This is a genomic window from Roseateles sp. AC306 (genome assembly GCF_979253795.1).
On sequence record NZ_CEEDEB010000014.1, the window covers coordinates 108,678 to 161,628 of the forward strand.

Annotated in this window: 58 protein-coding genes (2 of these 58 only partly in view); 24 read left to right on the top strand and 34 right to left on the bottom strand. The window is 69.8% G+C overall.

Features of this window, described 5'->3' with window-relative positions; all coding sequences use genetic code 11:
- Window positions 1-268, top strand: partial view of a GNAT family N-acetyltransferase gene (locus tag AC0IZJ_RS22680; RefSeq protein WP_471853833.1) — the 3' portion only. Its footprint begins 254 nt before the window's first position; the window shows 268 of its 522 coding nt (coding positions 255-522); its start codon lies off the left edge, out of view; its stop codon occupies window positions 266-268.
- Here AC0IZJ_RS22680 and AC0IZJ_RS22685 read toward each other — a convergent pair.
- The 3 genes from AC0IZJ_RS22685 to AC0IZJ_RS22695 all read right to left on the bottom strand — a co-directional run bounded on the left by AC0IZJ_RS22685 (window position 255) and on the right by AC0IZJ_RS22695 (window position 3,974).
- The gene (locus tag AC0IZJ_RS22685; protein ID WP_471853834.1) at window positions 255-2,567 is read right to left on the bottom strand and encodes an ATP-binding protein; all 2,313 of its coding nucleotides are present in this window, start codon (window positions 2,565-2,567) and stop codon (window positions 255-257) included. The genes AC0IZJ_RS22680 and AC0IZJ_RS22685 overlap by 14 nt on opposite strands.
- 96 nt (window positions 2,568-2,663) lie before the next feature.
- Complete coding sequence (locus tag AC0IZJ_RS22690) at window positions 2,664-2,945, bottom strand: BTH_I0359 family protein (protein WP_471853835.1); 282 nt, start codon at window positions 2,943-2,945, stop codon at window positions 2,664-2,666.
- A 123-nt stretch (window positions 2,946-3,068) separates the two neighbouring features.
- A complete protein-coding gene (locus AC0IZJ_RS22695; protein WP_471853836.1) occupies window positions 3,069-3,974 on the bottom strand; it encodes a hypothetical protein in 906 nt (301 codons plus the stop codon).
- A 34-nt stretch (window positions 3,975-4,008) separates the two neighbouring features.
- On the opposite strand from AC0IZJ_RS22695, the gene AC0IZJ_RS22700 reads away from it, so the two are divergent.
- The 4 genes from AC0IZJ_RS22700 (at window position 4,009) to AC0IZJ_RS22715 (ending at window position 7,571) form a co-directional block, all read left to right on the top strand.
- Complete coding sequence (locus AC0IZJ_RS22700; protein WP_471853837.1) at window positions 4,009-4,785, top strand: fumarylacetoacetate hydrolase family protein; 777 nt, start codon at window positions 4,009-4,011, stop codon at window positions 4,783-4,785.
- A complete protein-coding gene (locus tag AC0IZJ_RS22705) occupies window positions 4,782-5,720 on the top strand; it encodes a nucleoside hydrolase (protein ID WP_471853838.1) in 939 nt (312 codons plus the stop codon). The genes AC0IZJ_RS22700 and AC0IZJ_RS22705 overlap by 4 nt, the downstream gene beginning before the upstream one ends.
- Before the next feature lie 127 nt (window positions 5,721-5,847).
- Window positions 5,848-6,840 carry a diguanylate cyclase domain-containing protein gene (locus AC0IZJ_RS22710; protein WP_471853839.1) on the top strand — a complete coding sequence of 331 codons (993 nt, stop codon included), beginning with the start codon at window positions 5,848-5,850 and terminating at the stop codon, window positions 6,838-6,840.
- A 56-nt stretch (window positions 6,841-6,896) separates the two neighbouring features.
- A complete protein-coding gene (locus AC0IZJ_RS22715) occupies window positions 6,897-7,571 on the top strand; it encodes a DUF4197 domain-containing protein (protein ID WP_471853840.1) in 675 nt (224 codons plus the stop codon).
- On the opposite strand, the gene AC0IZJ_RS22720 is transcribed toward AC0IZJ_RS22715, so the two are convergent.
- Window positions 7,566-8,060 carry a GFA family protein gene (locus AC0IZJ_RS22720; RefSeq protein ID WP_471853841.1) on the bottom strand — a complete coding sequence of 165 codons (495 nt, stop codon included), beginning with the start codon at window positions 8,058-8,060 and terminating at the stop codon, window positions 7,566-7,568. The two genes, AC0IZJ_RS22715 and AC0IZJ_RS22720, sit on opposite strands and share 6 nt — an antisense overlap.
- A gap of 153 nt (window positions 8,061-8,213) precedes the next feature.
- On the opposite strand from AC0IZJ_RS22720, the gene AC0IZJ_RS22725 reads away from it, so the two are divergent.
- Window positions 8,214-9,194: a ProQ/FINO family protein gene (locus AC0IZJ_RS22725; protein ID WP_471853842.1), complete on the top strand. Its 981-nt coding sequence runs from the start codon at window positions 8,214-8,216 to the stop codon at window positions 9,192-9,194.
- Here AC0IZJ_RS22725 and AC0IZJ_RS22730 read toward each other — a convergent pair.
- Window positions 9,179-10,561, bottom strand: a complete 1,383-nt coding sequence (locus AC0IZJ_RS22730) for a leucyl aminopeptidase family protein (RefSeq protein WP_471853843.1) — start codon at window positions 10,559-10,561, stop codon at window positions 9,179-9,181. The genes AC0IZJ_RS22725 and AC0IZJ_RS22730 overlap by 16 nt on opposite strands.
- A 158-nt stretch (window positions 10,562-10,719) precedes the next feature.
- Between AC0IZJ_RS22730 and AC0IZJ_RS22735 the strand changes: the two genes are divergently transcribed.
- The 5 genes from AC0IZJ_RS22735 to AC0IZJ_RS22755 all read left to right on the top strand — a co-directional run bounded on the left by AC0IZJ_RS22735 (window position 10,720) and on the right by AC0IZJ_RS22755 (window position 14,868).
- Window positions 10,720-10,902 carry a hypothetical protein gene (locus tag AC0IZJ_RS22735; RefSeq protein WP_471853844.1) on the top strand — a complete coding sequence of 61 codons (183 nt, stop codon included), beginning with the start codon at window positions 10,720-10,722 and terminating at the stop codon, window positions 10,900-10,902.
- A gap of 149 nt (window positions 10,903-11,051) precedes the next feature.
- On the top strand, window positions 11,052-11,624 hold the full coding sequence (locus tag AC0IZJ_RS22740) for a hypothetical protein (RefSeq protein ID WP_471853845.1): 573 nt from the start codon (window positions 11,052-11,054) through the stop codon (window positions 11,622-11,624).
- A complete protein-coding gene (locus AC0IZJ_RS22745; protein WP_471853846.1) occupies window positions 11,621-12,172 on the top strand; it encodes a tRNA-uridine aminocarboxypropyltransferase in 552 nt (183 codons plus the stop codon). Before AC0IZJ_RS22740 ends, AC0IZJ_RS22745 begins: the two co-directional genes overlap by 4 nt.
- A gap of 9 nt (window positions 12,173-12,181) precedes the next feature.
- Window positions 12,182-14,260 (top strand): protein-disulfide reductase DsbD family protein, encoded by a 2,079-nt coding sequence (locus AC0IZJ_RS22750; RefSeq protein WP_471853847.1) that lies wholly within the window; start codon window positions 12,182-12,184, stop codon window positions 14,258-14,260.
- Entirely contained in the window at window positions 14,257-14,868 is a 612-nt protein-coding gene (locus tag AC0IZJ_RS22755; RefSeq protein WP_471853848.1) for a redoxin domain-containing protein, read from the top strand. The genes AC0IZJ_RS22750 and AC0IZJ_RS22755 overlap by 4 nt, the downstream gene beginning before the upstream one ends.
- Here the strand turns inward: AC0IZJ_RS22755 and AC0IZJ_RS22760 are convergent.
- Entirely contained in the window at window positions 14,865-15,788 is a 924-nt protein-coding gene (locus AC0IZJ_RS22760; protein WP_471853849.1) for a glutaminase, read from the bottom strand. The two genes, AC0IZJ_RS22755 and AC0IZJ_RS22760, sit on opposite strands and share 4 nt — an antisense overlap.
- A 23-nt stretch (window positions 15,789-15,811) precedes the next feature.
- Between AC0IZJ_RS22760 and AC0IZJ_RS22765 the strand changes: the two genes are divergently transcribed.
- Window positions 15,812-16,708 carry a class I SAM-dependent methyltransferase gene (locus AC0IZJ_RS22765; protein ID WP_471853850.1) on the top strand — a complete coding sequence of 299 codons (897 nt, stop codon included), beginning with the start codon at window positions 15,812-15,814 and terminating at the stop codon, window positions 16,706-16,708.
- A 49-nt stretch (window positions 16,709-16,757) separates the two neighbouring features.
- On the opposite strand, the gene AC0IZJ_RS22770 is transcribed toward AC0IZJ_RS22765, so the two are convergent.
- Genes AC0IZJ_RS22770 through AC0IZJ_RS22790 form a run of 5 tightly spaced genes read right to left on the bottom strand, consistent with a single transcriptional unit; the run spans window position 16,758 to window position 21,376 of the window.
- The gene (locus AC0IZJ_RS22770) at window positions 16,758-17,951 is read right to left on the bottom strand and encodes an MFS transporter (protein WP_471853851.1); all 1,194 of its coding nucleotides are present in this window, start codon (window positions 17,949-17,951) and stop codon (window positions 16,758-16,760) included.
- 2 nt (window positions 17,952-17,953) lie between these two features.
- Entirely contained in the window at window positions 17,954-19,816 is a 1,863-nt protein-coding gene (gene arsN2 / locus AC0IZJ_RS22775; protein WP_471853852.1) for an arsenic resistance N-acetyltransferase ArsN2, read from the bottom strand.
- A gap of 36 nt (window positions 19,817-19,852) precedes the next feature.
- Window positions 19,853-20,533: an aquaporin gene (locus tag AC0IZJ_RS22780; RefSeq protein ID WP_471853853.1), complete on the bottom strand. Its 681-nt coding sequence runs from the start codon at window positions 20,531-20,533 to the stop codon at window positions 19,853-19,855.
- 2 nt (window positions 20,534-20,535) lie between these two features.
- The gene (locus AC0IZJ_RS22785; protein WP_471853854.1) at window positions 20,536-21,042 is read right to left on the bottom strand and encodes an arsenate reductase ArsC; all 507 of its coding nucleotides are present in this window, start codon (window positions 21,040-21,042) and stop codon (window positions 20,536-20,538) included.
- A gap of 7 nt (window positions 21,043-21,049) precedes the next feature.
- Entirely contained in the window at window positions 21,050-21,376 is a 327-nt protein-coding gene (locus tag AC0IZJ_RS22790) for an ArsR/SmtB family transcription factor (RefSeq protein WP_471853855.1), read from the bottom strand.
- A 188-nt stretch (window positions 21,377-21,564) separates the two neighbouring features.
- Here AC0IZJ_RS22790 and AC0IZJ_RS22795 point away from each other — a divergent pair, with 188 nt between their 5' ends.
- The 7 genes from AC0IZJ_RS22795 to AC0IZJ_RS22825 all read left to right on the top strand — a co-directional run bounded on the left by AC0IZJ_RS22795 (window position 21,565) and on the right by AC0IZJ_RS22825 (window position 26,957).
- Window positions 21,565-22,176: a hypothetical protein gene (locus AC0IZJ_RS22795; protein ID WP_471853856.1), complete on the top strand. Its 612-nt coding sequence runs from the start codon at window positions 21,565-21,567 to the stop codon at window positions 22,174-22,176.
- Between the two features lie 57 nt (window positions 22,177-22,233).
- Window positions 22,234-23,166: a serine O-acetyltransferase EpsC gene (gene epsC, locus AC0IZJ_RS22800; RefSeq protein WP_471853857.1), complete on the top strand. Its 933-nt coding sequence runs from the start codon at window positions 22,234-22,236 to the stop codon at window positions 23,164-23,166.
- Window positions 23,167-23,223: 57 nt separating this feature from the next.
- Entirely contained in the window at window positions 23,224-24,348 is a 1,125-nt protein-coding gene (locus AC0IZJ_RS22805) for a sigma-54 interaction domain-containing protein (RefSeq protein WP_471853858.1), read from the top strand.
- A gap of 126 nt (window positions 24,349-24,474) precedes the next feature.
- Window positions 24,475-25,278, top strand: a complete 804-nt coding sequence (locus AC0IZJ_RS22810; RefSeq protein ID WP_471853859.1) for a MotA/TolQ/ExbB proton channel family protein — start codon at window positions 24,475-24,477, stop codon at window positions 25,276-25,278.
- Between the two features lie 12 nt (window positions 25,279-25,290).
- The gene (locus tag AC0IZJ_RS22815) at window positions 25,291-25,713 is read left to right on the top strand and encodes an ExbD/TolR family protein (protein ID WP_471853860.1); all 423 of its coding nucleotides are present in this window, start codon (window positions 25,291-25,293) and stop codon (window positions 25,711-25,713) included.
- The gene (locus AC0IZJ_RS22820; RefSeq protein WP_471853861.1) at window positions 25,710-26,165 is read left to right on the top strand and encodes an ExbD/TolR family protein; all 456 of its coding nucleotides are present in this window, start codon (window positions 25,710-25,712) and stop codon (window positions 26,163-26,165) included. The genes AC0IZJ_RS22815 and AC0IZJ_RS22820 overlap by 4 nt, the downstream gene beginning before the upstream one ends.
- Window positions 26,166-26,183: 18 nt before the next feature.
- Window positions 26,184-26,957: an energy transducer TonB gene (locus AC0IZJ_RS22825; protein WP_471853862.1), complete on the top strand. Its 774-nt coding sequence runs from the start codon at window positions 26,184-26,186 to the stop codon at window positions 26,955-26,957.
- Window positions 26,958-27,038: 81 nt separating this feature from the next.
- Here AC0IZJ_RS22825 and AC0IZJ_RS22830 read toward each other — a convergent pair whose 3' ends face one another.
- The 3 genes from AC0IZJ_RS22830 to AC0IZJ_RS22840 form a co-directional block, all read right to left on the bottom strand.
- Window positions 27,039-27,830: a metallophosphoesterase family protein gene (locus AC0IZJ_RS22830; RefSeq protein WP_471853863.1), complete on the bottom strand. Its 792-nt coding sequence runs from the start codon at window positions 27,828-27,830 to the stop codon at window positions 27,039-27,041.
- Complete coding sequence (locus AC0IZJ_RS22835) at window positions 27,827-28,801, bottom strand: diacylglycerol/lipid kinase family protein (RefSeq protein ID WP_471853864.1); 975 nt, start codon at window positions 28,799-28,801, stop codon at window positions 27,827-27,829. Before AC0IZJ_RS22835 ends, AC0IZJ_RS22830 begins: the two co-directional genes overlap by 4 nt.
- 113 nt (window positions 28,802-28,914) lie before the next feature.
- A complete protein-coding gene (locus AC0IZJ_RS22840; protein ID WP_471853865.1) occupies window positions 28,915-31,548 on the bottom strand; it encodes a TonB-dependent receptor in 2,634 nt (877 codons plus the stop codon).
- A 236-nt stretch (window positions 31,549-31,784) separates the two neighbouring features.
- On the opposite strand from AC0IZJ_RS22840, the gene AC0IZJ_RS22845 reads away from it, so the two are divergent.
- Entirely contained in the window at window positions 31,785-32,105 is a 321-nt protein-coding gene (locus tag AC0IZJ_RS22845) for a DUF2789 family protein (RefSeq protein ID WP_471853866.1), read from the top strand.
- 4 nt (window positions 32,106-32,109) lie between these two features.
- Entirely contained in the window at window positions 32,110-33,090 is a 981-nt protein-coding gene (locus AC0IZJ_RS22850) for an extracellular catalytic domain type 1 short-chain-length polyhydroxyalkanoate depolymerase (RefSeq protein WP_471853867.1), read from the top strand.
- Between the two features lie 24 nt (window positions 33,091-33,114).
- Here AC0IZJ_RS22850 and AC0IZJ_RS22855 read toward each other — a convergent pair whose 3' ends face one another.
- The 6 genes from AC0IZJ_RS22855 to AC0IZJ_RS22880 form a co-directional block, all read right to left on the bottom strand.
- Window positions 33,115-35,517 carry a hybrid sensor histidine kinase/response regulator gene (locus tag AC0IZJ_RS22855; protein ID WP_471853868.1) on the bottom strand — a complete coding sequence of 801 codons (2,403 nt, stop codon included), beginning with the start codon at window positions 35,515-35,517 and terminating at the stop codon, window positions 33,115-33,117.
- Window positions 35,518-35,711: 194 nt separating this feature from the next.
- A complete protein-coding gene (locus AC0IZJ_RS22860) occupies window positions 35,712-36,209 on the bottom strand; it encodes a GyrI-like domain-containing protein (protein WP_471853869.1) in 498 nt (165 codons plus the stop codon).
- A 21-nt stretch (window positions 36,210-36,230) separates the two neighbouring features.
- Window positions 36,231-37,016: an SDR family NAD(P)-dependent oxidoreductase gene (locus AC0IZJ_RS22865; RefSeq protein WP_471853870.1), complete on the bottom strand. Its 786-nt coding sequence runs from the start codon at window positions 37,014-37,016 to the stop codon at window positions 36,231-36,233.
- A 173-nt stretch (window positions 37,017-37,189) separates the two neighbouring features.
- The gene (locus AC0IZJ_RS22870; RefSeq protein ID WP_471853871.1) at window positions 37,190-38,716 is read right to left on the bottom strand and encodes a tryptophan halogenase family protein; all 1,527 of its coding nucleotides are present in this window, start codon (window positions 38,714-38,716) and stop codon (window positions 37,190-37,192) included.
- A gap of 144 nt (window positions 38,717-38,860) precedes the next feature.
- Window positions 38,861-39,358, bottom strand: a complete 498-nt coding sequence (locus AC0IZJ_RS22875; RefSeq protein WP_471853872.1) for a PIN domain-containing protein — start codon at window positions 39,356-39,358, stop codon at window positions 38,861-38,863.
- Window positions 39,358-39,609 (bottom strand): type II toxin-antitoxin system Phd/YefM family antitoxin, encoded by a 252-nt coding sequence (locus AC0IZJ_RS22880; RefSeq protein WP_471853873.1) that lies wholly within the window; start codon window positions 39,607-39,609, stop codon window positions 39,358-39,360. The genes AC0IZJ_RS22875 and AC0IZJ_RS22880 overlap by 1 nt, the downstream gene beginning before the upstream one ends.
- Window positions 39,610-39,826: 217 nt before the next feature.
- Here AC0IZJ_RS22880 and AC0IZJ_RS22885 point away from each other — a divergent pair, with 217 nt between their 5' ends.
- Together AC0IZJ_RS22885 and AC0IZJ_RS22890 are read left to right on the top strand one after the other, a co-directional pair.
- A complete protein-coding gene (locus AC0IZJ_RS22885; RefSeq protein ID WP_471853874.1) occupies window positions 39,827-41,206 on the top strand; it encodes a cation:proton antiporter in 1,380 nt (459 codons plus the stop codon).
- A 76-nt stretch (window positions 41,207-41,282) separates the two neighbouring features.
- A complete protein-coding gene (locus AC0IZJ_RS22890) occupies window positions 41,283-41,837 on the top strand; it encodes an HPP family protein (RefSeq protein ID WP_471853875.1) in 555 nt (184 codons plus the stop codon).
- Window positions 41,838-41,849: 12 nt separating this feature from the next.
- Here the strand turns inward: AC0IZJ_RS22890 and AC0IZJ_RS22895 are convergent, their stop codons facing one another.
- The 13 genes from AC0IZJ_RS22895 to ccmA all read right to left on the bottom strand — a co-directional run bounded on the left by AC0IZJ_RS22895 (window position 41,850) and on the right by ccmA (window position 51,684).
- On the bottom strand, window positions 41,850-42,218 hold the full coding sequence (locus tag AC0IZJ_RS22895; RefSeq protein WP_471853876.1) for a DUF1428 domain-containing protein: 369 nt from the start codon (window positions 42,216-42,218) through the stop codon (window positions 41,850-41,852).
- A 117-nt stretch (window positions 42,219-42,335) separates the two neighbouring features.
- Complete coding sequence (locus tag AC0IZJ_RS22900; protein WP_471853877.1) at window positions 42,336-42,584, bottom strand: hypothetical protein; 249 nt, start codon at window positions 42,582-42,584, stop codon at window positions 42,336-42,338.
- Window positions 42,585-42,657: 73 nt separating this feature from the next.
- The gene (locus tag AC0IZJ_RS22905) at window positions 42,658-43,053 is read right to left on the bottom strand and encodes a ribosomal subunit interface protein (RefSeq protein ID WP_471853878.1); all 396 of its coding nucleotides are present in this window, start codon (window positions 43,051-43,053) and stop codon (window positions 42,658-42,660) included.
- 61 nt (window positions 43,054-43,114) lie between these two features.
- Window positions 43,115-44,122, bottom strand: a complete 1,008-nt coding sequence (locus tag AC0IZJ_RS22910) for a glycoside hydrolase family 88 protein (RefSeq protein ID WP_471853879.1) — start codon at window positions 44,120-44,122, stop codon at window positions 43,115-43,117.
- Entirely contained in the window at window positions 44,119-45,471 is a 1,353-nt protein-coding gene (gene chrA, locus AC0IZJ_RS22915; RefSeq protein ID WP_471853880.1) for a chromate efflux transporter, read from the bottom strand. The genes AC0IZJ_RS22910 and chrA overlap by 4 nt, the downstream gene beginning before the upstream one ends.
- 43 nt (window positions 45,472-45,514) lie before the next feature.
- Complete coding sequence (locus AC0IZJ_RS22920) at window positions 45,515-46,147, bottom strand: tetratricopeptide repeat protein (RefSeq protein WP_471853881.1); 633 nt, start codon at window positions 46,145-46,147, stop codon at window positions 45,515-45,517.
- Window positions 46,144-46,512: a cytochrome c-type biogenesis protein gene (locus AC0IZJ_RS22925; RefSeq protein ID WP_471853882.1), complete on the bottom strand. Its 369-nt coding sequence runs from the start codon at window positions 46,510-46,512 to the stop codon at window positions 46,144-46,146. Before AC0IZJ_RS22925 ends, AC0IZJ_RS22920 begins: the two co-directional genes overlap by 4 nt.
- Complete coding sequence (locus tag AC0IZJ_RS22930; RefSeq protein ID WP_471853883.1) at window positions 46,505-47,032, bottom strand: DsbE family thiol:disulfide interchange protein; 528 nt, start codon at window positions 47,030-47,032, stop codon at window positions 46,505-46,507. The genes AC0IZJ_RS22925 and AC0IZJ_RS22930 overlap by 8 nt, the downstream gene beginning before the upstream one ends.
- The gene (locus AC0IZJ_RS22935; protein ID WP_471853884.1) at window positions 47,029-48,969 is read right to left on the bottom strand and encodes a heme lyase CcmF/NrfE family subunit; all 1,941 of its coding nucleotides are present in this window, start codon (window positions 48,967-48,969) and stop codon (window positions 47,029-47,031) included. The genes AC0IZJ_RS22930 and AC0IZJ_RS22935 overlap by 4 nt, the downstream gene beginning before the upstream one ends.
- Window positions 48,966-49,385 carry a cytochrome c maturation protein CcmE gene (gene ccmE / locus AC0IZJ_RS22940; RefSeq protein ID WP_471853885.1) on the bottom strand — a complete coding sequence of 140 codons (420 nt, stop codon included), beginning with the start codon at window positions 49,383-49,385 and terminating at the stop codon, window positions 48,966-48,968. The genes AC0IZJ_RS22935 and ccmE overlap by 4 nt, the downstream gene beginning before the upstream one ends.
- A gap of 100 nt (window positions 49,386-49,485) precedes the next feature.
- Window positions 49,486-50,238 carry a heme ABC transporter permease CcmC gene (ccmC, locus tag AC0IZJ_RS22945; RefSeq protein WP_471853886.1) on the bottom strand — a complete coding sequence of 251 codons (753 nt, stop codon included), beginning with the start codon at window positions 50,236-50,238 and terminating at the stop codon, window positions 49,486-49,488.
- On the bottom strand, window positions 50,238-50,900 hold the full coding sequence (ccmB, locus tag AC0IZJ_RS22950) for a heme exporter protein CcmB (protein WP_471853887.1): 663 nt from the start codon (window positions 50,898-50,900) through the stop codon (window positions 50,238-50,240). The genes ccmC and ccmB overlap by 1 nt, the downstream gene beginning before the upstream one ends.
- Before the next feature lie 163 nt (window positions 50,901-51,063).
- A complete protein-coding gene (ccmA, locus tag AC0IZJ_RS22955; protein ID WP_471853888.1) occupies window positions 51,064-51,684 on the bottom strand; it encodes a heme ABC exporter ATP-binding protein CcmA in 621 nt (206 codons plus the stop codon).
- 103 nt (window positions 51,685-51,787) lie between these two features.
- Here ccmA and AC0IZJ_RS22960 point away from each other — a divergent pair, with 103 nt between their 5' ends.
- Window positions 51,788-52,675 carry a caspase family protein gene (locus AC0IZJ_RS22960; RefSeq protein WP_471853889.1) on the top strand — a complete coding sequence of 296 codons (888 nt, stop codon included), beginning with the start codon at window positions 51,788-51,790 and terminating at the stop codon, window positions 52,673-52,675.
- 6 nt (window positions 52,676-52,681) lie between these two features.
- On the opposite strand, the gene AC0IZJ_RS22965 is transcribed toward AC0IZJ_RS22960, so the two are convergent.
- A protein-coding gene (locus AC0IZJ_RS22965) for an outer membrane protein (RefSeq protein ID WP_471853890.1) crosses the window boundary here: on the bottom strand, window positions 52,682-52,951 show its end. It continues 420 nt past the right edge of the window; the window shows 270 of its 690 coding nt (coding positions 421-690); its start codon lies beyond the right edge, outside the window — the gene reads right to left on this strand; the stop codon is at window positions 52,682-52,684.

Consider the following 52,951-nt stretch of genomic DNA (forward strand, 5'->3'; position numbering starts at 1 on the left):
CAACCAGCCGCATCGGGCTGATGTCAGCAAGATGCTCGTCCACCGGCGCGCACGACGCCAGGGCGTGGCCGAGCGGCTGCTGCGTGCACTGGAAGTAAAGGCGCGTGAGTTGGGCAAGACAACGCTGGTGCTGGATACCGTCACCGGCAGCGATGCGTCGCGGGTCTACGAGCGGCTTGGGTGGCAGAAGGCGGGGGATATTCCCAACTACGCGTTGATGCCGGACGGGCCACCGTGTTCGACGACCTACTACTTCAAGCCGATCTGAAGCCGATGCCGCGTCTTTCGCGGACCTCCGGCTTCGCCCGATGCTCCGCCTCCAGCTGAGCTAAAAACTCATCCGGCGTGAACGCCTCGCCGAGGATTTCGACCTGTTGCCTCACCGCCGCAAAGTCGCCGTGTGTCAGGCAGTCCATCGATACCAGCCGTGAACGCTGCTCGTCGGTTGGCGCTTCACCCGCCTCGCGCTCGAACATCGCCACCCGCTGCTCAGGCTTCAGCGCCTTGAACCTGATCTTGAACGCAAAGCGCCGCAGTGCCGCCTCGTCCAGGTCGTCAAACAGATTGGTCGTGCAGATGAAGAGGCCGCTGAAGCGCTCCATGCCGGCCAGCATCTCGTTGACCTCCGACACCTCGTAGTTGCGTTCCGCACGCTTGCGGCTGCGCAGAAAACTGTCGGCCTCGTCCAGCAGTAACACTGCTCCTTCGCTCTGCGCCAGCTCAAACATGCGCGCCATGTTCTGCTCGGTCTCGCCAACGAACTTGCTCGAGATGTCGCTGGCGCGCTTCACCATCAGCGGCCGGCCCAGCGCCTGCGCGATGTGTTCGGCCAGCGCGGTCTTGCCGCTGCCGGGCGGGCCGTAAAAGCACAGCTGCCCCCGGCCCTTGCGTTGCAGCGCCTCGACGATGCGCGGGATCTCGAAACGGCTTTCGCAATTCAGCAGGTCCAGCGCGTAGCTCGTGACGCAGGGGCGGGCGACGCTGCCGCCGTCATCGCGGCCCAGGGCCTTGTCAGCGTTGAGCAGCTGGCGTTCGATCAGCTTCTCCGCGTCGTCCGCCGAACCGGCCAACAGGGCAAAGCGCACGGCGGTGCGGATCTGCGCCGGGGTCAGGCCCGGTCGCTCGGCCAGCTTGGCGACGAAGGCCTCGCTGACGACGACATCGCCCAGCGACTTCGCCACGAGGCCACGGCGCGCGCCGGGCGGCGGCGACTTCAGTTCGAGGTGGTACTGGAAGCGGCGCCTGAAGGCCGGGTCGATCTGCTCGATGCGGTTGGTCACCCAGATCACCGGCACCGGATTAGTCTCAAGAATCTGATTGACCCAGGCCTTGCCGCTGACCGAGTTGCCCACGCCGCCTTCGGCGCTGGCATCCAGCCGGCTCAGCAGCGAGGCCGTGTCGCTGGACAGCGGCGGGAACACGTCTTCCACCTCGTCGAACAGCAGGGCCACGTTGGCGCTGGCCTTCAGGAAGACCTGGCTGATCTGCAGCGAGCGGTAGCGGTCGCGGCCCGACAGCGAATTGCCGTCGCGGTCTGCGTATTCGACCTCGTAAAGGTCCAGCCCCGCCGCGGCGGCGGCCACCTTGGCCAGCTCCGTCTTGCCCGTGCCCGGCGGGCCGTAGAGCAGCACGTTGACACCGGTGGCATGCGTGGCCACGGCCTGGCGCAGCAGGCCTTGCAGCAGGCCGAGGTCTTCGGCGACGAACTGGAAGTCGCTGCTGGCCAGCGTGCTCAACGTGGCCGGCCGCGTGAACACGGCCATCAGGTCGTGCGGGCCCTGGTATTCGCGCATCAGCACGGGCGGCAGCTGATCGCTGACCTTCATCAGGTCGGCCAGGTCGGTGATGTTGTGCTCGGAGATCAGGTTCTCGACCATGCCGATGCGCTCCAGCCGCGAGCCGGCACGTAGCGCCTCGGCGACTTCGCGCTCGTCCACGCCGGCGACGGCGGCGATGGCCGCGAACGCCTCCTGCGCCGTGTTGACCTTGAACTCCACCAGCGCCCCGCGCAGCTCGCGCTGGTAGCGGGCCAGCGTGCCGTACAACAGGATGGCGCGCTCGGCCGGGTTGAGCTGCAGCAGCGTGCCTAAAGCGGCGATGTTCTTTTCGACCAGCGTCGACTCGCGCTTGAGCTGGCGTTCCAGGTGCTCGCAGGTGGTGGCCAGCAGGGCCATCATGTCCTTGGGCGCGTCCTTGACGTATTCGTCGAGATAGAAGAACAGCGTGCCTTCGGAGAACGGCCCGCTCCACTGGCCGAAACGGTCCAGGAAGGCCTCGTCGCTCAAGCTGTCATGCCCGCGCCACAGTTCGTTGCCGGCGCAGCGCTGGGCCAGGTAGCCGCGCAGCCGTTGCAGCACGCGCGTGGGCCAGACGAGATGGCGGCCGGTGAAGGAGAGCAGACCGTTGAAATCGCGCCGCAGGTTGAAGCGGCCGGCGTGCCGCACGGTCAGCGTCAGCACGAATTGCGAGCACATGCGGTCCAGCACGGGGGCGCTGTCCAGGCCGGGCGAGGGCAGCACGCGGACTTGCGTCCGGGAGGCTGTCTCAGCGGCGACTCGCTTCACCATCGAATGGGCTCCTTGCGCGGCCGGAAGCGGCCGCTGCGAACCCATCTTGTATCAGGGTTGGCGACGAAACAATGCGTCGCCCATCCCACAAATCGTTCAGTGCATCACGACCGGCTGCTGGCCCATCACGGCATAGCGCTCGATGAAGGTGTCCAGTTCGTCCTCTGAAGGCTCGCCGCCGTCGATGAGCGCCTGCACGCCCTGCTGGAAGGATTCCGCCAGCGCGCCCTCGATGAAGATTTCCTTGCGGGCGAACTTGTCGACGATCTCGAAACCACCGCGATTGATCTGCGGACCCGTCTCGACGGCCTGGGGCACGTCGGTCGGTACGTCGAACTGGACGACGATGAAGCTGTCGGAGTTGTAAAGCATGTGCATGGCGTTCTCCCTGGTGCTTCAACTGCGGGTGTGGCCAGGGGTTTCAAGCCCTGGTTGGACCAGATACTGGCAGAACGGGGCTCAGATCGGGTCATCCCGTACGCCTACATGATGTAGGAAGCGTCAGGAGTTCACGTGGGCCAAGGTGATTTCGTACCCCCTCGTCTCGGGGTCGCCCTGGCGCAGACGCACCGGCCAATAGCCGCGCGCCGGGTCCAGCCACAGGTCCACGCCAGGGTCGTGCGGCCCCAGCGGCTGGCGGCGCAGATGCAGGGTGCCGGCGTCGTCGGGCTCGGCATCCACGGCCTCGAAAGTCCATTCATGCAGTTCTCCGCGCAGGCCGGCCACCCAGACGCGCCAGTGGCCGCCAGGGGCCGCGGACTGGGCGCTTGAGGCCTGCACGAGCGCGGCCAGTTGCAGCCACCAGGACAACCGGTCCTGCGCGCCATCGGGCAATTCGAGCCGCGCGGGGCTGGCTGAAAAGCTCAGGCGCCGGCCTTCGGCGTCGAAATTGACGGCCTGGCGGTCCTGGCCGCCGCGTTGCAGCGCAAAGCGCTGCGGCGCCAGGCCGGCGCTGCCGGTGCGCCCCAGGCTCTCCAGCGCCGGCAGGGCGCGCTCGCCGATGCGGCGCGTCAGGCGCAGGCTGTAGCGGCCATCGGCTTCGGGGCGCCAGTCCAGCAGGGCCTCGCCGTCCTGGCCGCCCTGGCGCAGCCGGAAGCGCCAGGCGGCCGGGCCGGCCAGGCGCAGCAGCGGCGTGTCGGGCGCGACGCTCGGAGCGTCCACGGCTGGCACGGGTGCTCGTGTCGTGGGCCGCGTCGAGCGAAGGGCCGGCTGGGGCAGGGCGGGGGGTGCCGGTTCGGGCAGGGCCACGGGCAGGATGGGTGGTTGCAGCAGCGCCACATTCACCGCCTTCGCGGGCCCCACCGCGTCCTCCCGCGACCGCTCGCCGCCCAGCAGCGCCGCGTGCGCGAGCACGCTGGCCGCCAGCGCGAGCAGGGCGGCGCGGGGCGGGAGCAGGAGAGCGCGCATCGCACAATGCTGCCATCACCCTGAACCTTCCCCCATGAAACTCGCCAGCTATGCCGACGGCTCGCGCGACGGCCACCTCGTCGTGGTATCGCGCGACCTGACCCAGGCCCACTACGCGACCGGCATCGCCACCCGTCTGCAACAGCTGCTCGACGACTGGGGCTTCATTGCGCCCCAGCTCGAAGACCTCGCCGTGCAGCTCAACCACGGCAAGCTGCGCCACGCCTTCAATTTCGAGCCCGACAAGTGCCTGGCACCGCTGCCGCGCGCCTATGGTTGGGCGGTGGTGGATGCCGAAGGCGGCGTGCGTCGCGAGGCGGGCAGCTTCTCGCCGCCGCATCAGCCGCTGCGGGCCGTGGCGCGCGGGGAGGTGGCGCTGGCCGCCATCGCTGGTGACCTGACCGCCACCAGCGACGCCTCGGCTGCCTTGGACGCGCTGCGCCTGCTGGGCTTCGCCGTGGACTGGCGCATCGATGGCGAACTGATTGCCACGCAAGCCGCGCCGGTGGTCGTCACGCCCGAGGAACTGGGCGACGCCTGGGGCGCCGGCCGCGTGCAGGCGCGCCTCCACACGCTGCACAACGGCGCCAGGCAGTCGCCGCTCGACGTGGCAGCCACGCCGGGCGATGCGCTGGCGCGCCTGGCGCGGTTGCGTGCGCTGCGCGCCGGCCAAGTGGCGGGCGTGGCACTGGGCGCGCTGGACTTGAATTTCGCCCCTGGCGACAGCCTGCACCTGGACCTCAAGACCGCCGCAGGGGCCAGCCTCTTCGGCGCCATCGATCTCGACCTGGCCCCGCCACCCGCCGCATGACCCAAGCCATCCTCATCGACACCGACCCCGGCCAGGACGACGCCATCGCCCTGCTGCTGGCCGCAGCCAGCCCGGAGCTGGAACTGCTCGGCGTGACGACCGTCGCCGGCAACGTGCCGCTGGCGCTGACGACGCTGAACGCGCGCAAGGTGCTGGAGCTGGCCGGCCGGCGCGAGGTGCCCATCTGCGCCGGCGCCGACCGGCCGCTGGACGTGCCGCTCGTCACCGCCGAGCACGTGCACGGAGACACCGGCCTGAACGGTGTCGAGCTGCCTGAACCCACGCTGGCGCTGGACCCGCGCCACGCGGTCGACTTCATCATCCAGACGCTGCGCGAACGCGAGGCCGGCACGGTGACGCTGTGCCCGCTCGGGCCGTTGACCAACATCGCGCTGGCGCTGCGCCAGGCGCCGGACATCGCACCGCGTATCCAGCGCATCGTGCTGATGGGCGGCGGCTTCTTCGAGGGCGGCAACGTGACGCCGGCGGCGGAGTTCAACATCTATGTCGACCCGCAGGCCGCGCACGAGGTCTTCACCAGCGGCGTGCCCATCACGATGGCGCCGCTGGACGTCACGCACGAGGCATTGACGACGGCGGCCCGCATCGACGCCATCCGCTCGATCGGCAACCGTGCCGGCAGCGTCGTGGCCGCCTGGATGGAGTTTTTCGAGCGCTTCGACGAAGAAAAATACGGCCAGGACGGCGGCCCGCTGCACGACCCCTGCGTCATCGCCTGGCTGCTGCGCCCGGAGCTGTTCACGGGCCGCGACTGCAATGTGCGGGTCGAGACGCAGAGCGAGCTGACGCGCGGCATGACCGTCATCGACTGGTGGGGTGTCACCGGCCTGCCGGCCAACGCCCAGGTGTTGCGCCACGTCGACTCGGATGGATTCTTCGCGCTGTTGACGCAGCGGCTGGCGGTACTCGCCTGACCGGCTGGTAAATCCCCGGTCGACATCATTTCTGACCAATGTAAAAATTCACGCCAGGGATTGACCCGGAAAGAGCGTGGTGCTCTGCGGGCGTATGCACCCAAGGCGGTGCAGGCGGGAGATACAGGTGCCAAGCCGGGAAGAACTGCTGGAGGTGATCGCCATCCAGACCGAGGTCGCCCGGTTGGGCCTGGACCTGGGTGGCTTGATGAACCTTGTCGTGCAACGCACGCTGAGCCTGGTGGGCGCCGACGGCAGCGTCGTCGAGCTCGCGGAAGGCGATGACATGGTCTACCGCGCCGCGGCCGGCATGGCCAGCGACAGCCTCGGCCTGAGGCTCAAGCGCGGCGCCAGCCTGTCGGGCCTGTGTGTCCGCCAGGGGCACACGCAGCACTGTGACGATGCCCTGATCGACCCCCGCACTGACCGTGCCGCCTGCGAAAGGCTGGGTCTGCGCGCCATGGTCGTCGTGCCGCTGCGCCATGAGGGCGAAACGGTCGGCGTGCTGAAGGCCATGTCGAAGCAGGTGGCTCATTTCGATGAACGACACCTGGGGCTGCTGGAGCTGCTGTCCGACCTCGTCGGCGCGGCCATGTATTTCGCCACCCGCTACGCCCCCGGCGAACTCTTCCACAAGGCCACGCACGACGGCCTGACGGACCTGCCCAACCGCTCCCTGTTCCTGGACCGTCTGCGCTCCTCGCTGGCCCAGGCGGTGCGGGATGGCCAGCCGCTGGCGGTCGTCATGCTGGACATGAACGGTCTCAAGCCGATCAACGACCATCACGGCCACCGCGCCGGCGATGCAGTCCTGCGGGAGTTCTCGCGGCGACTCGTTGCAGGCGTGCGCCAATCCGACACGGCGGCGCGCCTGGGCGGCGATGAGTTCGGCGTGCTGTTGCGCCCGCTGGCGCTGGATGGCGGCCTGGAGGCGACAACGGCTCGCCTGGCCGGCAAGCTCAACGGCGCCTTCGAGTTCGAGGGCCGCCTGCTGCCGGTGGGTGCGAGCATGGGCGCGGCCTGCTTCCCCGAAGACGGCAACGATGTGGTCCAGCTGGTTGAACTGGCCGATCAGCGGATGTACCGGCACAAGCGCTCGTTGCAGCATGTAGCCGCTTGACGGCGGCCTGACGCAGCGCGGTGGCAAGATCGGCGCCAGTCCGACTGGAGTCCGCCATGCAACGCCGCCACATCCTTGTCTGCACCCCTGCCGTGCTGCTGCTGCGCCCGGCCTGGGCGCTCAACCTCAGCGAGGGCGACGCCAATGCCGGCATCCGCACGGCGCTGGAGCGCGGCGCCAATACGGCGGTGGCGCTGCTGGGCCGACCCGGTGGCTTTTTGAGCAACCCGCTCGTCAGGATCGAACTGCCCGGCTACCTGAAGGACGCGGCCAAGCTGCTGAAGGCCACCGGCCAGGGCGCCAGGCTGGATGAGCTCGTCACCGCCATGAACCGCGCCGCCGAGGCGGCCGTGCCGGCGGCCAGGCCGCTGCTGGTCAAGGCCGTGAAGGACATGAGCGTGGAGGACGGGCTCAAGATCCTCAAGGGCGGCGACGACTCGGTGACGCAGTTCTTTGCCGACAAGACCCGTGAACCGCTGGGCCAGCAGTTCCTGCCCATCGTCACCAAGGCCACCGAGCGGGTGTCGCTGGCCGACAAGTACAACGCCGTCGCCAAGAAGGCCTCGGGCTTCGGCTTGGTGCGTGGCGACGACGCCAACATCCAGCAGTACGTCACCGCGCGGGCGCTGGACGGGCTCTACCGCATCATTGGCGAAGAGGAAAAGAAGATCCGCCGTGACCCGGTGGGCACCGGCAGCGCCATCCTGAAGAAGGTCTTTGGCGGTCTATGACTTCGGCTGGAAGCCGTGGGCCTCGTGCCACTCGGCGAGCGACATGTCCGGGTAGCCGTCAAAGCGCGGGTCGCTTGGATGACCTTCCACCTCCACCCAGGGCGCCTTGGAGCCCGCCATGCAGTGCACATGCCCGGGTGGCGAGGGCAGCGGCGTGTCTATGGCGCTGGCATGCGGGTGCACCAGATCGGGCCAGGTCGGGTCCCAAAGCCAGAGCGCGCTCCCGCATTTCATGCAGAAGTAGCGGCGGGCGCTGCTCTTGTGCCGGCCCTCGCCGCTCTTGTCCGGCAGCTTGGCGCGATAGATGCGCAGGTGGCGTTTGCCTTTGACCTTCATCGTGTGCGTGAGCGCGCCGAGGTTGATCGCATAGCCGCTGCCGCCGGCCGTCTTGCGGCAGATGGAACAGTAGCAGCGCATGAAGGGCACGGGCGAATCCGCCTCGACCGAAAACCTGACGCCGCCGCAGTGGCATGAACCTTCAAGAAACATGGGCGGGGCTCCGCAGGATGTCGACCTGCCGATGGTCGCAATGGCGATGCCAACTGGCCATCCCACGGGGCGACTGGGCGGGCGTGCGCACGTGAACGACAATCCCGGCCCTTGCCCGTGTTGTGGGCTGCTGTGCGCGCTAGCCGCTTTGCGATGAATTCCGATCTTCCCGATCCCGTCTCCCCGTCCGAAGAACCGGCAGCCGCTGCGCCCGCGCCCGCCGCTGTGCCCGAGGCCACGCCCGAAATCGAGAGCTCTTCCGAGAGCCCTTCCGAGAGCCTTGCCGAGAGCACCGCCGAGGCGCCGTCCGAGGCCGCGCCTGAAGCCAGCACACCTGCCGTCGCACCGTCTGCAGCCACTGGCGACGCCACCGCCGAACTCAAGGCCTTGTTCCCGGCGCTGTTCACCGGCAAGCCCAAGCCCGTCAAGCTGCGCGTGCAGGCCGACATCCAGGAGCGCGCGCCGGGCAAGTTCAGCAAGGCGCAGCTCAGCGCCTTCCTGCGCCGCCACACCGGCAGCACCAGCTACCTGATCGCGCTGACCCAGGCCAAGACCCGTTTCGACCTCGACGGCAAGCCGGCCGGCGAGATCAGCGAGGAACACCTCACCGTCGCCAAGGAAGAGCTGACCCGCCGCAAGGGCCTGCAGCAGGAGCGCCAGCAAGCGGACCAGGCGCAGCACCAGCTCGAGGCGCAGCAGCGCCGCAACCGCGGCCAGTTGCTGTGGGACTTCGAGCGCACGACGCTGACCGAGGCCAACTTCTGCGTGCTCAAGGGCGTGAAGCCGGAAGAGCTGCCGGGCCTGCTGGAGATCGCCCGCAAGGAGCGCAGCGAGGCCCCGCCCGAGGCGCCGCGCGAGGTGCGTCGCGACGACCGCCGCCCTGGTGGCGGTGCTGGGGGCCGCCCCGAGGGCCGTGGCGAGCGTCGCCCCGATCAGCGTTCCGACGGCCGGCGTGACCAGCCGCGCGGCGACCGCCCTGCGCGAGGTGAAGGCGGCCGGCCGCCCCGGCCGGGTGCCAGGCCCGATCAGCCGCGCCGCGATCCGGGCGTCAAACGGCAGGCGCCGCAGGGTGCCAATGTGCAGCCGGCGGCCGCAGAGCCGCCTGCGGCCGACAAGGATCAGACGCCCGAGTAACGTTGCTCCAGGTAGGCGAGGAGGGTGCGAATGGTCTGCGCCTCGCCGCCCACCGGCCGTCCCGGGCGGGGCGCGTCGTTCCAGGCAAACAGGTCGACGTGCAGCCAGTCCTGCTGCGCGGGCAGGAAGTCCTCCAGGAAAAGCGCCGCATTGATGGCGCCGGCCAGCGGGCTCCTGCCGGTGTTGACGAGGTCGCCGATGCTGCTTTCGATGCCGGCGTGATACGGCGCCCACAGCGGCATGTGCCACAGCGGGTCTTCCAGCTTCAGGCCCAGGTCGACGAGGTCGCGCGCCGTGTCCATGTGCTTGGCGAACAGCGCCGGCAGCTGCGGCCCCAGCGCCACGCGGGCCGCGCCGGTCAGCGTCGCCAGGTCGATGACGAGGTCGGGCTCGCTCTCGGCGGCATAGGCCAGCGCATCGCACAGGATGACGCGGCCTTCGGCGTCGGTGTTGCCGATCTCGATGTGCAGGCCTTTGCGCGTCTTCATGACGTCGCCCGGCCGGTAGGCATTGCCCGCGATCGAGTTCTCCACCGCCGGGATCAGCAGCTGCAGCCGCACCGGCAGCTTCAGCGCCATGATCAACGTGGCCAACGCCAGCGCGTTGGCCGCCCCGCCCATGTCCTTCTTCATCTGGCGCATGCCCTCGCCGGGCTTGATGTTCAGCCCGCCGGTGTCGAAGCAGACGCCCTTGCCGACGAGCGCCAGCTTCGGGTGCTTGGGGTTGCCCCAGTTCACTTCCACCAGCCGAGGTGAGCGCGTGCTCGCACGGCCGACGGCATGGATGCTGGGAAAGTTCCGCTTCAACAACGCGTCGCCGACCGTCTCGGTGTATTTGGCGCCGTATTGCGCGGCCAGCGCCTTGGCAGCGCCCGCCAGCTCGGCCGGGCCCATGTGCTCGGCCGGCGTGTTGACGAGGTCGCGCGCTGCCACCGTCGCGGCCGCCACGGCCAGGCCGCGTTCGGCATCGGCGCCGGTCTTGAGCCACAGCGTCGCCGGCTCGCGCTTGGCGGGCTTGTACAGGTCGAAGCGGTAGCCGCCCAGCTCCCAGGACATCGCCGCGCTCTCGGGCAGCAGAGCCAGGCCGGACTCGTCCAGCCGGTAGTCGCCAGCGGGCAGCGCCAGCGGCAGGGCGCTGAGCGCAAAAGGGTGGGCGGCGTGGGCAACGCCGGCAAAAACCTGCGTCAGGCGGCCATCGGCGCCGGGCAGCAGCGCATGGCTGTCGGCCGCGCCGACGAAGCCGACGGTGGCCAGCCAGGCACGGGTCGCTTCAGGCAGGTTGGGTGCCAGGGCCTGGAAGGCGGCGCGGTCGACGACGGTGATGGGGGTGGCCTTGGCCGGGGGAGATTTCTTCAGCTTGACGGTCATCGGTCAGCTCCGGATCGAAAAACGGCCATTGTGTCGGCATGCCACGAGTGCAAAGAAGTGTGTACGACCTGTCAACCGCGTCTCGCAAGCCGGCGTTGTCCCCTCAATCGCGCAGCAACCCACCGCGAGACGGCCCGACAACAGGCCAGACAAACCCAATGAAGATCCAGACCCGCCAGGAACATTCGCAGCGCCGCTTTCCCGTCCCCGAGATGGGCCCGGCCTGGAGCACCGAAGAGTCGGTCGAGAAGGGCCGCAAGCACGAGCCCTTCGATACCGGCTTCTACAGCGGCGAACGCCGCGGCCTCAACCGGGCCCTGCGCCTGGACCGCAAGCGCTGAACCGCGAACGGGGCCGGTGGCGCGCCGGCCCGTCCTGATTGCCACAACCCGCCCTCCGGCTGACGGACGGCGGGTTTTGTTTTGTAGTGCCGCTTTCGCAGGAAATCGTGGCCCGGCTACCGCGGCAGCTGCACCGAGAATGTGCCCTCATGAAAGCTGAACGTCGTTCCATCGCCTTTTTCTCCGGCATCCTGCTGTACTGCTTCGGCGCCGGGGCGGCGATGAAATACGCCACGACCGGCCTGCCGCGGCAGATCTACACGCAGCTGGGCGGGCGCAACAGCCTGCCCGTCATGTTGGGCGAAGCCGTTGCCATTGCGCTGCTGCTCTTGCTCATTGCGGCGATCTGGGGCTATCTGACGCTGCGTCCGTCGCGGCGCCGCCACCGGCCCTATGTGGCCTGGATGATGTCCGGCGTGGGCGTGGCCTGGGCAGGCTGGCTGATCTTCGGGGCCTTCAGCTTCGCGCTCAAGCCGCGTGCCTACTCGGCGCCGCTGCAGACCATGCTGCTGTCGTCCAGCGCGGCGCCGCTGTTCGGCGCCTTGAACATCTTCGGCGTCATCGGTGGCGTCTGGGTGGCCGGTGCGCTGGCCACGCGCAAGCAGCTCGGCCTGCCCAGCACGCGCTCGCGCCGCCGACCCAAGGATGACGTTGCGGCCGACGGTGGCCCCGACAGCACGGTCTCGACCATCGGGCCGCACACGGTCTCCCCGCCGCATTGAGTCGCACGCTCTGCCCGCGTTGCGAGCGCCCCGCGTCCACCTGCCTGTGTGCGACGCTGCCGACGCCGCCGCTGGCCCACCGCACCGAGCTGCTGATCCTGCAGCACCCCGCCGAGGCGGGCCATGCCAAGAACACCGCTGCGCTGCTGACGCTGGGCCTGCAGCGGGCGCGGCTGCTGCGCGGCGAAGCGTTTGACGCCAGCCTGGCCGGCCCGGGCACGGCGCTGGTCTACCCCGGCGAAGGCGTCACCGCTGCCCCGGCAGAGGTCGACCGCCTCATCCTGCTCGACGGCAGCTGGCGCCAGAGCCGCCGCCTGCTGGCCGCCAACCCCTGGCTGGCCGCGCTGCCGCGTGTCGGCCTGCCAGAGCAGCCCGGCCGCTACGCCATCCGCCGCGCCCACCGCGCGGGGCAGCTGTCGACCTTGGAGGCCGGCCTGCATGCGCTGGCCCTGCTGGAGGGCGGGCCGGAGCGGTTTGCGCCGCTGTGGGCGGCGTTTGAAACCTTCATCGAGGCCGGCCTTTACAGAAGGGCAATGCGTTTGACCTAGCATTTCGGGATGCCCTCGTTCCTGCGTCCCGTCCTGCTGGCCTTGCTGGCCGCTCCCTTGCTCGCTCTGGCGGCGCCTCCCGAGGCGGCCACCGAGCATGTGCAGGCCCGCCTCGTCTCCAGCCATGCGGCGGTCGCACCGGGCCAGCGCATCACGGTTGCGCTGGAGCAGAACATCAAGTCGCACTGGCACACCTACTGGCTCAACCCGGGTGATTCGGGCCAGGCCACCACCATCGCGTGGACCGGCGCCGAGGCCGGTCCCATCCAGTGGCCGACGCCGTCTGTGCAGGCCATCGGCCCCATCGTCAACTACGGCTACGAAGGCCGCCCGGCTCTGCTCGTGGAAATGACCGTGCCGGCCGACGCCAAGGTGGGCGGCCGCTTTCAGCCGCAGGCGGAGGTGAAGTGGCTGGTCTGCAAGGACGTGTGCATTCCCGAGCAGGTGAGCCTGGGCCTGGACCTGCCCGTGGCGGCGGATGCCAAGGCCGGTGCCGACGCGGCCCAGCTTGACGAATGGCGCGGCGCCATCCCGAAGCCGGCGCCGTTTGCGGTGCAGCTCAAGGCCGCGCCGCAGGGCGTCACGCTCGGTGGCCCGACCGCCGGCGTCAGCAAGGCCTATTTCTTTGCCGACACCTGGGGCGCCGTGGCCCACAGCGCGCCCCAGGCCCTGAAGGCCGAGAACGGTGGCTGGGCGCTGGACATCCCCGCCGGCGACGAGCCGCTGGCGGCAGGCAAGCCGCTGTCCGGCGTCATCGTGCTGACGACCGCCGCTGGCCCGCAGGCCTGGACCGTCTCGGTGCCCATGCCCGAGGGCGCGGGCAAAGGCCCCGGCGCGGCCGGCGTGGAAGCGCCTGCCGCCGCACCAGCGCCGGTGCCCGAGAGCGACCTCGGCCTGCTGCCCGCGCTCGCCCTGGCGCTGGTGGGCGGCCTCATCCTGAACCTGATGCCCTGCGTCTTCCCGGTGTTGTCCATCAAGGCCCTGGCCCTGGTGCGCGAGGGCAACAACCACAGGGCCGAGGGCCTCGCCTACACGGCCGGCGTGCTGGCCAGCTTCGTGCTGCTGGCGGCCGTGCTGATCGCACTGCGTGCCGGCGGCCAGCAGGTGGGCTGGGGCTTCCAGTTCCATTCGCCGGTGTTCGTGCTGGTGGTGGCCTATCTGCTCTTCATCGTCGGGCTGAGCCTGTCGGGGCTGTTCGAGATCGGCGGCGGCTTCACCGGCGTCGGTTCCAGCCTGGCGGCCCGCCAGGGGCTGGCGGGCAGCTTCTTCACCGGCGTGCTGGCGGCCGTCGTCGCCACGCCGTGCACGGCGCCCTTCATGGGCGCGGCGCTGGCCTTTGCGCTGTCGCAACCGGCGGCGATCTTGCTGGCCGTCTTCCTGGCGCTGGGCCTGGGCCTGGCGCTGCCCTTCCTCATCCTCGCCTTCTGGCCGGCGGCGCAACGCTGGCTGCCGCGGCCGGGCGCATGGATGGACAGGTTCAAGCAGTTCCTTGCCTTCCCGATGTACGCGGCGGTCGTCTGGCTGCTGTGGGTGCTGGCGCAGCAGACCGGGCCGGACGGCGTGGCCATGGCGCTGATCGGACTGGTGCTGATCGCCTTCGGCCTGTGGTGGCGGCACAGCAGCGGCGCGAGCCTCATCGGCACCGGTGCAGCGGTTGTCAGCGTCTTGCTGGCGCTGGGCGTGTCGGTGTGGATCAAGCCAGTGGCGACCGACGTGCGCATGGAGGCGTCGACGGAGGCCTACAGCGCCGAGCGCCTGACCGAACTGCGCGCGCAGAACAAGCCGGTGTTCGTCAACCTCACTGCCGCCTGGTGCATCTCCTGCCTCGTCAACGAGCGTGTGGCCCTGTCGCGCCCCGAGGTGAAGGACGCTTTCACAAACGCCGGCATCGTCTACCTGAAGGGCGACTGGACGCGCGAAGACCCGCGCATCACCGCCGTGCTCAAGGCCCATGGCCGCTCCGGCGTGCCGCTCTACCTCTACTACGCACCGGGCGCCACCGACGCCCAGGTGCTGCCGCAGATCCTCACCCCCGGCCTCGTCATCGAGGCGGTTTCCTCTCCTGCAACCCCACGGAGTTCGACATGATGAATTTGCTTCGCCGTTCGCTGATTGCCGCTGCGGTCGCCGCCCCTGTGCTGGCCTTCGCCAACGTCAATGTGGAAGCCCCGGCCCCCAGCTTCAAGGCCACCACGGCCGATGGCAAGACGGTCAACCTGGCCGACTACAAGGGCAAGACGGTCGTGCTGGAGTGGACGAACCACGACTGCCCCTACGTGAAGAAGCACTACGGCAGCAGCAACATGCAGGCCCAGCAGAAGGCCGCCACGGCGCAGGGCGTGGTCTGGCTGCAGGTCATCTCCTCCGCGCCCGGCCAGCAGGGCTTTGTCGACGGCGCCACGGCGCAGAAGCTCAATGCCGACCGCGGCGCCGCGCCCACCGCGACGCTGCTCGACCCCAAGGGCGAGCTCGGCAAGCTGTATGGCGCGCAGACCACGCCCCACCTCTACGTCATCAAGGGTGACGGCACGCTGGCCTACAAGGGCGGCATCGACAGCCTGGCCACGGCGGACAAGGCCGACATCCCCAAGGCCGAGCCCTACGTGACCCAGGCGCTGGCGGCCGTGGCGGCGGGCCGCAAGGTGGAGAAGGCGTCGACGCGGCCTTATGGCTGCTCGGTCAAGTACGCCTCTTAAAACACCGACAGCCCGGTCTTCGCGACGAACAGCTCCAGCGCCCGCCGCCCCAGCAGCGAGTTGCCGGTGGCGTCCAGCGCGGGCGACCAGACGCACAGCGTGAGGTGGTCCGGCACCACGGCGACGATGCCGCCGCCCACGCCGCTCTTGCACGGCAGGCCGATGCGGAAGGCGAACTCGCCGGCTGCGTCGTAGGTGCCGCAGGTCAGCATCAGCGCATTGACACGCCGCGTCTGCGCGCTGCTGAGCACGGGCGTGCCGGCGAGCGGGTGGCGGCCGTCGCGGCACAGATAGCCGGCGGCGCAGGCCACCTGCTCGCAGCTCATGGCAATGGCGCACTGGTTGAAATAGACGTCCAGCACTGTCGCCACATCGTTGTCCAGCGTGCCGAAGGCCTTCATGAAATTGGCCAGTGCGTTGTTGCGAAATCCCGTGTCGGCCTCGGACTGCGCCACCTCGGCATCGATGGGGATGGGTTCGCCGCACAGCCGGCTCAGCATGGACAGCAGCTCGGCCTGCGCGTCGCCCAGCGACACAAGGCGGTCCGCCACCGCGATGGCGCCGGCATTGATGAAGGGATTGCGCGGGATGCCCCGCTCCGACTCCAGCTGCACCAGCGAGTTGAACGGGCTCCCCGAGGGCTCCCGGCCGATGCGGTCCCAGAGCGCCTCGTCCAGCGAGCGTATGGCCAGCGTCAGCGAGAACATCTTGGACATGCTCTGGATGGAGAACGGCACGGCGCTGTCCCCGGCAGCCGCCGTCACGCCTGAGCAAGTGCGCAGCGCGATGCCGAACTGGGCCGGCGACACGCGGGCCAGCGCCGGGATGTAGCTGGCCACGGTGCCACCGGCCGTGCCGAGCAGCGGGCGCAGCTCGGCGTTGATGTCGTCGAGGATGAGCTGGAAATTCATGAGCGGCATTCTGGACTTCAGAATGCCGGCCCATGCAAGCCCTGCTCGACGCCATCGCCACGATGGCCTTTCCCGCCGATGCCCAGCGCCTCTTCCACGGCCGCGGCGGCCTCTTCGCCGGTTGCGAGCACCTGGCGCTGGACGCCTACCCGCCCGCGCTGCTGCTGACCAGCTTCGAGCCGCTGGAGGGCGAGGCGCTCATCGCCATTGGCGCCGCCATCACCGCACGCTGGCCCGAGGCGCCCTGGGTCTACCAATGCCGCCAGGAAGGGGGCCGCGTCGAGACCCGGCTGATGGCCGGCGCCGTGCCCGAGCCCCACGTCGTCAGCGAGGCTGGCACGCGCTACGGCGTCCACTTGCTGCGCGGCCAGAACCACGGCCTGTTCCTCGACATGGCCGAGGGCCGGCGCTGGGTGCGCGAGCACGTCCAGCCGGGCGACAAGGTGCTGAACCTGTTCGCCTACACCTGCGCCTTCTCGGTCGTCGCGCTGCAGGCCGGCGCGGCCGAGGTCGTCAACGTGGACATGAGCGACGGCGCGCTCGCCATCGGCCGCCGCAACCATGCGCTCAACGACGTGACGGCCGGCGCCAGGTTCCTGGCCCACGACATCTTCAACTCCTGGGGCAAGCTGACGCGCGGCGGGCCGTACGACCTCGTCATCTGCGACCCGCCGAGCTTCCAGAAGGGCAGCTTCGTCGCCACCAAGGACTACGCGCGGCTGGCGCGGCGGCTGCCGGATCTGCTGGGCCCGGGCGGGCAGGCGCTGCTGTGCCTGAACACGCCGAAGCTGGGGCTGGATTTCCTGCGCGATGTGATGGCGGAGAACGCGCCGGAGCTGGTGTTCGTCGAGCGGGTGGCCAACCCGGCGGCATTTGCCGATGTATCGGCGGACAAGGGATTGAAGGTGCTGGTCTATCGCCAACGCTGAGACGTGCAGCCCGACGCTGCGGGCTCCTGCACAACGACCGTCGAGTCTTTCAAGGGTGCGATGCTGGTTCGATCTCGCTACGGGCCGGCACCGGGATGAACACAAGCGCTGCCAGCGCGCTCAGCGCCAGGCCAGCCGACACCCACAGCACCTGGGCGCCGAGCGCGGCCAGCAGCAGGCCAAACAACCATGGCGCCAGCGCCTGCGCCAGCCGTGCGGGCAGCATCAGCAGCCCCTGGCGATGCCCGTAGCCCGAGGGGCCGAACAGGGCCAGCGGCAGCGTGCCCTTGGCGATGGTCAGGATGCCGTTGCCCGCGCCGTGCAGCAGCGCAAAGGCGGCGGCAACCGGCGCCCCGAACATGACGAGCAGGGTGGCGCCCAGCGGGTGCATCAGCGCGGCGATGCGCGCCGAGTGCAGCGGATGCAGCCGCCGCAGCAAACCGAATTCCAGCAGCCGCCCGGCCACCTGTGCGGGGCCGACCAGCATGCCGATGGCAACGACAAGGCCGGGCGCCGTTCCCATCGCGGCGAGGAGGCCCGGCAGATGGGCCGCCATGGCCGTGCTGATGAACCAGGTCACGGCGAACACCCAGGCCAGCATCAAAGCCGTGCGAAGAGGGGGTGCGGTGGACGGCTCACCAAGGGTGGCCGGTGCGCCGCTCGTCGTGACCGGTGGCGTCGAAGCCGCCCTGGGCAGCCAGGCATTGAGCGGCAATCCGATGAGCAGGTGCAACGCGGCCCAGGTCCAGCAGGCGCCACGCCAACCCACTGCGTGGTCCAGCGCTGCACTGAGCGGCCAGCCCACCGTGCTGGCGAAACCGGCGATCAGCGTGATGCCCGTGATGGCGCTGCGCGCCTCATGCCCGTACAGCCGCACCAGCGACGCAAACGCCGCTTCATACAGGCCACTGCCCATCGCCACGCCCATGACCACCCAGGCCGCGAGCAGGCCGAGCGGCCCGGTCGCCATGGCCATCAATGCCAGGCCCAGCGCAAAGATCACGCTGGTGGTCATGAGCACCGGCCGACCGCCCCATCGGTCGATGCGCCGGCCGCTGTGCGGACCGATGAGCGCCGAGACGACCAGCGCCACGGAGAAGGCCGCGAACACGGTGGGCTCCGACACCCCCAGGTCGACCGCCATCGGCCGCGCCAGCATCGCCGACAGGTAGTAGGACGAGGCCCAGGCCAGCGTCTGCGCCGTGCCCAGTGCGGCGACGACGCGGGTGCGGCTGGCCGGCATCGTCATCCGCAGCAGCGCGCGGGCGCTGCGGCTTCCGCCGCCGGCCTGGGCGCGCAACTGCTGGGCCCGCAGCCGCGCTTCGGCGCCGCGACGGCAACCGCTGCGGCCTGCGGTGCCGGCCCGCAGCAAGCCGTGGATGTGCCTTCGGCGGTCGGGTTCGCCGAGCAGACGCCCGTCTCCGGCAGCGCCAGCTCCACGCGATCCGCCGCAGCAAGGTCGCCGGCGATGGCCGCGACGACCGAGCGCGCCTGCTCGAAGCCCGTGGCCATCAGGAAGGTGGGCGCACGGCCATAGCTCTTCACGCCCAGCGTGTAGAAGCCGGGCTCGGGGTGCGCCAGCTCGCGGTGGCCGTGTGGGCGCACCGTGCCGCAGCTGTGCAGGTTGGGGTCGATCAGCGGGCCCAGTGCCTCGGTGGATTCGAGCCACGGGTCCAGCTTCAGGCGCAGCTCGCTGGTGAGCGCGAGGTTGGGGCGTTGGCCGGTGGCGCAGATGATTTCGTCGATGCCTTCGACCGCGACGGGCTGCTGCCTGGCGTCAAACCCGGTGAGCCGCAGTTGGCCGCCGGCACGCTCGATGCGCATGACTCGCAGGCCGCTGAAGAACTCCAGCGCGCCACCGTCGCGCAGCCGGCGCAGCGACGCGCCCAGCGCGCCGCGAGCCGGCAGCGCATCCGCATCGCCGCCGCCGAACACCCGTTGCAAGGCCGGTGAGCGCACGGCCCAGGCCAGCTGCGTGCCCGGCGACTGCCTGGCCAGCTCGGCCAGCGCCAGCAGCGCGTGGGCGGCGGAGTGGCCGGCCCCCACGACCAGCGTGCGCCGGCCTTCGTAGCGGCTGCGCAGCGCACCGGCCACGTCGGGGATGCCGTAGAAGATGCGGTCCTGCGCCTCGGCCTCACCAATCGCCTGCAGGCCGTTGGCGCCGACCGGGTTGGGCTGGTTCCAGGTACCCGTGGCGTCGATGACGGCGCGGGCGCGTAGCTCGTGCATCTGGCCGCGTTGCTCATAGCGCACGAGGAAGGCGGCTTGCTCGCGGCCGGCGCTCTTCACCTTGTCGAAGCCTTCGCGCGTCACCGCCAGCACGCGGGCGCCGAGCTTGAGGGACGGCGCCACTTGAGCCAGCGCCGCGAACGGCTGCAGCACGCGCCCGACGATCTCGCCGGCGCGTGGCAACCCGGCGGCCGGCGGCGCCGCCCAGCCGGTGGGCGCAAGCAGCCGTGCCATCGCAGGATCGACGTTGAACTGCCAGGGCGAGAAGAGCTGGACGTGCCCGTAGTCGAGCAGGTTGGCGCCAACGCTTGCGCCGGCCTCCAGCGCGACGAAGGGCAGACCGCGTTCGACGAGTTGCGCCACCGCCGCCAGGCCGACGGGACCGGCCCCCAGGACCGCGACGGGCAACGCTGCATCTGCCACCGGCGCCTCGCGCAGCATCAGCGCCATCAGCGCGGCGCTGGCCGGGCAGGCGCCCTGGAACTCAGCCGAGGCCTTCAGCGCCTGGGGCGCGTCGTCGGCCTGCATGCGCTTGAAGCCGTACTGCGCGAAATACGCCGGCGCCGTCATGGTGAGCAGGTACAGCGCCGCGATGTCGCGCGAGCGGGCGTCCTGCAACAGCCGCTCGACCAGCAGCCGGCCTATGCCCTGCTTCTGAAGGCCCGGCGCGACGGCCACCGAGCGCAGCAAAGCCACGCTGCCGTAGATCTCGGCGCCAGCGCAGCCGACGACCTCGCCATGGCGCGTGGCCAGCAGGTAGTTCGGCAGGTGTGATTGCGCACCTTCAGTGGGTAGCTGGTTGGCCTGCAGCAGGGCTGCGACGGCGGGCCAGTCGGAAGCGCCGGCCTGGCGCAGGGAGATGGGGATGTTCAGCAACATGGTTTGGACTCCCGGGTCGTCTCGGGGAACAGCGGGTCAGGCATGAGGGGCCTTGGCGGAGGGCGTTGACGCAGCCGGCGCCGACAGCAGCCGATGGACGAACACTGCCAGGGCGGCGCCGGCCAGTTCGGCCAGCACGAAGCCCGGCGCGCTTGCGGGGGCGATGCCGGCGAAGCTGTCGCTGAACATGCGGCCGAACACCGCGGCTGGGTTGGCGAAGGAGGTGGACGCCGTGAACCAGTAGGCCGCGCCGATGTAGGCCGCCACCATGGCCGCCACGCGCGAGGGCGGCGCGCGCAGGATGACCAGCAGCAGGCCGAAGGTCGCCAGGCTTTCAGCGATCCACTGGCCGGTGCCGCTGCGCACCCGGCTCGAGAACTGAAGGATGCTCATGTCGAACATCGCATGCGCCAGCCAGGCGCCCAGCATGGCGCCGATGAGCTGCGCGGCGATGTAGGGCAGCAAGGCCGTCACCGGCAGCTCGCCCCGCCAGGCCATGACGGCGCTGACGGCGGGGTTGAAATGGGCGCCGCTGACCGGGCCGAACACCTCGATCAGCACATAGAGGCCGCCGACCGTGGCCAGCGTGTTGGCCAGCAGCGCGATGGCGGCGTTGCCGCCGGCCAGCCGCTCGGCCATGACGCCCGAGCCGATGACGACCGCCAGCAGCAGCGCGGTGCCGAGGCCTTCGGCGAGGAGCTTGGCGCGCAGGCTCATGCTCAGCTCTTGCAGATCGCGGCCAGGGCCGCTTGCAGCTCGGCCTTGCTCAGGCTCTGTAGCGGCAACTGCAGGAGCTGCAGCATGCGGTAGCCGATGGCCTGGCGCGTCAACTCGAAAGCGCGGCGCTTGCCCTCGTCGCCGCCTTCTGCGTTGGATGGATCGGCGTAGCCCCAATGCACCTTGACCGGCTGATCGCCATTGGCGCTGGAGAAAACCGGGCATTGCTCCGCCGCCGCGCTGTCGCAGACGGTGATGACGATGGACAGCGGCGGGGCGCCTTCCTGGCTGAACTGGTCCCAGCTCTTGCTGTAGTAGCCGCGGGTGTCCACGCCCGCGTTCTGCAGCGATTCAACAGCGAAGGGGTTGATGCGGCCGCTCGGTGCGCTGCCGGCGCTGTGCGCCCGCACGTCACGGCCAAGCTTGCCGGCCCAGTGGTTGAGCATGCCTTCGCCGAGCACGCTGCGAGCGGAGTTGTGGGTGCAGAGGATGAGAACGTGGGTGGTCATGGCGGGGTTAGCAGGCGCAGGAAGCCGGGCCGCTCTCCACGGCGCAGGCGGCGCCCTGGCAGCAGTTCTGCGTGAGGTAGGCGAGCAGCGCGTTCATGTGCTTGTAGTGGGCGCGGTAGATGAGGTTGCGGCTGGCGCGCTCCTGGGTCACCAGGCCGGCGTTGACGAGTTCCTTCAGGTGAAACGACAGCGTGGCCGGCGGCACGCCGAGGGCCTCGTGGATGGCGCCGGGCGTCAGGCCGGCCTCGCCCACCACCACGAGGGCGCGGAACACCTGCAGGCGCAGCGGCTGGGCCAGGGCGGCGAGGCCCTTGATGACATCGGTTTCTTCCATGATTCGAGTTTGCTGGAATAATGGAATAAACGCAAGCTCAACGGAGGCGCGCGCTGATGCGCCGTCAGCACGGATTTTCCCGACCCTAACCTTGGCAAAAGACTGGCGGCGCGCGGTCCGCCTAGCATCGCCTCCCTTTCCCGCTTCCCGCCAGGCGCATGACATCGCTCTTCGGTCCGCAACGAGTGATGGCACTTGCTCCCAGGCGGCGCGTGTTCGCGGCGTCGGCCGTCTGCCTGGGGCATGCGCTGCTGCTGCTGGCGGTCTGGCAGTCCAGGCACGCCGCGACCGGTGAAGTCCAGGCGCTTCGCTCGGTGCTGATCCTTCTGCCTGCGGAGCGCCGTGAACGCATCGCCAGCAAGGCGGCACCGCAGCTGCCTGTCCGCAGGCCCGTCGATGTTCCCGGCCTGCGCAGCGAGCCGGCGGCGCCGGCCGAAGCGATGCCCGGGGTCTCGGTGGCTGCCGTGCCGGGCCATGCGACCGAGCCAGGGCAGGGCGCCATCGGCATTGCCATGCCCGGCCTTGCCGCTTCGGGGCCGGCCGTGCTGATGCTGAAGCCGCATCGCGACGTGATGCTCGGCGCGCTGTCCAACCCCGCCGTCAACGACCCGCGCAGCAACTCCCCCAAGCCGACCTTCGAGGAGCGCATCGCCATGGGCCTTGACCCGGATCTGTGCGTCAAGCTGGAGCGCCTGCCTGACGGCAGCATCCGTCGCTCCATGGGCAAGATGGTCAGGGCGCAATCGGCGATCCAGAACAGCCACGGTGCGGGGCCGCATGGGATCAGGGTCTGCAGCTAGGGACCCGACGGGTGCTGGACCAGCAAGGGCGGCCAGACTCGGGCATATTGCGGCCTCATGACCGACACCGCCCTTCCCACCCCCGTTCCCGCTGACGACCTGCCCGCCGTCGTCGAGGCCCTGCGCGGCGCGCGCAGGCGTTGGCGCGACGCCCACCGGCGCGGCGGTGACGGGCGCGAGCTGCCCTCGCGCGAGCTGCTGGCCGCCATGGTGCAGTGCCTGTCGGGCGCGCTGTTCCCGATGCGCCTGGGCCCGCCGACGCTGCGGCCCGAGGATGAGGATTTCTACGTCGGCCACACGCTTGGCACGGCCATGGTGACGCTTCGCCAGCAGGCCGCGCTGGAGCTGCGCCACGATGCCCGCCAGCGCGGTGATGCCATGCCGGCTGCCGATGCCGCCGAGCTGGCTGGCCGCTTCCTGCGCGCACTGCCGGCCGTGCGCGAACTGCTGGACAGCGACGTGCTCGCCGCCTACCAGGGCGACCCGGCCGCGCGCAGCGTCGACGAGGTGCTGCTGTGCTACCCCGGCGTGCGCGCCCTCATCAGCCACCGCCTGGCCCACCAGCTCTACGGCATGGGCCTTCCGCTGATCGCGCGCGTCGTCGCCGAGCTGGCGCATGCCGAGACCGGCATCGACATCCACCCCGGCGCAACCATCGGCGCGGGCTGCTTCATCGACCACGGCACTGGCGTCGTCATCGGCGAGACGGCGGTGCTCGGCGAGCGGGTGCGCATCTACCAGAACGTGACCCTCGGGGCCAAGAGCTTTCCCACCGATGGCGACGGCAACGCGCTCAAGGGCCAGCCGCGCCACCCCATCGTCGAGGACGAGGCTGTCATCTATGCCGGCGCCACCGTGCTGGGCCGCATCACCATCGGCCGTGGCTCGGTCATCGGCGGCAATGTGTGGCTGACGCACAGCGTCGCGCCCGGGAGTGTCATCACGCAGGCCGACATGCAATCCCACGCTGCGGTTCCGCCAGCCGAATAAGCATCTGCGCAAAGCAGAGTTCACGCGGAGGGCGGGCCTGCCTAGAGTGGCCGGCAAATGACCCGCCTGCTCACCTTCCCAGATTCCCAGCATCAGGTCCTGTCCATCCGGGCCAAGGCGCTGGTGTTCGACGACCCCGCCTCGCGCGCGCTGCTGGCCCAGGCCGAGCGCGTTGCAGCCAGTGACGCGACCGTGCTCATCGTTGGCGAGACCGGCACCGGCAAGGAGCTGATCGCCCGCCACATCCACCATTGCAGTGGCCGCCGCGGCCCCTTCCTGGCGGTCAACTGCGGCGCCTTCACCGAGCAGCTTGTCGAGGCCGAACTCTTCGGCCATGAGGCCGGCTCGTACACCGGTGCCACCAGCGCTCGCGCCGGCTGGTTCGAAGCCGCCGCCGACGGCACCCTCTTTCTCGACGAAGTGGGCGACCTGCCGCCCGCCGTGCAGGTCAAGTTGCTGCGCGTGCTGCAGGAGCGCCAGGTCGTGCGCATCGGCTCGCGCAAGGCCATCGACGTGCGTGTGCGCCTTGTGGCCGCCACCAACGTGCGACTGGAGCAGGCCGTGGCGGCCGGCCACTTCCGCGCCGACCTCTACTACCGCCTCAGCGTCGCCACGCTGCAGCTCGCACCATTGGCACAGCGGCCGGGCGACATCCTGGCGCTGGCCGAGCATTTCATCGGCGTCTACAGCAAGCGCCTGGGCCTGACTGATGTGCGCCTGGCCCCCGACGCCCGCGACGCGCTGCTGGCCTATGCCTGGCCCGGCAATATCCGCGAGCTGGAAAACGTCATCCACTACGCCCTCATCATCTGCCGCGACGCGCGCATCGTGCGCGAAGACCTGCAGCTGCATGCCGTCGCACGGCCGCATCAAACGCCGGCGCCAGTGCCGGCGCCGGTGGACGAGGAGGAGGTGCTGGAGCGGGTCTTCGAGCGCCTCTTCGACGAGGCGCCGCAGGCCCTGCATGCGCGTGTCGAGACGGCACTCATCCGCGCCGCCTACCGCCACTGCCACCACAACCAGGTTCACACGGCGGCGCTGCTGGGCATCACGCGCAATGTGCTGCGCACCCACCTGAAGCGGCTGGACATGCTGCCGCCGGCGCGCGTGGGCAGCGGCCCGCAGCAGCAGCTGGCACACGAGTCTAACCATCAGGACGAGCGCATCCACGCTGCGGCCTGAGCGACGTCTCGCCAGGTGCTTCGATGCGGACAGTGCGCTAAATAAGCAAACGCGAAATGCTTAGTTCTTGCGCCGGCAGGCGCTGCGCACACTGAACCGGTTCTTCAGATCTCTTTCACCACACCGATGAACTCCACCACCTTTGCCCGCCGCGCAGCAGCGTCGCTCGCCCTGACCTTCATCGCCACCGCCGCCCAGGCCCAGGGCGGTGGAGACAGCCCCTACGGCCTTGCGTCCGTCTGGACGAACAGCGACGCCGTCACCAAGGCCGTGCTTTTCACCCTCATCGCGATGAGCGCGGGCAGCTGGTACGTCATCATCACCAAGCTGCTTCAGCAGGCCCGCTTGAGTGCCCAGTCGCGCGCCGCGCAGAAGGATTTCTGGAACGCCGGCACCGTCAAGGCGGGCGCCGAGAAGCTGTCGCCCAAGAGCCCCTACCGCTACATCGCCGAGGCCAGCCTGGAAGCCACGCAGCGCCATCACGGCCTGCGCGCCAAGGTCGACTTCGCCGACTGGGTGGACCTCTCCCTGCACCGCGCCACCGAGCGCGTGCAACGTCAGCTCTCCACCGGCCTGAGCCTGCTCGCCACCGTGGGTTCCACGTCGCCCTTCGTCGGCCTGCTGGGCACGGTCTGGGGCATCTATCACGCGCTGACGGCCATCGGCGTGGCCGGCCAGGCCTCCATCGACAAGGTGGCCGGCCCGGTGGGCGAGGCGCTCATCATGACGGCCATCGGCCTGTTCGTCGCCGTGCCGGCGGTGCTGGGCTACAACGCGCTGCTGCGCCGCAATGCCCTGGTGCTGGACGACGTGCGCGACTTCTCCGGCGAGCTGCACTCCGTGCTGCTCGGCTCGGGCTCGGGCCCTGAAGAGCACGCCGCCACCGAGCAGCCACGGCATGCCGCCGGCCTCAGCCCGGCGCTGGCCTGAGGCGGCTGCGTCATGGCCATCCAGTTCGCCCAGGGCGCCGACGAGGCGGTCTCGTCCATCAACACGACGCCGCTCGTCGACGTCATGCTGGTGCTGCTCATCATCTTCCTCATCACTATTCCCGTCGTGAACTTCTCGGTGCCCGTGGAGCTGCCGCACCAGCGCAACGAGGTGCGCGAAAGCCAGCCCAAGGACATCGTCATCACGGTGTCCCGCGAGGGCAGGCTCTACTGGTTCGACGCGCCCGTGGCCAGCAAGGACGCGCTCTTCGAGCGGCTCAAGGGCATTGCGCAACAACAGCCCCAGCCCGAGGTGCACATCCGCGGCGACGCCGGCAGCGACTACGCCCCCATCGGCCGTGTGCTGCTGGCCGCCCAGCGCGCCGGCATCGCCAAGGTCGGCTTCATCACCGAGCCGCCGGCCCGTTCGCCATGAGTGCCTCACCATTGAAGAAGGCGGCCCGCGCGCGCCGCCAGATCACGTCGGCCCTGCCCGTGCCCGACATCAACACCACGCCGCTGATCGACGTGATGCTGGTGCTGCTGGTGATGCTCATCATCACCATCCCGGTGCAACTGCACAGCGTCAACCTCAACCTGCCCATCGCCCCGCCCAGCGCGCCGCCGCCCGCGCCGACCGAGGTCGTGCGGCTGGATATTGCGCCCGGTGACGTGCTGCTGTGGAACGGTGAAGCTGTGGCCGATGAAGCGACGCTGCGATCCCGCCTGGCCGCCGCAGGCCAGCAGAGCGTGCAGCCCGAGGTGCATGTGCGTCCGCAGCCCGGCGCCAGGTACGACCGCTTCGCCCTCGTCATGACGGCCGTTCACCAGGCCGGGCTCACCAAGCTCGGCGTGACCGGCAGCGAGCAGTTTCTCGACGATCAGTAAGCAGCAGGAGAGATCACGATGAGTGCAGTCCTTACTCCAGGGATCTCCGGCGGCCTGACGCTGGACGACACCCGCCCGGCGCCGCGCAGGCTTGAGCCTCACCTGCCGCCGCCGCTGGCCCTGCCCGCCACCGCGCCGCTGCGCTCCCAGCTCAAGCCGCCGGCCAGCGCCAACCGCGGCACCGGCATCGCCGTCGTCGTCGGCCTGCATGTCGTGCTGGGTTATGCCCTGACGACGGGCCTCGCGACCAAGGCCGTCGAAGCCATCAAGAAGCCCATCGAGATGGCGCTGCTGCCGGAGGTACTGCCGCCGCCGCCGCCTCCGCCACCACCGCCCAAGGTCGTCAAGATCGAGCCGGTGCAGAAGGTCGTGCCACCGCCTGCCTATGTGCCGCCGCCCGAGGTGGTGCCCATCGTCGCGCCGCCGCCGCCCATCCAGGCGGTGCAGGCCACGGTCCCGAAGGAGCCGGTCGTCGTGGCCGCCGCGCCGGCCCCGGTGCCCGTGCCGGCGCCGCCCGCCGCACCCCCGGTCATCAAGCGCGAGATCAGCCTCGCCTGCCCCGGCTATGAAGCCGTGCTGGCCACCGCGCTGGAGGAAGCCATCGAGCGTGTCGGCCTAAAGGGCACCGTGCAGACGCTGATCAAGATCCGCGGCAATCAGGTCATCGACGTGGCGACCCTGACCGGCCCCAAGGAGTACCACAAGTACGTGCAGGCAGCGGTCAAGCGCATGCGCTGCGCGGCCGGGGGTGCGGATGAAGTGCAGGTCTCGCTGCCGGTGATCTTTTCGTGAACCGGAAGCCCGAGAAACCGGGCTCAGGCCGCCGGTGACCCGTGCAGAGTCCCGTTTGGTTCACGGTAGGGATTTGCGGGATCAGGTGCTGCCACCCGCAATCACCGTCGACTTCACCAGCCCGAAAGCGCCCACCGCCTCGTCCAGATCCCAACGCTCCACCACGCCGCTGCCACCGGGGCCCGTTCGGATCACATTGACCGAATTGGAGATGCCACCCCGCACGCGATTGCTCAGCGCGGTGCCGGCCTGCACGGCGCAAACGGCCCGCGGCAACCCGTGCAGCGGCAGCACATAGGGCAGATGAATGTGGCCGCCCAGGATGGCGTCGGCGCCTGCATCCGCCCAGCGCCGCACGGCATGCTCGTGGCCCCGCAGCAGGTTCTTCACATCGACTTCTTTCGTCACTGCCACTGGCTGATGGACGGCAACAAGGCGCAGCTGCTGCGGCCCGGCCCGTGCCAGGCGCTCGGCGACGCGGGCTGTCTGCGCGTGGGACACCTCGCCGTGCTTGTGCCGCCAGCGGCGCGTGGTGTTGATGGCGACCACCAGCAGGTCGTCGCGCTCGAACTCGCCTTCCAGCGTCGGGCCGAACGCACGGGCGTAACGACCGTAGGGCTGGAACACCCGCGCGAAGAGGTTGAACAGCGGGATGTCGTGGTTGCCCGGAATGACCAGCTGCACCGGCACGTGGAGCCTGTCGAAGAAGGCCTTGGCGCGTGCGAACTCGTCGGCGCGGGCGCGCTGCGTGATGTCGCCGGTGACGAGCAGCAGGTCGGGGCGCAGTTCCTGGCAGAAGCGCTCCAGCGCCGCCACGGCCACGGGCCGCTCGGTGCCGAAGTGAGGGTCCGAGACCTGCAGCACGACCGTCATGCGCCGGCCTCCGCGTTGGCCGCCCGCGCGTCGTGCCGCTCCGGTGCCAGCCCGGGCGGGCGGATCAGCATCAGGGGCTGCGGCGCCACCTCGAAGCGCAGCGGCAGCGGCAGCCACAGCACCTCGCCGTCGGTGGCGACCTTGATGCGCCGGGCGCCCAGGGCGCGTGCGTTCACGGTCAGGCGGCGAAAGGCGAAGTTCTGCACCTCGCTCGCCTCGCCCAGGTGGCCGAAGGCGCCGCGCGCCAGCAGCGCCAGCAAGGTCAGGCGCCCGACGGGCTTCAGCATGATGCCGGCCAGGCAGCCGGCGTCGATGGCGCGCGACTCGGGCAGGCCGACCTGCTCCATCTGCAGCGCGTTGTTGCCGACAAAGAGCGTTGGCGTGCGGACCTGGCGGAACTGGCCGCCGTACTCGACGGTCAGGCGCAGGCTGCGGTGGCCGCGCAAGAGGGTGACGATGCCCGCGCCGAACGCGACCAGCCGGCTGCGCCCGAACTGCTGCTTCCAGGCCTCGCGGTCCTCCAGCAGTTGGGGGTAGAGGCCCAGGCTGGCGTTGACGAGGAAGACGCGCCCGTTCAGCAGCCCGACCTGCACGGGCACGGCGCCTTCGGTCAACAGCACGCGCAGCGCGGCGTCCAGCTCGGTGGGAATGCCGTGGGTGCGGGCAAAGTAGTTGAAGGTGCCGCGCGGCAGCACGCCGAAGGGGCAACCGCTGCCGAGCACGGCCTGGGCCACGCCGTTGATGGTGCCGTCGCCGCCGGCGGCAACGACGATGCCGTTGGCCTCTTGGGCACGGCGGAGGGCCTGGCCGGCGATCTGATCCAAGCGCCCAGGCTGCTCGACCGGGAACAACTCACAGCGACGGCCGGCAGCGGCGCAGGCCGCCTCGACGGCCGGCCCGACCTCGTCGCGGTCACCCGCTCCCGAGGCGCGGTTGAAGACGACGAACAGCGGCTGGAGGGTGGCGGGCATGGCGCAACCATAGCCGCCCGACCCGCATGCTTCGTCAAGCCGCCGCACAACGCGCGCTTGTCCGACAGGCGCGGTGGTGATGGCCGCCCCCCGGGAGGGCAGCGGCCCTGCGCTCACATCTTGTAGGTCAGGCCCACGTTGAAGCGACGGCCGAACTGGAAGTTCGACTGCCGCAGCGGCGTCAACGGGTTGGAGTAGGTCACGCGCTGGTTGGTCGCGTTCTCGACACCCAGGCGCAGCTGCAGCTGCGAGGTGACCTGCTGCGACACGTTGGCCGACACCCAGGTCTCGGCGCCGTTGAGCAGGAATTCTGTGGAGTCCCAGGTCGGCGCGCGGTTGTACGCCGAGTGGTGGTTGGCCGCCAGGCGGGCCTCGAAGCCGTTGCGTGAGTACCAGAGCGTCAGGCCGCCGTTGCTCTTCATCAGGCCATTGGTGGCAATGGGCGTGAAGGTCGCGCCGCTGCGGTCGGCGTTCTCCTTGATGTTGCTGTCCGTGTAGGTGTAGTTGGCCATCAGCCCCAGGCTGTTGAAGGGCGCGGGCAGGGCGGTGAAGGCCTGCTGGTAGACCAGCTCGATGCCTTGCACGTGGCCGCCGTCACGGTTGACCTGGGATGTGTAGAAGGCCGGCTTGCCTTCGAAGGTGCCCGCCACCGAGGCGATGCCGATGTAGTCGCTGATCTTCTTGTAGAACATGCCCACGGAGACGAGGCTGTCCTTGTCGAAGAAGCGCTGAAACGTCAGGTCGACCTGGCTGGCCATCATGGGCTTGAGTTGCGGGTTGCCGCCCGAGACCGTCGTCGGGTTGACGTTGTTCGGGTCGGTCGTGACCGTGTGCGCGGCGTTCATCACGTCCAGCGGTGCGCGGGACATGGCGCGCGAGACGCCGAAGCGCAGCTGGTTCACGTCATCCGCGTCGAGGTTGAGGATGAGGTTGAGGCTGGGCAGCACGCGCGTGTAGCTGGTGCCGCTGGAGATGCCCCTGGGTGTGCCGCCGTTGAGCTGCTCCATGCCGTAACCGGTCTGGCTGGTGCGCACGGCGCGCAGGCCGACGTTGCCGCGGTAGGTCAGGCCGCCGAAGGCGCTGCCGCCCAGGTCGGCCTGCACGAAGGCAGCGGCGCTGTCCTCGGCGGCCCGCCAGTTGTTCTGCACCAGGTTGGCATCGGTCGGGCTGCGGCCGGCGTCGCTGAGTGCGGCGGCGCCGAAGTGCCTGGTGATCACTTCATCGAAGTTGCCCGTCAGTTCGACGAAGTCGGGCCGCCCGTCGACCTTGACGCGCTGGAAGGCGCTGGTCGGGATGGCGGCGGCGGCGTAGTTCCACGAGACCTGGGAATAGGACTTCTCGCGCTGCGTGGCGCGCACGCCGAACTTGAGCTTGTTGACGTCGCCCCACGTCACGGCGCGGCTGGCGGTGAGCTGCTGCGAGTTCAGCGAGTCGTCCAGCTTGCCGGTGTAGGTCGGGCCCCATTGCTCGAACACATGGGTCGAGAAGGCGGCGTGGTTGCCGGTGTCGGCACTGAAGCCGTAGGTCATCGAGCCGTCGCGCGGGAAGCTCCAGGTCACCGAGCCGGGCTGCAGCATGCTGAGTTGCACGGCCGACCAGGCGGTCTCGCGTTCGGCGGTGGAGCGGGCGACGTCGACGTCGAGCGTCCAGCCGTCGAGCTTGAACTTGCCATTCACGCCTGCGGCGAAGTTGCTCATGTTCTGCTTCCAGCGCGAGTTCAGCGTGTTCATGTTCACGCCGGACACCGTCGCGCCGGTCACGTAGCCGCCATCGGTCGTGACCTTGCTGTAGGCGCCGCTCTGCCAGCCGTCCCAGTTGCCTACGCCGTCCTGCACGTGCGTGAGCGTGGGCTCGTAGATGTTGGAGCGTGCGGAGTAGATGTCGGCGGTGAAGGACGTGTCCTTGTTGGGCCGGAACTCGATCTTGCCCAGCACGCTGCCGCGCTTGTTGGTGCCCTTCTTCACGCCGTTCTGAAAGCCCCAGGGCGTCTTGTCGATCTTGCCGTCGCCGGTCACGTCGGCCGAGTTGTTCTCGTTGAAGCCCCAGTGGTCGACACGGTCCTCCACAGAGGGTTGGTTGTAGTAGCTGAAGGCCAGCGCGACGCCCAGCGTGCGGTTTCCGAACTGGTCGACGTAGATGCCCCCCAGGCGCGGCGCGACCTTCTTGGCGCCTTCGATCCTGCTGCCGAGCTGGTAGTAGAGCGCGTCCGCCTTCAGAGACAGCGTGCGCTCGCGCCAGGCCAGCGGCGAGACGGTCTGCAGGTCGATGCTGGTGGCGATGCCGCCTTCGACGATCTCTGCGGACTGCGTTTTGTAGACGGTGGCGCCCGACACGGATTCCGCCGGGAACATCTCGAAGCGCACTGCACGGTCGGGTTCGGACGACGCGAACTCGCGGCCGTTCATCGTCGCGCCGATGAAGCGCGGACCCAGGCCGCGCGCGACGATCTGGCTGGCGTTGCCGCGGTCGCTGCCGGCGGACAGGCCGGGCAGGCGGGCCAGGGATTCGGCGATGGTCGTGTCGGGCAGCTTGCCGATGTCTTCCGATGCGATGACTTCGACCATGCTGTTGGACGCCTCCTTGGTGTCCAGCGCCTTGCGCACGGAGGCACGGATGCCGCTGACGACGACGGTCTCCAGCTTGCTGGCATCGCCGTCATTCGGCGCCGTCTGGGCGGCCGCCGGCAACAGCAGCGCGGCCTGGATCAGCAGGCACAGGCGGGTCGGGGTGAAGGGGTTCTTGGGCATGGGGTCTCCGGGTCTTTAGTTGTGGATACGGCCCTTCCCAGGGCCTTTCCGGTCATGGTACGAACCGGTTACATGCGTCAGATATGGCTTTTTCGCCGGCTGCTATGTCGATTTCTGAAGCCGTGGTGTGGGCGCAGCACCGCGGGAAACCACCCTGATTTGCCGGATGAGGCGTCCGCTGACACCGCCGGCTGCCGCCGGGCCCTAAGGTGGCTGAGCCTTGAAAGGATGCCCCGATGGACACCACCACCCACCACGACCTGCCCGACCTCTTTGCGCAGCTCGGCCTGCCCAATTCGACGGATGACATCCAGGTCTTCGTGCTTGAGAACCGGCCGCTGCCGCAGACGCTCAACCTGTCCGAGGCGCCGTTCTGGAACGCCAGCCAGGTGGCCTTCATCCGCGAGCAGTGGCACCAGGACGACGGCGACTGGGTTCACGTCATCGACGAGCTGAACGCGCTGCTGCGCGAGCATCCGGCCACGGAGAACCTGACTCAGGCCGAGCCCGCGAGCCCGGCCGCTGCGGCCGGCACGGGCGCCAGCATGCGGCTGTGAACCGATGAAACAGCCCACCTGGGCGGCACTGCTGGGCCGCAATGCCCAACTGCTGCAGCGCGCCGCGCAGCCGCTGCGTGAGCGGCGCAAACCGCCTGCCGGCGCGGGCAGCTGGCTGATGGGCTCGGTGCTGACCGAGTCCGGCCCGCGCCGCTACTGGCTGTTCCGCCCCGACGGCGTTCGCTTTGGCGAGAAGCTGCCGCTGATGGTGATGCTGCATGGCTGCCACCAGGACCCGAAGAGCTTTGCGCAGAGCACCCGCATGAACGCGGTCGCGGCGCGCGAGCGCTTCCTCGTGCTCTACCCCGAGCAGCCGCGCCTGGCCAATGCGCAGGGCTGCTGGAACTGGTTCGACACACAGTCCGGCCGCGCCTTCAGCGAGGCGGCGTGGATCATGCGGGCCATCGATCAGGTCAGCGTGCTCTACGCGGCGGACCGCAACCGCACCGCCGTGGCGGGCCTCTCGGCCGGTGCCAGCATGGCGGCACTGCTGGCCACGCGCTACCCGCAGCGCTTCAAGGCGCTGGCCATGCACTCCGGCGTGCCGCCCGGCGCGGCGCACTCGACGGTCTCCGCAGTCGGGGCGATGCAGGGCCGGCGCCTGCCACATCCGCTGCATGCTGCGGCCGAGCCCGCCGAGGCCTGGCCGCCGTTGATGGTCATCCACGGTGAGGACGACGGCGTCGTCTCGGCCCGCAATGCCGGCGCGGCGGCGCAGATGTGGTCGCAGGCCGCCGGTGCCCGCGAGGGCGCACCGCTGGCGCAGCAGCGCGGCAAGCGCTATCCGATGACGGTGACCCACTTCAAGCGCTCGCGCGAGCTGGTGGCCACGCTGGTGCAGGTGGGCAGCCTGGGCCATGCCTGGAGTGGCGGTGCGGCGCGCCAGCGCTTCAGCGATGCCAACGGGCCGGATGCCTCGCGCATGGTGTGGCGCTTCGCCGAGAAGCAGTTCGGCGCGCCGGTTCGGACCCGCGGCAGCACCTGACTGCATACCTGGGCCGCCGGGCCCTCAGGGGCTGCGGAGCTCGCCGGTCGTGTCTCCCACGTTGGAACGCAGCAGCTTCACGACGCCTTCAACCAGGGCGGCCGGCTCCAGCGGCTTGGCCAGGTGCATCTCGAAGCCGGCGTCCAGGGCCCGCTGGCGGTCTTCCGCACGGGCGAAGGCGGTGAACGCGGCGGCCGGTGTGTGGCGGCCGGCGGGATGCTCGATCTCGCGGACCAGCCGGATGAAGTCGTAGCCATCGACGAGCGGCATGCCGATGTCGCTCAGGATGGCGTGCGGCCGCCGTTCACGGAAGATCTCCAGCGCCTCCTCGGCGCTGCCCGCCTCGGTCACCTCGGCCCCCGCCACGCGCAGGGCATAGGCCGCCGCGCCGCGACCGTCCGGCTCGTCGTCGACCAGCAGCAGGCTGAACCCGCTCAGGCGGTCGTCGTTCTCGAGCGCCTCGATGCCTTCGAGTGCCGGCTCGGTTTCGGCTGCGTACTGGCGCTGGCGCGCGAGCGCGGGCAGGCACAGCGTGAAGGTCGAGCCTTTGCCCGGCCCGTCGCTGCGGGCCTTCACCTTGCCGCCGTGCAGGTGGGTGAGCTCACGCACGATCGACAGGCCGAGCCCAAGGCCGCCATGGCGGCGGGTCATGGAGGAGTCCTGCTGCTTGAAACGCTCGAAGGCCTGTTCGATGAAGGCCGCCTCCATGCCCTGCCCGTTGTCGTCCACGGCAATCTCCACCGTGTCGGCTTCACGTCGCACCGCGACCTCGATGCGCCCGTCGCGCGGGGTGAACTTCACGGCGTTGTTCAGCAGGTTCAGCACCATCTGCTGCAACCTTGCAGCGTCGGCCATCAACACGCCGGCGTCAGGGTCGGCAACCATCGTCACGGCTATGCGCTTGGCCGTGGCCGCCGGCATGATGGCGTCCACCGCAGCGCGCACGATGACGGCCGGGTCGGTGGGTTGCAGCTCCAGGCGGAGCTGGCCCGATTCGATGCGGCTCACGTCGAGCAGGTCCTCGACCAGCCGGGCCTGCATGCCGGCATTGCGGGCGATCGCGTCGATGGCGTGCTTCAGCGTCTCCGGGTCCGGCACCCGGCGCTGCAGCACCTGCGCCCAGCCCAGGATGGCGCTGAGCGGCGTGCGCAGCTCGTGCGAGACGGTCGCCACGAACTCGTCCTTGGCCCGGCTCGACTGTTCGGCGGCAACCTTTGCCGCCTGCGCATTGCGCAGCGTCTGGTCGCGCTCCGTTTCCACGCGCTTGCGGTCGGTGATGTCCTGGGTCAGCTTGAGATAGCCCAGCAGTTCGCCGCGCGGCCCGCGCAGCGCGGTCAGCACCACCTCGGCCACGAACGGCACGCCGCCCTTGCGCAGGCGGGTGCCTTCGCCCTTGTACTCGCCGGTGTTGGCGGCCACGTCCATCTCGTGCTGCGGCCTCCCTCGCTCGCGGTCTTCCGGCGTGAACAGCTGTGCGAACGGCATGCCGATGGCCTCTTCGGCCGTGTAGCCCTTCATGAGCTGCGCCCCGACGTGCCACGACGAGATGCGGCCGTCCACGCCGACGGTGAAGATGGCGTAGTCGCGCACGCCGCTCACCAGCGCGCGGAACTCTTCCTCGCGCTCGCGCAGCTGGTTCGCCATCTCCCGGATCGCGCGGCGCTGCTCGTCCATCTCGACGCGGTAGGTCAGGTCGCTGTTGATGGCGATGGCGCCGACGATCTCGTTGTCGACGCGGATCGGCGCCGCCGTGCCACGGATCAGCACGTCTTCACCGCTGGGCTTTGTCGCCCAGGTGTCCATCATGGCGGTCTCGCCCTTCAGGGCACGCGCAAAGGGCAGGCGCTCGGGCTCCACCAGCGGGCCGTCTCGTTCGTAGCGCACCCGAAAGCGCTCCCCGAGTTCGCCGATGCGCTGCTGCAGGTCCGCCAGCGACGTCGCGCCCAGCAGCGCCAGACCCTTCGCGTTGCATTCGGTGATGCCTTCGGCATTGCCGACGTACAGCGCGTCGGGAATCGCATCGATGATGGCGCGCAGCTTGGCAGCCTCGCGGTCGGCCTTGGCGCGCTCTTCACGTTCGGCGGCCAGCGCGCGCTGATATTCCTCGCCCGCAAGCCGCAGGCCCGTGCCGTCCTGCATCACCTTGAGGAAGGCGACGACCGTGCCGCCGGTGTCCCGGATCGGCGTGACGCTGCCGTTGCAGTAAAAACGGGAACGATCCCGCTTGAGCATCCAGCGCGAGTCGTCGGCGCGGCCGTCGAGCTCGGCCTGGCGCAACTCCTGAGCCGGCACCCCGGCGGCCACTTCTTCGGGTGTGAACACCACCGTCACCGGCTGCCCGATCCAGTCCGCCTCGTCCCAGCCGAGCACCTCGCGGACGCCTTCGTTCCAAGAGGCGACCCGTCCCTGCCGGTCGATCAGAAACATGGCGTGGTCCCGCACCTGGCGGACAAACACGTCAGCCGGGATCCGCGTCAGGGGGAGAGGTGGCAAGGGCTCTGGCGACTGCATGGGCGCCATGCGGCAAAACATGTGCCCGTGACCTGCCTGCAGGCCGGTGTGGCGGTTTGCCGAGAAGCAGTTCGGTGCGCCGCTGCGATGACGCGGGTGGCTCGCCGCCGTCAGTCCTTGAGCTTGAATGCCAGCTCGGTCACCCACTGTTCCATGTCGGGTTGTTCGGCGGGGTCGGTTTCGTAGATCTCCAGCCGGCAGGCGAAATGATCGCCGTCCGCGCGCTCTTCAACGTCGAGCGGCTGTTCGGTGAGCCGCACCCAGCCGATCAGCAGGGCGGTCACCGCCTCCAGCTTGTCGGGGTGCCCGTGCCAACGCAGCGTGACGAACCTGCCCGCCGGCAGCGTCCTGAACTCCACGTGTTCCGTCGCCGTGCCGTGCCGCTCGACGGCAACGCCGGCCTCCACGTCCAGCGTCTCGGCCATGTTGATGCGGCGGTAGTTGTAGAAGGCCGCGCCGATCGGCTGTATGCCTTGCTCGGCCAACGTCTTGAAGACGATCGGGAAGCCCTCGTCGGCCGGCTTGAGCATCTCCTCCATGCGCACCGTGAAGCGCATGAAGGCATAGGCCTGGGCCGGCCGCTCAATGATCTGGGGCAAGGTCAGCATGGTGTGTTCTCCTCAGTGGATTCAGTCGATCTGGCCGCCGCCGGTGGCATTGGCGACCGTCGCGGTCATGGCCGAAGCCAGGTCGCTGGCCAGCAGCACGGCTGCATCGGCGACCTGCGCCAGCCCGGCGATGCGGCGCAGCGGCGTGGTCTTGGCGTAGTCGCGATGCAGGTCCTCGAAGCTGATGGCGCGTTCGTCGGCCTGCGCCTGCCAGACGTCGCGCACGCCCGGTGCATCGGGGGACCCCGGCGAGCGCACCCAGCAGACCCGCACGCCCGAAGGACCGTGCTCCATGCCCAACTGGCGCAGGAAGTGCTCGACGGCCGCGCAAGCGATGCCGAAGCCGCCAATCGAGGGTGACGGCCAGCGCGCCACGTTCGCGGTGATGCCGACGATGGCGCCGCCGCCGTGTTGACCCATGTGGCGGGCCATGAGGGTGCCGGTGTGAAACCAGCTGAGCATCGACAAGCGGACCGGCTCGAACACGGCCTCAAAGCCCATGTCCGCCATGGGCGAGCCCTGCGTGTCCGCCCAGGACACCCCGTTGAACATGAGCCGCACCGGCCCTGCGGCGGCAACCACGGCGTCGAGATGGGCCTGGATAGCCACGGGGTTCGTCGCATCGACCATCGTCACCTCGGCCCGGCCACCGCCCGCCGCAATCTCTGCGGCGACCCGTTCCAGTGGGCCCCGGTTGCGCGCGGCCAGATAGACCCGCGCCCCTTCGCGCGCATAGGCCCTCGCCACCGCGCCACCGACGGCGCCACTGCCGCCGTACACGACGGCCACCTTGTCCTGGAGCAACATCAAGCACCTCCCTGCACACATCCGACGACGAGCGACGGTCGCCGGTTTCGACACGGGCAGTGGAAAAATTTCCGCAGGTGCTGTGTTGTCGGCGGCAGGACTGCGCCCCTGGCAGGTCGGCGCTGGGCGCGCATGACCGTCGGCTGCGCTTGGGGGCGCGCCTGGACGAGGCTCTATTTCACCGCGTTGATCTTCTCGATCAGCGCCCGATGGCTCGGCAGGTCGACCAGCGCCCGGTCGGCAAAGCGCTGGATCTTGGCGAACAGCTTGTCGGCCTCGGCCACCTGCGTGAAGTCCTCGCGGCCGGCGCTGAGGTCGGTGCTGAAGCCCATGCCGTACAGGATGTACTGGTAGTTGAAGAAGGCGAAGGTCTCGGTGTCCAGCACGAAGTCGAAGCGGCCCGGCGGGCGCAGCTGCCACTGCTCCAGCAGCTCGGCCAGGCGCTCGGGGATGGTGGCCGGGTCGGCGTTGTCGCGCCAGAACGGCTCTTCACGTTTGCTCAGGCAGTAGTGCAGCTTCAGGAAGGCGACGATGTTGTCGAAGCGCGCCACCATCAGCTCGTTGAAGCGCCGCGCCGGCGCCTCCATCGAACCGCTGTGCGGCAGCATCTCGGCAATCATGCCCACGGCCGCTTCGATGAGTACGAGGCCGGTCGATTCCAGCGGTTCCAGGAAGCCGGCGGACAGGCCCACGGCGACGCAGTTCTTCACCCACTGCTGCTCGCGGTAGCCGGGCGCGAAGGGGATGCTGCGCATGGCGACGTCTTCAGTGCCGCAGTAGGTACGCAGCACCTCGGCGGCGCGCTCGTCGCTCATGTGGCTGCTGCTGTAGACACAGCCGATGCCACGCGAGCCGTTCAGGCCGATCTCCCACAGCCAGCCGGCCTCGTGCGCGGTGGCGATGGTGCAGCTCTCCATCGGCGCGTCGGGCGCATCGACCGGCAGCTTGCAGGCCAGCGCCCGGTCGGCAAACAGCTGGCCGCGGCAGGACTTGAACGGGCTGCCCAGGGCCTTGCCGATCAGCTCGGCGCGAAAGCCCGAGCAGTCGATGTAGAGATCCGCCTCGAAGCGGCCCTGGGGCGTGTTCAGGTGGGCGATGGCACCGCGCGCGTCGAGCGCCACGTCGGTCACCGTGCCCTGCACATGCTTCACGCCCAGCTCGCGGGCGCGGTCGGCCAGCAGGCGGGCCAGCTTGATGGCATCGAAGTGGTAGGCGTAGTTCAGCGGTGCCGCGTAGGGCGCCTCGCCCACGCGCTTGGGCGCGCGCTGGCCCTCGGCCACCTTGTATTGCAGCGTCATCGCCTGCGCGAAGGGCGGGCGCCTGGCCTCGTCCTGCAGCAGCCAGTAGGGCACGAGGTTGATGCCCTCGGCGTAGAACGGTGCCTCGAAGGGGTGAAAAAACTGCTGGTGTCGGCCGGCGGTGGGCGTCTCGGCCCAGTCGACGAAGCGGATGCCCTGCTTCATCGTCGCCGAGGTCTCGCGGATGAAGCTGGACTCGGCGATGCCCAGGAACTGCAGCGTGCTGCGGATGGTGGGGAAGGTGCCTTCGCCCACGCCGACGCTGCTGATGTCGGGCGACTCCAGCACGGTCACCTCGAGGTGGGCGCGCTCGGCCAGGCGCAGGGCCTTGGCCAGGTAGGCGGCCGTCAGCCAGCCGGCAGTGCCGCCGCCGACGATGAGGATGCGTCTCTTGTTTGACATGTCAGTTCTTCAGGCTTTCGGGCCGAGCGCCGGGCCGCTCCCAAGCCGGCCCGTCGTGGCGATGTGCTTGCCGGTCGACCCGGCAAGCATCGCCGTCCCCTCGGGGGACCGGCCAAGGTACGCCTTGGACGAGGGGCTTCATTTCTATGCGCGTACGTAGAGATTCTTCAGCCACTGGTGGCCGGTCTGGGTGCCGTGGGCCCAGTCCTCGTCCTCGTCGCTGGGCTCGGCCACATAGCCGGACGGGTTGAGCAGCTTCACGCGGCCGGCGCGGAAGGCCGACACGCGGTGGGTCACGAAGGTCAGGCCGTGTTCCAGCGCCGTGGCGGCCAGCAGGCCGTCGCGCGTGTTGGCGTAGGGCAGCTGCGCGCGGCGGCGCACGACAGCCGCGTCCACCGCCAGCACGCGGCCCTCGAAGGCCGGGGTGACGCGCTCGTCGATCCACTCCCGCACCACCAGCCCCGCCGCGCGGTCCTTGCGGCCCAGGCGGGCGGCGGCGTTCTCGATCTCCAGCAGGTTCAGCGCCGAGATGAAAAGCTTCTGCCGCGGAATGCCGGCCGCCCAGGCCATCAGCCCGGCGTCAGCGGGGCCGGCCTTGGCCTTGCGGAGTTCGAGCACGATGCCGGTGTCGAGGAGGAACATCAGTCAATGGCCTCGCGGTGGTCCCAGGCGCCGTCGGATGCTGCGTCGGCGGCGTCGATGGCCACCACCTCGGGCATGGCCAGCATCTCCAGGATGCTTTCGCCCTCGCCGGTCAGGCGGCGGTATTCGCCGATGCTCATCAGCACATGGGTGGGCTGGCCGCGGTCGGTGATGACCACCGGCTCGGCCTGCGCGGCGCGCTTGGCGATGCTGACATCGCGGTTGAACTCGCGGCTGGAGAGGAGCTTCATCGTGGAGGCGTAATGTACCTACGTACCTTCGTCGCCACAATCGGTGAGTAGGTACATAGGTTCGTGTCTGCTCGACCCAATGGACATCGAAATGCCCGCTGGCACAGTGCGTTGCAGCAGGTCGTGTCAGCGCGATTCAGCTGGAGACAACGTTGTCGTCGCGCGCTTCGGGCGGCTGGCGTACGGCAGAACCGTAAAAAACCAAAAAAGGCAGTTCATGGATTTCAACTTGATGGCCATCCTCGGCGACGTGTTCGCCAAGCATGGCGCGGCGGCTCCCACAGCCGCGCAGACGTACGCGCCGGGCGACTTCAGCATCCACTTCTTCCTGCAGCTCGCCCTCATCATGCTGGCCTGCCGCGTCGTCGGCTGGGCCGGCCGCAAGTTCCTGGGCCAGCCCCAGGTCGTCGGCGAAATGATCGCCGGCGTCATCCTCGGCCCGTCGCTGCTGGGGCTGTTCTTCCCCGACATCCAGGCCGCCATCTTCCCCAAGGAGATGAAGAACGTGCTGTACACCGGCGCCCAGCTCGGCGTGGGCCTGTACATGTTCCTGGTCGGCACCACGCTGCGGCTGGACCACTTCGCCACCAAAGCCAGGAGCGCCATCGGCGTGTCGGTCTCGGGCATCGCAGCGCCCTTCTTCATCGCCTTCCTGATCACGCCGCTGCTGCTGACCGTGCCGGGCCTGTTTGCGGAGGGCATCTCGGTGGCCAACGCGACGCTCTTCATGGGCGCCTGCATCGCGCTGACCGCCTTCCCCATGTTGGCCCGCATCATCAACGAGCAGGGCCTGGCCCATACCTCGCTGGGCACGCTCGCTTTGACCGCTGGCGCCTTCGACGACGCAGTGTCCTGGTGCGTTCTCGCGCTGGTGCTGGCGGCCTTCGGCGCGGGCCCCGGCGTGGCCGTGCTGGCCATCGGCGGCGGCGTCATCTGGGCGGCCTTCGTCATGCTGTTCGGCACGAAGCTGCTGGCGCCGCTGGGCCGCATGGTCGAGCGCGACGGCCACATGAGCCACACCGTGCTCGGCATCACGCTGATTGCTTTTTGCGTCTCCGCCTTCGTCATGGACGCCGTCGGCATCCACGCCATCTTCGGCGGCTTCATCCTCGGCGCCGTCATGCCGCGCGGCCTGTTCGCCGCCGAGCTGAAGAAGAAGGTCGAGCCGCTCACGGTCATCCTGCTGCTGCCGATGTTCTTCACCTACTCGGGCCTGAACACGCGCCTGGACATGATCAATTCCGTCGACCTGCTGCTGATCGCCCTGGGCGTGCTCGCGGCCTCGGTGCTGGCCAAGTTCGGCGCCTGCTACGTGGCGGCCCGCCTGGCCGGTGAAGACAACCGCACCGCCCTGGGCATCGGCGCGCTGATGAACTCCCGCGGCCTGATGGAACTCATCATCATCAACATCGGCCTGCAGAAGGGCATCATCGGCCCGGCCCTGTTCTCGATGCTGGTGCTGATGGCGGTGGTGACCACCATGATGGCCACGCCGCTGTTCGAGCTGTTCTATGGCCGCAAGGCGCGCGAGTCGGGCGAGCTGGGAGCCGTGCCGGACGGTCGCACGGCCGGCGCACCGGCAGGCAGCTCGGCCTGACGGGCCGGTCCGGAACCTGCTTTGTCAGCGGCCAGGCGGTTACGCACCGACCTGGCACCGGCTACCGAGGAGACCCATGAACGAGCTTGCCCCCAGCGCCATCGCGCGGGCGCCCGAGGCCGCGCCTACGGGCAGGCGCACCGATGCCGTGCCGAGCACCATGACGGCGCCCGGCTACACGCTGCGTTTCGGTGCCATCGCCTGCTTCGGGGTTTGCCTCGCCATCGGCGTGCTGGCCTTCAGCTCCTTCAACCTCGGCCTGCTGCTGGCGCTGGGCTCGTTCGGCTCCACGGCGGTGATGATGTTCACCTTCCCGGAGCTGCACTTCTCGCAGCCCCGCAGCGTTGTGGGCGGTCATTTCATCTGCTCTGCCGTGGGCCTCGCGGCGCTGGCGCTGTTCGGCCAGGCCTGGTGGGCCCTGGCCCTGGCGGCGGGGGTGGCTTGCGCTTTGATGATGCTCACGCGCTGCATGCACCCGCCTGCCGGCTCCAACCCCGTCATCGTCTTCCTGGTCGCGCCCAAGCTCAGCTTCCTGTTCTTCCCGACGCTGTTCGGTGCGCTGGCGATGGTGGCGGTGGCGGTGCTGTACCACCGGGCCTGCCGGCGGGTGTATCCGCTGTATTGGTACTAGCCGCCCTGCCGCTCAAGCCTTCACTTCGACCACCTGCTCAAAGCCGCCAAAGATCATGCGTTTGCCGTCGAAGGGCATGGGCGGGTTGCCGGGCGTGGACGGGTCCATGCGCGGGTCTTCCATCATTTTCTTCATGCCGGCGTCGCGCGTCGCCTTGTCGGGCCATTCGACCCACGAAAAGGCCACCGTCTCCTCGGCCGTGGCCTGGACTGCGCGGCGGAAGTCGGTGACCTTGCCGTCGGGGACGTCGTCGCCCCAACCTTCGATCACGCGGATCGCACCCAGCTCGATGAACATCGCGTCGAAATGGCGCGCGTGGTCAATGAACTTCTGCTTGTTGGCGGTGGGGACCGCGATCACGAAACCATCGATGTAGGACATGTCTTCTCTCCTGTTAAGTTGATCGGACGGGCGCACCTGTCAGGGCACCTCCGCACCCTGTCGACGAACGACGGGAGGCCAAATCGACATGGCGTGCCTGGCAGGCCCGCAACTGACTCAGGACACGAGCGCGAAGGTGACGTAGCCGTCACCCTCCTCGGCCAGGTGCTTGATGCCCGACGTGCTGGCACTGATCGCAATGAACCGGAGCTGCCGTTGGACTTCCTTGGCGTGCTTCGCAAGTTCGAGAGCGGCGGCTAGCCTTTCGCTCGCATGAGGGGCGAGATCGGTGTACTGGAGCTCCAGGTTCGCTCCGGCGGTCATGAGCGATTTCAGGAACGCGGGTTGGAGCGTGTTGCTGTGCATGTGATGTCTCCTTGGGGCGGGGGCAGCATAGTCCTGCACAGACATCACATGGCAGCGCCCCTCGGCGCTCGCGTCAGTTCGACGGCGGCACGCCGTCGTCGGGCTCACGCGCCAGGTCTGCACTCAGCTCGCCGGTCCCGGCATGACGCCGGTCGCGGGCGTGGGCCTTGCCGAGCGCTGAGTCGAGGGCCTTGGTCAACTTGCCGGCCGCCCCCTCGATGGCGAAGTGCAGGCTTTCGGCCTGGTGGCTGACGGCGATGTTCTTCAAGCCCGCCACGCGCGCCTCGAGCAGGCAGCGCATGTCGGCGGCGCCCGACTTCTCGCTGCCATTGACGTCGCCCAGATGGGCTTCGACGTGTGTCACCTGGCCCACGAAGCGGTGGACGGCGTCGCGGATGACGCCCTCGACATGCTCGATCAGCTTCTCGCGGCCTTCGACATGGTTGTCGGTCTCGACGTGCACTTGCATGGCATTCCTTTTTCAGCGCACGGACATCGCACGGCAGAGGTGAGGGGCAATCATCGTGCCATCAAGGAGGCTGCAGGCCGATGGCCGCCCACAGCACCATCGCCGCCGCCCTGTCGTCCCGACCGCGCAGCATCGGCCGCTGAAGATAGAAGTCCAGCGTCGGCCCGGCCGGCGTGCCGGCGCAGACGTCGCTGAAGCCGCCGTCCGCATCAATGCGGCTTTGCACGCCGGTCCAGGCGCGGACGATGGCGGCATCGACCTCACCTGGGGGCAGCCAGCCCTGGCGGCGCGCGGTGGCCAGCGCGGTCAGGGTCATGGCCGTGACGGTCAGCTCGCCGGTGGACTGCGGGTGGTCCAGCACCTGGCGCCACAGGCCGTCCGCGCCTTGCAGCGGCAGCAGGGCTTGCAGCTGCTTTTGCAGCCGTGCGAGCAACCGGGCGCCGTCGGCCGATGCGGATGGCACCGGCCCGGCCAGCGCCGACGCGAGCGCCAACGAGGCGAAGCTGTTGCCGCGACCCCAGGCGACGGGCGAGCCCTCGGCATGGTCGAACAGGCCGTCGGATCGTTGCAGGCGCGCGCACAGGTCCAGCAGCGACGCGCCCAGCGCTTCGACGGCACGCGGCTGCTCGGCGGCGGGCAGCAGCGGCATTGCGCGGTCGAACAGCAGCGCGGGCATGAAGAGGTCGTCGGTCCAGGCGCGCAGGCCGGCGAGGCGCGGGCCTTGCGGCGTGTCGACTATTGAACTGCGCAGGGCCTGGCGTGCCAGTTCGCCAGCGGCCTCATCACCATCGAAGCGCGCGGCCTCGGCAAAGCTCGCATAGCCGGCGCGCGCGGGCCAGTCGGTGGGCGGCGTGGGCGTGACGGCCTGGCGCAGCGCGGCCAGGGCCTGCTGGCTGCGCGGTGGCAACGCGCGGGCCAGCCGGCGTTGCGCGGACCAGATCAGCGTCGTGATGTAGCTCAGCGGCGCATGGGTGGGGTAGCGCTCGGCAATGAGACGAGCGACCTGGGGCGTCGAGCCGTGGGCAAGGGCGGGCAGCATCACGGTGGCCAGCAGCTCGCGTCGCCTCATGCGCCCAGGCCCAGAAACGTCAGCGCAAAACCGAGGGCGGCGCACAGCGCCAGCAGCCGCAGCACGCCGAGCTTGAAGCGGAACAGCGCGATGCCGGCCGCCACGGCGATCACCGCCGAGACCCAGTCGAAGCGCCCGCCCCAACCCTGCGGCCACAGCACATGCCAGGCGAAGAACATGGCCAGGTTGAGGATGACCCCGACGACGGCGGCCGTGATGGCCGTCAGCGGTGCGGTGAACTTCAGCTTGCCGTGGGTGGACTCGATCAGCGGCCCGCCGGCCAGGATGAAGACGAAGGATGGCAGGAAGGTGAAGAAGGTGACCACCGTCGCGGCGGCCGCGCCGGCCAGGAAGAGGGCGTCGGGCCCGAACAGCTGCTTCACCCAGCCGCCGACGAAGCCGACGAAGGCCACCACCATGATGAGCGGGCCGGGCGTCGTCTCGCCCAGGGCCAGGCCGTCGATCATCTGCGTGCCGCTCAGCCACTGGTGCTGCTCCACGGCGCCCTGGTAGACGTAGGGCAGCACCGCGTAGGCGCCGCCAAAGGTCAGCAGCGCAGCCTTGGTGAAGAACCAGCCCATCTGCGTCAGCGCACCGTGCAGGCCGTGGGTTAGCACGAGTGCAGCCATGGCGACGGCCCAGAGCCCCAGGCCGATGGCGAGCACGCGCGCCAGCCGGCTGCCGGCGAACAGCGCGTGGGGCGGCGTGGGCGTGTCGTCGTCGATGAGGGCGGGGCCGTAGCTCTGCTGCTTGCTGCCATGGCCGCCGCCCGTGGCGAAGACCTGGGGCGCATGCCTTCCGCCGAAATGGCCGATGGCCGCCGCGCCGAGCACGATGAGGGGGAAGGGCGCGTCCAGCGCAAAGATGGCGACAAACGCGGCCGCCGCGATGCCCCACAGCCAGCCGTTCTTCAGCGCCCGCGTGCCGATGCGGTGGGCCGCGTGGACGACCAGCGCCGTCACCGCCGGCTTCAGGCCGTAGAACAGGCCGGCCACCAGCGGCAGCGTGCCCCAGGCGAGGTAGACCCAGGACAGCGCGATGAGGATGAACAGCGACGGCAGCACGAACAGCGCGCCGGCCACCAGCCCGCCGCGTGTGCGGTGCATCAGCCAGCCGATGTAGGTGGCGAGCTGCTGGGCCTCGGGGCCGGGCAGCAGCATGCAGTAGTTGAGCGCGTGCAGGAAGCGCTTCTCGCTGATCCAGCGGCGCCGCTCCACCAGCTCGGTGTGCATGATGGCGATCTGCCCGGCCGGCCCGCCAAAGCTGATGAAGCCGAGCTTGAGCCAGAAGCGCAAGGCTTCCCAGAAGCCGACGGGCTGCGGCCTCGGTGTGAGGATGTCGTTGTTCAACTTCGGTCCGCCAGTGGTCACGCTGGCCGCAATGTAGCCAGCGTCAACGCGCTTGAGCCTTCGCGATGTTGTCGCGCAGCGTTGCCGCCATGTCGCTGCTCGCCGGCACCTCGGCCAGCACGCGGCGCCAGTAGCCAATGGCCGCCGCTGTATCCCCGCGCTCCACCGCCGCGCTGCCCAGCAGGGCCAGCGTGGGCACGTGTTTCGGGTCCAGCCTGATCGCGCGTTGCAGCAGCGCCTCCGGCTCGCCGGCCAGGCCTTCGCCCTTCACCAGGGCGAGCGTGACGGCATGCTGGCTCAGCGGGTGCGGGTCGTTCGGGCGCAGCCGTTCCAGCTGCGCATAGGCGGCCAGGGCATCCTGCGGGCGGCCGAGCTGCTCGTAGGCGCGGGCGAGCAGGGCCCAGCCGTCGGGGTCGTCCGGCGCGCTTTGCAGGCGATTGGCGAGGCGCTGCACCATCTGCTGCACGGGGTTGGCCGCTGCGGGCAGGGGAGGCGGAACGAGGGCATCGGGCCGGCCCAACTGCGCGTAGAGGAATCCGGCGGCCAGCGGCAGGGCCAGGCCCAGTGCGGCGGCGGTGCGCCAGGCGCGTGGGCCGGTAGGGCTGAGCAAGGCGGGCGCCAGTGGCAGCAGTGCGGTGAGCGTCAGCGCCGCAGCGGCAAGCAGGAAGAGTGTCATCGCCCGCCCTCGCGCCGTTGGCCGTGCCGCCAGTAAACGAGCCCGCCGATGGCCAGCAGCGCCAGCGGACCGAACCACAGCGGCGCGGTGCCGGCATGCAGCGGCGGGCGGTAGAGCACCTGCTCGCCGTAGCGCTGCACGAGCTCGGCGCGCAGGTCGCCTTCGCTGCGGCCGGCGGCCAGGCCCTCGCGCAGATGGCGCTTCATGTCGACGGCCAGCGGCGCGTTGGACTCGGCCACGCTCTGGCTCTGGCAGACGACGCAGCGCAGTTCCTGCGCCAGCCGCTCGACACGCCTGTCGAGATCCTCGGCAGCATGCGCAGTGAGCGAAGCGGCCAGGGCGGCTAACGCAACGACTTCACGCACCTTGCAGCCTCTTGATCAAAGGCAGCAAGCGCTTGTTCAGGTCCTCCGCCGTCACCGGCCCGGTGTGGCGCAGGCGAACGATGCCGCGCCGGTCGATGACGAAGGTCTCGGGCACGCCGGTCACGCCCCAGGCCAGACTGCCCTTGCCCTCGGGGTCACGCCAGGTGAGCGTGTAGGGGTTGCCGTGACGCTTCAGGAAAGCCAGGCCCAGCTCCGGCGTGTCGCGGTAGTCCAGGCCGACGACGCGCACACCGCTCTGCTCGGCCAACTGGCCCAGCACGGGCAGCTCGGCGCGGCAGGGCGCGCACCAGGAGGCGAAGACGTTCAGCACCCAGACCTCGCCGTTGGTTGAGGCCGCATCGCCGTGCAGGCGCTCCAGGTTGAGCGCGGGCGCGGGCTGGCCGATCAGCGGCGACGTGGGTTCGGCCTGCGCGTCGCGTTGCAGCAGGCCGCGCCCGAGCAGGGCCACTAGGGCGGCAGCGCCCAGCAGGGGCAGCAGGGCGGCAAGGCGGACCTTCATGGGGTCGACAAGGTGGGTGCGAGAAAGGGCGAGGCGGTTGCGCTGGCGGCTTGCGCTTTCGGCCTGCGGCGATGGGCCACCACGCCCCAGGCGCCACCGCCGGCCATGGCCAGCACGCCGATCCAGACCCAGGCCATGAAGGGCTTGACCTGCACGCGCAAGCCCCAGCGGCCGTCGGCATCGGCGTCGCCCAGGCTCACGTACACGTCGCGCCAGAGGCCGCGCGAGATGAAGGCTTCGGTCATGGCGACCTGGCGGCGGCCGTAGACGCGCTTCTCGGGCGTCAGCAGGAGTGGGCTGGCGCCACGCTGCCAGCTCAGCGTGGCCCGGGCGGCGCGGTAGTTGGCGCCGTCAACGGCCTCCAGCTTCTGAAAGCGCAGCGGGTGGCCGGCCACGCTCGCCTGCTCGCCCGGGGCCAGTGTCAGGTCGTGCGCGTGCTCCAGGCTGCGCACCAGCGTCACGCCCAGCACGAAGACGGCGATGCCGCCATGCGCCAGCCACAGCGGCGCGCTGTGCCGCCAGGCCGCGCGTTGGCGCCAGGCCAGGGCCAGGGTGCCGCCCAGCGCCCACAGGCCGGTGGCGATGCCGGCGGCCATCCACAGCGTGCCCTGCAGGCTCAGTGCCAGTGCGGTCGCTCCAGCAAGTACGGTCAGCGCAATTGGCAACAGCGGCCTGGCGCGCCGAAAGGCGGCCACTCGCCAGCGTGCCAGCGGCCCGATGACGAGCAGGGCCACCAGGGGCAGCATCAGCGGCGGGAAGACGGCGTCGAAGTAGGGCGCGCCCACCGACAGCTTCGTGCCGCTGATGACCTCGGCCGCCAGCGGGTAGAGCGTGCCCAGCAGCACCGTGGCGGCGGCCGTGGCCAGCAGCAGGTTGTTCAGCAGCAGCAGCGATTCGCGCGAGCCCAGGGCGAAGGGCTCCGCCGGCGGGGCGCGATGCGCGCGCCAGGCATAGAGCGCCAGGGACCCGCCCACCGACACGGCCAGCAGCACCAGGATGAAGAGCCCGCGCGCCGGGTCGCTCGCAAACGCATGGACCGAGCTGACCACGCCAGAGCGCACGAGGAAGGTGCCCAGCAACGACAGCGAGAAGGCCAGCAGCGCCAGCAGCAGACTCCAGCGCAGAAAGCCCGGGCGCTTCTCGGCCACGGCCAGCGAGTGGATGAGGGCCGTGCCCAGCAGCCAGGGCATGAAGGCGGCGTTCTCGACGGCGTCCCAGAACCAGAAGCCGCCCCAGCCCAGCTCGTAATAGGCCCAGAAGCTGCCCAGGCCGATGCCTGCCGTCAGCGCGGCCCAGGCGGCCAGCACCCAGGGCCGGGCCCAGCGTGTCCAGCGCGGTGAGATCTCCTCCTCCAGCAGCCCCGCCACGGCGAAGGCAAAGCCGACCGCGAAGCCGACATAGCCCATGTAGAGCAGCGGCGGGTGGGCGGCCATGCCGGGGTCCTGCAGCAGCGGGTTCAGGTCGCGGCCGTCCAGCGGCGCGGGCAGCAGGCGGGCGAAGGGGTTGGACGTGAAGGCGATGAAGGCGAGGAAGCCGGCCGCGATGGCGCCCAGCACGCCTTGCACCCGGGCGGCAAAGGGCGCCGGCAGACCGTCGCTGCGCCAGGCCACTGCCGCGCCCCAGGCGGCCAGGATCCACACCCACAGCAGCAGCGAGCCCTCGTGGCCGCCCCAGGTGGCGGTGATGCGATAGCCCACTGGCAATTCGCTGCTCGCATTGGCAGCAACATAGGCGACCGACATGTCCAGCGTGATGAAGCTGGCCACCAGCGCGGCCAGTGCGGCGCTGAGCAGGCCAAAGCTCACCACCGCGAGCGGGCGGCCCAGCGCCATCCAGCGCATGTTGCCGCGTTGCGCGCCCCACAGCGGCAGCACCGTCTGCGCAACGGCGACAGCCAGCGCCAGCAGCAGCGCGAACTGACCCAGTTCGGCCGTCATTCTGCAGAGGCCTGCTTCAAGGCCGCAGCGGCTTCCGGCGGCATGTAGTTCTCGTCATGCTTGGCCAGCACTTCGTCGGCGACGAACTGCAGGCCCGCCAGACGCCCCTGCGCGACGACGCCCTTGCCCTCGCGGAACAGGTCGGGCACCTGGCCGCGGTAGCTGACGGCCACGTTCTGCGCGCCGTCGGTGACCGTGAAGCGCAGGCCGCCGGCCTCGCGCTGCACCGAGCCCGGCGCCACCAGGCCGCCGAGGCGGAAGCGCTTGCCGGCCGGCGCCTCGCCGCGCGCAATCTCGCTGGGCGTGACGAAGAAGACCAGGTTCTGGCTGAAGGCCTTCAGCACCAGGCCGCCGGCCAATGCCAGCAGGGCCAGCATGGCCAGCAGACCGAGCAGGCGCCGATGACGCGGCTTCATCGCGCGGCCTTCCTGAGCGTCCACAGCTCAAGCGCAATGCCGATGGCGACGGCCGCAAGCGAGAGCCAGACGAAAGCGCCGTGTTCGCCGAACAACTCCGTCATGCCCAGCTCCCGATGGCGCGCGGCCAGCGGGCCTCCGACTCGACGCGCGCCTGCAGAAGCAGACGTGCACGCGTCAGCACCGCCGCACCGGCATAGGCCCAAAAACCGAACGTCGACAGCAGCAGGCCGGCCAGCATCTGCGGCGCGATGCTGCTGCCGCGCAGGTTGATGGAGGCGCCCTGGTGCAGGGTGTTCCACCAGGTGACCGAGAAGTACAGCACCGGCAGGTTGAGCGCACCCACCAGGGCCAGCAGCGCGCCGGCCTGGTCGCCACGGCGTGGGTCGTCAGGCGTGTCGACGGCCGTGGTCAGCGCGATGAAGCCCACATAAAGCAGGGCCAGCAGCAGTGCCGAGGTGAGACGCGCGTCCCACACCCACCAGGTGCCCCACATCGGCCGGCCCCACAGCGAGCCGGTGATGAGCGTCAGCACGGCGAACAACGCGCCGGTGGGCGCCAGCGCCCGCATCAACACAAGCGCCAGGCGCGTCTTCCACGCCAACCCCCACAGCGCCCAGAAGGCCATGGCGCCATAGCAGACCATGGCGATCCACGCGGCTGGCACGTGCAGGTAGAGGATGCGGTAGGTCTCGCCCTGCTGGGCGTCGGTCGGCGCGATGAAGAGGCCGAGCGTGAGGCCGGCGCCTATGCCGAGCGCTGCCAACAGCCACAGCACGGGCAGCAGCCGGCCGGTCAGCGGCAGGAAGTGGGCGGGGCTCGCGTAGCGCCAGAGGGGGTGTGGAGTCGTCATCAGTCGAGCATCAAGGAGAGGGCGGCCGCGGTGGCCCAGGGCGCCAGCGCCAGCAGCACGGCCAGCCAGGCGCCGAGCAGGAGCAGGGCCGAATCGGCATTCGCGCCGCCGTTGGCCGCCGCCGTGCCGAAGACGAGCACCGGCACCTCCAGCGGCAGCAGCAGCAGGGCCAGCAGGCCGGCCCCGGTGCGCGCATGCAGCACCAGCGCCGCGCCCAGGCCGCCCAGCAGCGCCAGCGCCGGTGTGCCGAGCAGCAGGCTCAACGCCAGCGGCAGCGGGTCTTCAACGCCGAAGGCCAGCGCCAGCACGGGCGCCAGCAGCACGAGGGGCAGGCCGCTCAGCGCCCAGTGCACGGCCAGCTTGAGGGCGACGGCCAGCGGGCGCGGCAGCGGCGACAGCCACCACTGCTCCAGGCTGCCGTCCGCCAGATCGGCGGCGAAGAGGCGCGGCAGCGACAGCAGGCTGGCCAGCAACGCGGCGATCCACAGCAGGCCCGGTGCCAGTTCGCGCAATCGCGCGGGTTCCGGCCCGAGACCGAGCGGGAACATCAGCGCCACGCCGATGACGAAGGCCAGCGGCGTCAGCCACTCGGCCGGCTGGCGCAGCGTGCTGGAGCATTCCCGCTGCGCCAGTGCCGCAGCGGCTTGCAGGCCGGGGCGCATCAGTTCGCTGTGGCGCCGGCGCGCCACCCGCACAAGAAACTTGCGGGCCGAGCGCCGGGCCGCTCCCAAGCCGGCCCGCCATGGCGATGTGCGAGCGGCTCAACGCCGCGAGCATCGCCGTCCCCGCGGGGGACCGGCCAAAGTACGCCTTGAACGAGGGGCCTCATGACTTCCCGAGGCGTAGGTTGCGAACGCTGCGTTTGAGCGGCAGGGCCTGGTGGCTGGTGAAGACGGCGCTGCCGCCTTCTTCGGCATGGCGGTCCAGGCGCTGCGCGAGGCGGTCGGCCATGGCGGCGTCCAGCGCAGCCAGGGGTTCGTCCAGCACCCAGAGCGGGGCCACCTGCGGCAGCCACAGCTGGGCCAGCGCGGCGCGGCGGCGCTGGCCTTCGGAGAGCTGCGCCAGGCGCAGGCCGGCCGCTTCGTCCAGGCCCACGGGCGCCAGTGCGGCTAGCGCCTCCGGCTCGCTGCACGGCTGCCCCGCCAGGGCCGCGCTGCTGCGCAACTGTTCGATGACCGAGAGCTGGTCCTTCAGGCCCGGCTTGTGGCCCACATAGAGCAGCGACCGCCCGACGTGCACGCGGCCCACGCGCGGCGCGCTCAGGCCGCAGATCAGGCGCAGCAGGCTGGTCTTGCCGCTGCCGTTGGCACCCTGCACCCACAGCAGCTGGCCGGGGTGCAGTGCCAGGTCGAGGCCGTCGAACAAGGGCCGCCCGCCGCGCGATTGGCCAACCCGCTGCAGGATCAGCGAAGGCGGTGTCGACGGCAGGACAGAGGCGGTGGGCATGCCGGCACTCTAGGCAGCGCGCATCCCCAAGCCAACGAAGCAAAACGATTGAGCTTCTTCATTGCGCGGCGCATGATTCGCCGCCCTTGGCCTCAGGAAGCGTATGAGACGACTGTTGCTTGCGTTGGTGTGCGGTGTCGTGGCGTCCCTGGCCGCCTGCGCCGGCCTGCCCTGGATCGGCAGCGGCGGCGGGGCCAGGATCGCGCTGGTCATCGGCAACTCGGCCTACGAGAACGCGCCGGGCCTGACCAACCCGGCCCACGACGCCGCTGACATGTGCGCCGCGCTGAAGCGGGCCGGCTTCAAGGCGATGTGCCACACCGACCTGCGCGACCGTGCCGAGTTCGAGGCGCATGTTCAGGCCTATGTCGACCAGCTCGGGCCGGGCAGCGAGGGGGTGTTCTATTACTCCGGCCACGGGGTTCAGGTGGGCGGCGCGAACTTTCTGATTCCCACGGCCGCCTCCACCCGCAAGGCCGGCGAGGACGCTCAGCGCCCGCTCTATCCGGTGTCCGAGTTGTTCAGCCGGCTGGGGCAGCGGCCGACGCGCTTCCAGATGGTCATCCTGGACGCGTGCCGCACTGAGCTGTTCAAGCCAGGGGCGGGTGGACGCGGTGCGGGTGCGGCACCGGCAGCACCGGCGCCGAAGTCCAACCTCGTCCGCGCCATCGAAGCCACCGGCAGCGCGGGCACGGGCCTCGCGCCGATCACGAACGCGCCGCGCGCCACCTTCGTGCTTTATGCGACCGGCTCTGGCCGCGCCGCCTTCGACGGCGATGGCCGCAACGGGCCGCTCACCAAACATGTGCTGCGGCACGTGGGCAGCAAGGGTCTGCTGGTGCAGGACTTCTTCGGCCGCGTGATCACCGGCGTGGAGAAGGAAACGCTGAGCGCCTACTACGAGCGCCAGACGCCCTATCTCTACGGCTCCTTCGGCGGCAAGTTCTGCTTTGCCGGCTGCACACCGATCGAGCTGCCGCCGCAGTACTGACGACGCTCAGAAACTGACGACGACGCCCAGCGTGAAGCCCTGCGTGTTGTCGCGGCCGTCCTGGCCGGTCGCGGGCAGTGCATCCTTGGAGCGCAGCACCTGCATGCGGTAGCCGCCGGTGACAGTGCAGCGCAACCGGTCAGTCGTCAGCGCGTAGCTCAGGCCCACCTCCGTGAGGCCGTACTCCGACTTGAAGCTGATCCGGGCGTCGGGCTTCGTCTTCAGCCGCCCCAGACCCAGAGACCCATAGATGGCCAGGCCTTCGCCGATGGGCGC

Coding starts and splice junctions, on each gene's coding strand:
- AC0IZJ_RS22900 (WP_471853877.1), bottom strand. CDS start 42,584: ATGCACAGCAACACGCTCCAACCCGCGTTCCTGAAATCGCTCATGACC.
- AC0IZJ_RS22860 (WP_471853869.1), bottom strand. CDS start 36,209: ATGCTGACCTTGCCCCAGATCATTGAGCGGCCGGCCCAGGCCTATGCC.
- AC0IZJ_RS22875 (WP_471853872.1), bottom strand. CDS start 39,358: ATGTTCCTCCTCGACACCGGCATCGTGCTCGAACTCCGCAAGGCCAAG.
- AC0IZJ_RS22770 (WP_471853851.1), bottom strand. CDS start 17,951: ATGCCGGCCAGCCGCACCCGCGTCGTCGCCGCACTGGGCACGGCGCAG.
- AC0IZJ_RS22850 (WP_471853867.1), top strand. CDS start 32,110: ATGAAACAGCCCACCTGGGCGGCACTGCTGGGCCGCAATGCCCAACTG.
- AC0IZJ_RS22935 (WP_471853884.1), bottom strand. CDS start 48,969: ATGACGGCCGAACTGGGTCAGTTCGCGCTGCTGCTGGCGCTGGCTGTC.
- AC0IZJ_RS22835 (WP_471853864.1), bottom strand. CDS start 28,801: ATGCCCGCCACCCTCCAGCCGCTGTTCGTCGTCTTCAACCGCGCCTCG.
- AC0IZJ_RS22905 (WP_471853878.1), bottom strand. CDS start 43,053: ATGCAAGTGCACGTCGAGACCGACAACCATGTCGAAGGCCGCGAGAAG.
- AC0IZJ_RS22765 (WP_471853850.1), top strand. CDS start 15,812: ATGCAAGCCCTGCTCGACGCCATCGCCACGATGGCCTTTCCCGCCGAT.
- AC0IZJ_RS22795 (WP_471853856.1), top strand. CDS start 21,565: ATGGCACTTGCTCCCAGGCGGCGCGTGTTCGCGGCGTCGGCCGTCTGC.
- AC0IZJ_RS22755 (WP_471853848.1), top strand. CDS start 14,257: ATGATGAATTTGCTTCGCCGTTCGCTGATTGCCGCTGCGGTCGCCGCC.
- AC0IZJ_RS22920 (WP_471853881.1), bottom strand. CDS start 46,147: ATGACACTCTTCCTGCTTGCCGCTGCGGCGCTGACGCTCACCGCACTG.
- AC0IZJ_RS22740 (WP_471853845.1), top strand. CDS start 11,052: ATGAAAGCTGAACGTCGTTCCATCGCCTTTTTCTCCGGCATCCTGCTG.
- AC0IZJ_RS22890 (WP_471853875.1), top strand. CDS start 41,283: ATGAACGAGCTTGCCCCCAGCGCCATCGCGCGGGCGCCCGAGGCCGCG.
- AC0IZJ_RS22830 (WP_471853863.1), bottom strand. CDS start 27,830: ATGACGGTCGTGCTGCAGGTCTCGGACCCTCACTTCGGCACCGAGCGG.
- AC0IZJ_RS22820 (WP_471853861.1), top strand. CDS start 25,710: ATGAGTGCCTCACCATTGAAGAAGGCGGCCCGCGCGCGCCGCCAGATC.
- AC0IZJ_RS22785 (WP_471853854.1), bottom strand. CDS start 21,042: ATGACCACCCACGTTCTCATCCTCTGCACCCACAACTCCGCTCGCAGC.
- AC0IZJ_RS22790 (WP_471853855.1), bottom strand. CDS start 21,376: ATGGAAGAAACCGATGTCATCAAGGGCCTCGCCGCCCTGGCCCAGCCG.
- AC0IZJ_RS22810 (WP_471853859.1), top strand. CDS start 24,475: ATGAACTCCACCACCTTTGCCCGCCGCGCAGCAGCGTCGCTCGCCCTG.
- AC0IZJ_RS22720 (WP_471853841.1), bottom strand. CDS start 8,060: ATGTTTCTTGAAGGTTCATGCCACTGCGGCGGCGTCAGGTTTTCGGTC.
- AC0IZJ_RS22845 (WP_471853866.1), top strand. CDS start 31,785: ATGGACACCACCACCCACCACGACCTGCCCGACCTCTTTGCGCAGCTC.
- AC0IZJ_RS22725 (WP_471853842.1), top strand. CDS start 8,214: ATGAATTCCGATCTTCCCGATCCCGTCTCCCCGTCCGAAGAACCGGCA.
- AC0IZJ_RS22690 (WP_471853835.1), bottom strand. CDS start 2,945: ATGCACATGCTTTACAACTCCGACAGCTTCATCGTCGTCCAGTTCGAC.
- AC0IZJ_RS22815 (WP_471853860.1), top strand. CDS start 25,291: ATGGCCATCCAGTTCGCCCAGGGCGCCGACGAGGCGGTCTCGTCCATC.
- ccmB (WP_471853887.1), bottom strand. CDS start 50,900: ATGCGCCCCGGCCTGCAAGCCGCTGCGGCACTGGCGCAGCGGGAATGC.
- ccmE (WP_471853885.1), bottom strand. CDS start 49,385: ATGAAGCCGCGTCATCGGCGCCTGCTCGGTCTGCTGGCCATGCTGGCC.
- AC0IZJ_RS22895 (WP_471853876.1), bottom strand. CDS start 42,218: ATGTCCTACATCGATGGTTTCGTGATCGCGGTCCCCACCGCCAACAAG.
- ccmA (WP_471853888.1), bottom strand. CDS start 51,684: ATGCCCACCGCCTCTGTCCTGCCGTCGACACCGCCTTCGCTGATCCTG.
- AC0IZJ_RS22805 (WP_471853858.1), top strand. CDS start 23,224: ATGACCCGCCTGCTCACCTTCCCAGATTCCCAGCATCAGGTCCTGTCC.
- AC0IZJ_RS22700 (WP_471853837.1), top strand. CDS start 4,009: ATGAAACTCGCCAGCTATGCCGACGGCTCGCGCGACGGCCACCTCGTC.
- AC0IZJ_RS22825 (WP_471853862.1), top strand. CDS start 26,184: ATGAGTGCAGTCCTTACTCCAGGGATCTCCGGCGGCCTGACGCTGGAC.
- AC0IZJ_RS22865 (WP_471853870.1), bottom strand. CDS start 37,016: ATGTTGCTCCAGGACAAGGTGGCCGTCGTGTACGGCGGCAGTGGCGCC.
- AC0IZJ_RS22910 (WP_471853879.1), bottom strand. CDS start 44,122: ATGAGGCGACGCGAGCTGCTGGCCACCGTGATGCTGCCCGCCCTTGCC.
- AC0IZJ_RS22705 (WP_471853838.1), top strand. CDS start 4,782: ATGACCCAAGCCATCCTCATCGACACCGACCCCGGCCAGGACGACGCC.
- ccmC (WP_471853886.1), bottom strand. CDS start 50,238: ATGACGACTCCACACCCCCTCTGGCGCTACGCGAGCCCCGCCCACTTC.
- AC0IZJ_RS22870 (WP_471853871.1), bottom strand. CDS start 38,716: ATGTCAAACAAGAGACGCATCCTCATCGTCGGCGGCGGCACTGCCGGC.
- AC0IZJ_RS22730 (WP_471853843.1), bottom strand. CDS start 10,561: ATGACCGTCAAGCTGAAGAAATCTCCCCCGGCCAAGGCCACCCCCATC.
- AC0IZJ_RS22780 (WP_471853853.1), bottom strand. CDS start 20,533: ATGAGCCTGCGCGCCAAGCTCCTCGCCGAAGGCCTCGGCACCGCGCTG.
- AC0IZJ_RS22930 (WP_471853883.1), bottom strand. CDS start 47,032: ATGAAGGTCCGCCTTGCCGCCCTGCTGCCCCTGCTGGGCGCTGCCGCC.
- AC0IZJ_RS22735 (WP_471853844.1), top strand. CDS start 10,720: ATGAAGATCCAGACCCGCCAGGAACATTCGCAGCGCCGCTTTCCCGTC.
- arsN2 (WP_471853852.1), bottom strand. CDS start 19,816: ATGTTGCTGAACATCCCCATCTCCCTGCGCCAGGCCGGCGCTTCCGAC.
- epsC (WP_471853857.1), top strand. CDS start 22,234: ATGACCGACACCGCCCTTCCCACCCCCGTTCCCGCTGACGACCTGCCC.
- AC0IZJ_RS22880 (WP_471853873.1), bottom strand. CDS start 39,609: ATGAAGCTCCTCTCCAGCCGCGAGTTCAACCGCGATGTCAGCATCGCC.
- AC0IZJ_RS22750 (WP_471853847.1), top strand. CDS start 12,182: ATGCCCTCGTTCCTGCGTCCCGTCCTGCTGGCCTTGCTGGCCGCTCCC.
- AC0IZJ_RS22685 (WP_471853834.1), bottom strand. CDS start 2,567: ATGGTGAAGCGAGTCGCCGCTGAGACAGCCTCCCGGACGCAAGTCCGC.
- AC0IZJ_RS22715 (WP_471853840.1), top strand. CDS start 6,897: ATGCAACGCCGCCACATCCTTGTCTGCACCCCTGCCGTGCTGCTGCTG.
- AC0IZJ_RS22760 (WP_471853849.1), bottom strand. CDS start 15,788: ATGCCGCTCATGAATTTCCAGCTCATCCTCGACGACATCAACGCCGAG.
- AC0IZJ_RS22695 (WP_471853836.1), bottom strand. CDS start 3,974: ATGCGCGCTCTCCTGCTCCCGCCCCGCGCCGCCCTGCTCGCGCTGGCG.
- AC0IZJ_RS22885 (WP_471853874.1), top strand. CDS start 39,827: ATGGATTTCAACTTGATGGCCATCCTCGGCGACGTGTTCGCCAAGCAT.
- AC0IZJ_RS22840 (WP_471853865.1), bottom strand. CDS start 31,548: ATGCCCAAGAACCCCTTCACCCCGACCCGCCTGTGCCTGCTGATCCAG.
- AC0IZJ_RS22960 (WP_471853889.1), top strand. CDS start 51,788: ATGAGACGACTGTTGCTTGCGTTGGTGTGCGGTGTCGTGGCGTCCCTG.
- AC0IZJ_RS22855 (WP_471853868.1), bottom strand. CDS start 35,517: ATGTTTCTGATCGACCGGCAGGGACGGGTCGCCTCTTGGAACGAAGGC.